The 57,671-nt window shown below is 63.1% G+C and carries 50 protein-coding genes (1 of these 50 running past the window's edge); 26 read left to right on the forward strand and 24 right to left on the reverse strand.

Annotation, left to right across the window (positions count from 1 at the left end):
* Positions 1 to 49 precede the first annotated feature (49 nt).
* Positions 50 to 508, reverse strand: coding sequence for a DUF3093 domain-containing protein (locus tag HMPREF3162_RS02320; protein ID WP_070572984.1), 459 nt, complete (start codon positions 506 to 508; stop codon positions 50 to 52).
* A 90-nt stretch (positions 509 to 598) separates the two neighbouring features.
* Between HMPREF3162_RS02320 and dut the strand changes: the two genes are divergently transcribed.
* The 3 genes from dut to HMPREF3162_RS02335 are packed head-to-tail and all read left to right on the forward strand — an operon-like array spanning position 599 to position 2,156.
* Positions 599 to 1,066: a dUTP diphosphatase gene (gene dut, locus HMPREF3162_RS02325; protein WP_070572355.1), complete on the forward strand. Its 468-nt coding sequence runs from the start codon at positions 599 to 601 to the stop codon at positions 1,064 to 1,066.
* On the forward strand, positions 1,067 to 1,816 hold the full coding sequence (locus HMPREF3162_RS02330; protein WP_070572356.1) for a DUF3710 domain-containing protein: 750 nt from the start codon (positions 1,067 to 1,069) through the stop codon (positions 1,814 to 1,816).
* 55 nt (positions 1,817 to 1,871) lie between these two features.
* Positions 1,872 to 2,156: a single stranded DNA-binding domain-containing protein gene (locus HMPREF3162_RS02335; RefSeq protein WP_141759533.1), complete on the forward strand. Its 285-nt coding sequence runs from the start codon at positions 1,872 to 1,874 to the stop codon at positions 2,154 to 2,156.
* Here HMPREF3162_RS02335 and HMPREF3162_RS02340 read toward each other — a convergent pair whose 3' ends face one another.
* Entirely contained in the window at positions 2,157 to 2,810 is a 654-nt protein-coding gene (locus HMPREF3162_RS02340; RefSeq protein ID WP_070572360.1) for a potassium channel family protein, read from the reverse strand.
* Positions 2,811 to 2,821: 11 nt separating this feature from the next.
* A complete protein-coding gene (locus tag HMPREF3162_RS02345) occupies positions 2,822 to 3,499 on the reverse strand; it encodes a potassium channel family protein (protein ID WP_070572362.1) in 678 nt (225 codons plus the stop codon).
* 38 nt (positions 3,500 to 3,537) lie between these two features.
* Here HMPREF3162_RS02345 and HMPREF3162_RS02350 point away from each other — a divergent pair, with 38 nt between their 5' ends.
* The 3 genes from HMPREF3162_RS02350 to acnA all read left to right on the forward strand — a co-directional run bounded on the left by HMPREF3162_RS02350 (position 3,538) and on the right by acnA (position 9,684).
* The gene (locus tag HMPREF3162_RS02350) at positions 3,538 to 5,556 is read left to right on the forward strand and encodes an APC family permease (protein ID WP_256278238.1); all 2,019 of its coding nucleotides are present in this window, start codon (positions 3,538 to 3,540) and stop codon (positions 5,554 to 5,556) included.
* Positions 5,553 to 6,836 (forward strand): class I SAM-dependent RNA methyltransferase, encoded by a 1,284-nt coding sequence (locus HMPREF3162_RS02355; protein WP_083304021.1) that lies wholly within the window; start codon positions 5,553 to 5,555, stop codon positions 6,834 to 6,836. The genes HMPREF3162_RS02350 and HMPREF3162_RS02355 overlap by 4 nt, the downstream gene beginning before the upstream one ends.
* Positions 6,837 to 7,002: 166 nt before the next feature.
* Positions 7,003 to 9,684 carry an aconitate hydratase AcnA gene (acnA, locus tag HMPREF3162_RS02360; protein ID WP_070572367.1) on the forward strand — a complete coding sequence of 894 codons (2,682 nt, stop codon included), beginning with the start codon at positions 7,003 to 7,005 and terminating at the stop codon, positions 9,682 to 9,684.
* Between the two features lie 84 nt (positions 9,685 to 9,768).
* Here the strand turns inward: acnA and HMPREF3162_RS02365 are convergent, their stop codons facing one another.
* Positions 9,769 to 10,443: a GAP family protein gene (locus HMPREF3162_RS02365; protein ID WP_070572369.1), complete on the reverse strand. Its 675-nt coding sequence runs from the start codon at positions 10,441 to 10,443 to the stop codon at positions 9,769 to 9,771.
* 83 nt (positions 10,444 to 10,526) lie between these two features.
* On the opposite strand from HMPREF3162_RS02365, the gene HMPREF3162_RS02370 reads away from it, so the two are divergent.
* On the forward strand, positions 10,527 to 11,105 hold the full coding sequence (locus HMPREF3162_RS02370) for a TetR/AcrR family transcriptional regulator (protein WP_070572370.1): 579 nt from the start codon (positions 10,527 to 10,529) through the stop codon (positions 11,103 to 11,105).
* Here the strand turns inward: HMPREF3162_RS02370 and HMPREF3162_RS02375 are convergent, their stop codons facing one another.
* Entirely contained in the window at positions 11,106 to 12,407 is a 1,302-nt protein-coding gene (locus HMPREF3162_RS02375; protein ID WP_070572372.1) for an MFS transporter, read from the reverse strand.
* 137 nt (positions 12,408 to 12,544) lie between these two features.
* Here HMPREF3162_RS02375 and dxs point away from each other — a divergent pair, with 137 nt between their 5' ends.
* Positions 12,545 to 14,476 carry a 1-deoxy-D-xylulose-5-phosphate synthase gene (gene dxs, locus HMPREF3162_RS02380; protein WP_070572374.1) on the forward strand — a complete coding sequence of 644 codons (1,932 nt, stop codon included), beginning with the start codon at positions 12,545 to 12,547 and terminating at the stop codon, positions 14,474 to 14,476.
* 74 nt (positions 14,477 to 14,550) lie between these two features.
* On the opposite strand, the gene HMPREF3162_RS02385 is transcribed toward dxs, so the two are convergent.
* Together HMPREF3162_RS02385 and HMPREF3162_RS02390 are read right to left on the reverse strand one after the other, a co-directional pair.
* Positions 14,551 to 15,783, reverse strand: a complete 1,233-nt coding sequence (locus tag HMPREF3162_RS02385) for an HRDC domain-containing protein (RefSeq protein WP_070572375.1) — start codon at positions 15,781 to 15,783, stop codon at positions 14,551 to 14,553.
* Positions 15,780 to 16,388 carry a DUF3000 domain-containing protein gene (locus HMPREF3162_RS02390; RefSeq protein ID WP_070776808.1) on the reverse strand — a complete coding sequence of 203 codons (609 nt, stop codon included), beginning with the start codon at positions 16,386 to 16,388 and terminating at the stop codon, positions 15,780 to 15,782. Before HMPREF3162_RS02390 ends, HMPREF3162_RS02385 begins: the two co-directional genes overlap by 4 nt.
* 103 nt (positions 16,389 to 16,491) lie before the next feature.
* Between HMPREF3162_RS02390 and HMPREF3162_RS02395 the strand changes: the two genes are divergently transcribed.
* The 4 genes from HMPREF3162_RS02395 to hemQ all read left to right on the forward strand — a co-directional run bounded on the left by HMPREF3162_RS02395 (position 16,492) and on the right by hemQ (position 20,223).
* Positions 16,492 to 16,977: a flavin reductase family protein gene (locus tag HMPREF3162_RS02395; protein ID WP_070776809.1), complete on the forward strand. Its 486-nt coding sequence runs from the start codon at positions 16,492 to 16,494 to the stop codon at positions 16,975 to 16,977.
* Between the two features lie 77 nt (positions 16,978 to 17,054).
* Positions 17,055 to 18,098, forward strand: coding sequence for a uroporphyrinogen decarboxylase (gene hemE / locus HMPREF3162_RS02400; RefSeq protein ID WP_070776810.1), 1,044 nt, complete (start codon positions 17,055 to 17,057; stop codon positions 18,096 to 18,098).
* Positions 18,095 to 19,510 (forward strand): protoporphyrinogen oxidase, encoded by a 1,416-nt coding sequence (hemG, locus tag HMPREF3162_RS02405; protein WP_070776811.1) that lies wholly within the window; start codon positions 18,095 to 18,097, stop codon positions 19,508 to 19,510. The genes hemE and hemG overlap by 4 nt, the downstream gene beginning before the upstream one ends.
* Positions 19,511 to 19,512: 2 nt before the next feature.
* Positions 19,513 to 20,223: a hydrogen peroxide-dependent heme synthase gene (gene hemQ / locus HMPREF3162_RS02410; protein ID WP_070572386.1), complete on the forward strand. Its 711-nt coding sequence runs from the start codon at positions 19,513 to 19,515 to the stop codon at positions 20,221 to 20,223.
* Between the two features lie 145 nt (positions 20,224 to 20,368).
* Here hemQ and msrB read toward each other — a convergent pair whose 3' ends face one another.
* Positions 20,369 to 20,770 (reverse strand): peptide-methionine (R)-S-oxide reductase MsrB, encoded by a 402-nt coding sequence (gene msrB / locus HMPREF3162_RS02415; RefSeq protein WP_070776812.1) that lies wholly within the window; start codon positions 20,768 to 20,770, stop codon positions 20,369 to 20,371.
* 129 nt (positions 20,771 to 20,899) lie between these two features.
* Between msrB and HMPREF3162_RS02420 the strand changes: the two genes are divergently transcribed.
* On the forward strand, positions 20,900 to 22,129 hold the full coding sequence (locus HMPREF3162_RS02420) for an alpha/beta hydrolase family protein (RefSeq protein ID WP_070572390.1): 1,230 nt from the start codon (positions 20,900 to 20,902) through the stop codon (positions 22,127 to 22,129).
* On the opposite strand, the gene HMPREF3162_RS02425 is transcribed toward HMPREF3162_RS02420, so the two are convergent.
* The gene (locus tag HMPREF3162_RS02425) at positions 22,073 to 22,843 is read right to left on the reverse strand and encodes a dihydrofolate reductase family protein (protein WP_083318873.1); all 771 of its coding nucleotides are present in this window, start codon (positions 22,841 to 22,843) and stop codon (positions 22,073 to 22,075) included. The genes HMPREF3162_RS02420 and HMPREF3162_RS02425 overlap by 57 nt on opposite strands.
* Positions 22,844 to 22,852: 9 nt before the next feature.
* On the reverse strand, positions 22,853 to 23,659 hold the full coding sequence (locus tag HMPREF3162_RS02430) for a L,D-transpeptidase family protein (protein WP_070776892.1): 807 nt from the start codon (positions 23,657 to 23,659) through the stop codon (positions 22,853 to 22,855).
* 112 nt (positions 23,660 to 23,771) lie between these two features.
* Between HMPREF3162_RS02430 and HMPREF3162_RS12075 the strand changes: the two genes are divergently transcribed.
* The 4 genes from HMPREF3162_RS12075 to HMPREF3162_RS02450 all read left to right on the forward strand — a co-directional run bounded on the left by HMPREF3162_RS12075 (position 23,772) and on the right by HMPREF3162_RS02450 (position 28,354).
* Positions 23,772 to 24,803 carry a hypothetical protein gene (locus HMPREF3162_RS12075; protein WP_070776813.1) on the forward strand — a complete coding sequence of 344 codons (1,032 nt, stop codon included), beginning with the start codon at positions 23,772 to 23,774 and terminating at the stop codon, positions 24,801 to 24,803.
* A gap of 173 nt (positions 24,804 to 24,976) precedes the next feature.
* The gene (gene leuA / locus HMPREF3162_RS02440) at positions 24,977 to 26,737 is read left to right on the forward strand and encodes a 2-isopropylmalate synthase (RefSeq protein WP_070776814.1); all 1,761 of its coding nucleotides are present in this window, start codon (positions 24,977 to 24,979) and stop codon (positions 26,735 to 26,737) included.
* 71 nt (positions 26,738 to 26,808) lie between these two features.
* A complete protein-coding gene (recO, locus tag HMPREF3162_RS02445; RefSeq protein ID WP_070776815.1) occupies positions 26,809 to 27,534 on the forward strand; it encodes a DNA repair protein RecO in 726 nt (241 codons plus the stop codon).
* Between the two features lie 25 nt (positions 27,535 to 27,559).
* Positions 27,560 to 28,354 carry an isoprenyl transferase gene (locus HMPREF3162_RS02450; RefSeq protein WP_070776816.1) on the forward strand — a complete coding sequence of 265 codons (795 nt, stop codon included), beginning with the start codon at positions 27,560 to 27,562 and terminating at the stop codon, positions 28,352 to 28,354.
* A gap of 100 nt (positions 28,355 to 28,454) precedes the next feature.
* Here HMPREF3162_RS02450 and HMPREF3162_RS02455 read toward each other — a convergent pair whose 3' ends face one another.
* Complete coding sequence (locus HMPREF3162_RS02455; RefSeq protein ID WP_070776817.1) at positions 28,455 to 30,230, reverse strand: DEAD/DEAH box helicase; 1,776 nt, start codon at positions 30,228 to 30,230, stop codon at positions 28,455 to 28,457.
* A 301-nt stretch (positions 30,231 to 30,531) separates the two neighbouring features.
* Here HMPREF3162_RS02455 and HMPREF3162_RS02460 point away from each other — a divergent pair, with 301 nt between their 5' ends.
* Complete coding sequence (locus HMPREF3162_RS02460; RefSeq protein ID WP_070776818.1) at positions 30,532 to 31,908, forward strand: glycine--tRNA ligase; 1,377 nt, start codon at positions 30,532 to 30,534, stop codon at positions 31,906 to 31,908.
* Between the two features lie 79 nt (positions 31,909 to 31,987).
* Here HMPREF3162_RS02460 and HMPREF3162_RS02465 read toward each other — a convergent pair whose 3' ends face one another.
* Together HMPREF3162_RS02465 and HMPREF3162_RS02470 are read right to left on the reverse strand one after the other, a co-directional pair.
* Positions 31,988 to 33,640 carry a thiamine pyrophosphate-dependent enzyme gene (locus HMPREF3162_RS02465; RefSeq protein WP_070776819.1) on the reverse strand — a complete coding sequence of 551 codons (1,653 nt, stop codon included), beginning with the start codon at positions 33,638 to 33,640 and terminating at the stop codon, positions 31,988 to 31,990.
* 103 nt (positions 33,641 to 33,743) lie between these two features.
* Positions 33,744 to 35,183 (reverse strand): L-lactate permease, encoded by a 1,440-nt coding sequence (locus HMPREF3162_RS02470; protein ID WP_070776820.1) that lies wholly within the window; start codon positions 35,181 to 35,183, stop codon positions 33,744 to 33,746.
* A gap of 128 nt (positions 35,184 to 35,311) precedes the next feature.
* On the opposite strand from HMPREF3162_RS02470, the gene dusB reads away from it, so the two are divergent.
* The 3 genes from dusB (at position 35,312) to dnaG (ending at position 39,795) form a co-directional block, all read left to right on the forward strand.
* Positions 35,312 to 36,463 (forward strand): tRNA dihydrouridine synthase DusB, encoded by a 1,152-nt coding sequence (gene dusB, locus HMPREF3162_RS02475; protein ID WP_370919371.1) that lies wholly within the window; start codon positions 35,312 to 35,314, stop codon positions 36,461 to 36,463.
* A 1-nt stretch (position 36,464) separates the two neighbouring features.
* Positions 36,465 to 37,748 carry a deoxyguanosinetriphosphate triphosphohydrolase gene (locus HMPREF3162_RS02480; protein ID WP_070572408.1) on the forward strand — a complete coding sequence of 428 codons (1,284 nt, stop codon included), beginning with the start codon at positions 36,465 to 36,467 and terminating at the stop codon, positions 37,746 to 37,748.
* 64 nt (positions 37,749 to 37,812) lie between these two features.
* Entirely contained in the window at positions 37,813 to 39,795 is a 1,983-nt protein-coding gene (gene dnaG, locus HMPREF3162_RS02485) for a DNA primase (protein ID WP_070776821.1), read from the forward strand.
* Positions 39,796 to 39,872: 77 nt separating this feature from the next.
* On the opposite strand, the gene HMPREF3162_RS02490 is transcribed toward dnaG, so the two are convergent.
* A complete protein-coding gene (locus HMPREF3162_RS02490; RefSeq protein ID WP_070572412.1) occupies positions 39,873 to 40,484 on the reverse strand; it encodes a response regulator in 612 nt (203 codons plus the stop codon).
* Positions 40,478 to 41,758: a sensor histidine kinase gene (locus tag HMPREF3162_RS02495; protein WP_083304024.1), complete on the reverse strand. Its 1,281-nt coding sequence runs from the start codon at positions 41,756 to 41,758 to the stop codon at positions 40,478 to 40,480. The genes HMPREF3162_RS02490 and HMPREF3162_RS02495 overlap by 7 nt, the downstream gene beginning before the upstream one ends.
* A gap of 136 nt (positions 41,759 to 41,894) precedes the next feature.
* Here HMPREF3162_RS02495 and HMPREF3162_RS02500 point away from each other — a divergent pair, with 136 nt between their 5' ends.
* Together HMPREF3162_RS02500 and HMPREF3162_RS02505 are read left to right on the forward strand one after the other, a co-directional pair.
* The gene (locus HMPREF3162_RS02500; protein WP_218079060.1) at positions 41,895 to 42,515 is read left to right on the forward strand and encodes a TetR/AcrR family transcriptional regulator; all 621 of its coding nucleotides are present in this window, start codon (positions 41,895 to 41,897) and stop codon (positions 42,513 to 42,515) included.
* Positions 42,512 to 44,164, forward strand: coding sequence for an MDR family MFS transporter (locus HMPREF3162_RS02505; protein WP_070572417.1), 1,653 nt, complete (start codon positions 42,512 to 42,514; stop codon positions 44,162 to 44,164). The genes HMPREF3162_RS02500 and HMPREF3162_RS02505 overlap by 4 nt, the downstream gene beginning before the upstream one ends.
* 49 nt (positions 44,165 to 44,213) lie before the next feature.
* On the opposite strand, the gene glpK is transcribed toward HMPREF3162_RS02505, so the two are convergent.
* The 6 genes from glpK to HMPREF3162_RS02535 form a co-directional block, all read right to left on the reverse strand.
* On the reverse strand, positions 44,214 to 45,689 hold the full coding sequence (gene glpK, locus HMPREF3162_RS02510) for a glycerol kinase GlpK (protein ID WP_070572419.1): 1,476 nt from the start codon (positions 45,687 to 45,689) through the stop codon (positions 44,214 to 44,216).
* A 2-nt stretch (positions 45,690 to 45,691) separates the two neighbouring features.
* Complete coding sequence (locus tag HMPREF3162_RS02515; RefSeq protein ID WP_070572420.1) at positions 45,692 to 47,131, reverse strand: glyceraldehyde-3-phosphate dehydrogenase; 1,440 nt, start codon at positions 47,129 to 47,131, stop codon at positions 45,692 to 45,694.
* A gap of 39 nt (positions 47,132 to 47,170) precedes the next feature.
* Positions 47,171 to 47,854 (reverse strand): DNA-3-methyladenine glycosylase, encoded by a 684-nt coding sequence (locus HMPREF3162_RS02520; protein ID WP_141750128.1) that lies wholly within the window; start codon positions 47,852 to 47,854, stop codon positions 47,171 to 47,173.
* A gap of 1 nt (position 47,855) precedes the next feature.
* Positions 47,856 to 48,893: a YhjD/YihY/BrkB family envelope integrity protein gene (locus HMPREF3162_RS02525; RefSeq protein WP_070572422.1), complete on the reverse strand. Its 1,038-nt coding sequence runs from the start codon at positions 48,891 to 48,893 to the stop codon at positions 47,856 to 47,858.
* 10 nt (positions 48,894 to 48,903) lie between these two features.
* Positions 48,904 to 50,016 (reverse strand): polyphosphate kinase 2, encoded by a 1,113-nt coding sequence (ppk2, locus tag HMPREF3162_RS02530; protein WP_070572424.1) that lies wholly within the window; start codon positions 50,014 to 50,016, stop codon positions 48,904 to 48,906.
* 85 nt (positions 50,017 to 50,101) lie between these two features.
* Complete coding sequence (locus tag HMPREF3162_RS02535) at positions 50,102 to 51,904, reverse strand: AMP-dependent synthetase/ligase (RefSeq protein ID WP_070776822.1); 1,803 nt, start codon at positions 51,902 to 51,904, stop codon at positions 50,102 to 50,104.
* A 145-nt stretch (positions 51,905 to 52,049) separates the two neighbouring features.
* On the opposite strand from HMPREF3162_RS02535, the gene leuS reads away from it, so the two are divergent.
* Entirely contained in the window at positions 52,050 to 54,923 is a 2,874-nt protein-coding gene (gene leuS, locus HMPREF3162_RS02540) for a leucine--tRNA ligase (protein ID WP_070776823.1), read from the forward strand.
* Positions 54,924 to 55,041: 118 nt separating this feature from the next.
* On the forward strand, positions 55,042 to 55,869 hold the full coding sequence (nadE, locus tag HMPREF3162_RS02545; RefSeq protein ID WP_070572430.1) for an ammonia-dependent NAD(+) synthetase: 828 nt from the start codon (positions 55,042 to 55,044) through the stop codon (positions 55,867 to 55,869).
* An 18-nt stretch (positions 55,870 to 55,887) separates the two neighbouring features.
* Here the strand turns inward: nadE and HMPREF3162_RS02550 are convergent, their stop codons facing one another.
* From HMPREF3162_RS02550 to HMPREF3162_RS02560, 3 genes are read right to left on the reverse strand one after another with little or no spacing between them, the layout of a single operon-like run.
* Positions 55,888 to 56,253 (reverse strand): fluoride efflux transporter FluC, encoded by a 366-nt coding sequence (locus tag HMPREF3162_RS02550; protein ID WP_070572432.1) that lies wholly within the window; start codon positions 56,251 to 56,253, stop codon positions 55,888 to 55,890.
* Positions 56,250 to 56,678 (reverse strand): CrcB family protein, encoded by a 429-nt coding sequence (locus HMPREF3162_RS02555; protein ID WP_141750120.1) that lies wholly within the window; start codon positions 56,676 to 56,678, stop codon positions 56,250 to 56,252. Before HMPREF3162_RS02555 ends, HMPREF3162_RS02550 begins: the two co-directional genes overlap by 4 nt.
* The gene (locus tag HMPREF3162_RS02560) at positions 56,675 to 57,370 is read right to left on the reverse strand and encodes a hypothetical protein (RefSeq protein ID WP_141750121.1); all 696 of its coding nucleotides are present in this window, start codon (positions 57,368 to 57,370) and stop codon (positions 56,675 to 56,677) included. Before HMPREF3162_RS02560 ends, HMPREF3162_RS02555 begins: the two co-directional genes overlap by 4 nt.
* Positions 57,371 to 57,442: 72 nt before the next feature.
* Here HMPREF3162_RS02560 and HMPREF3162_RS02565 point away from each other — a divergent pair, with 72 nt between their 5' ends.
* Positions 57,443 to 57,671 carry the start of a UDP-glucose dehydrogenase family protein gene (locus HMPREF3162_RS02565; RefSeq protein WP_083304026.1) on the forward strand. Its footprint extends 1,172 nt past the window's final position, so 229 of the gene's 1,401 nt are visible here — the first part of the coding sequence; the start codon lies at positions 57,443 to 57,445; its stop codon lies off the right edge, out of view.

Consider the following 57,671-nt stretch of genomic DNA (forward strand, 5'->3'; position numbering starts at 1 on the left):
GAACAGATCTGTTCTCAGCCCCGCTGTCGTCTGCCCGGCTTTCGGATGCTCAGGAGCTCAGCGCTCGTGCCAAAGCCGCGGGCCGTTTGGTTGACACAACCCAGTACGGTGTCGGGTCTGCGGGGTCGTTGATGTGCACCCTGACGGCCTGTTTGACCCACGGGCGGATCATAAGAAAAGCACGGGCATCAAGCTGCGGTCCGCGGGCCTGGAAGGCGGCGTCGGAGTCCAGCGGCTCGACTTCGGTGATGTAGCTTCGCTCAATATGAGCTCGACCCGCATAGAAGTGCGTGTCGGTCACGAGGATCTTCGCTCCCATTGACACCAGCCAGAAGGCGGCGAGTGCGAACACGACGGCGGGCACCACTATTGCTCCGATGTGCCACACGGGGTAGACCATGGCGGCGGTCATCGACGAAAGGAACAGCCCTACAAACCACCACGTGATCGTGGGCGAGAGCTTCTCGACATAGGCGACGCCGTGCGTCGCAGACGCGGGGGAGTTCATGCGCACCATTGTCCCATGTGCCTGCTGCGCGGTTCGTCAGGCCGCTTCCCGAGGTGGCATCGGCAGGCGCTAAGCACTAGAGTCCTGCCCGTGGTTGCCAATATCGTTCCCGTCCAGCTCAAGGTTCTTGATCCGGGCCTTCCTCTGCCCGGCTATGAGCACTCCGGTGATGCCGGCTGCGATCTGATCGCCGCCGAAGATTTCGTGCTGCAGCCGGGGGAGCGCCGCCGCGTGCCGACTGGCATTGCCCTGGCGATCCCGGAAGGATATGCGGGATTCATTCACCCCCGGTCGGGACTGTCATCCAAAGCGGGCGTGACTGTCATCAATGCGCCGGGAACTGTCGATGCGGGCTACCGCGGCGAAATCCAGGTGCCGCTGGTCAACCTCGACCCCGATACGTCCGCAGCGATTTCGCGCGGCGACCGGATTGCCCAGCTCGTCATCCAAGAGGTCTGCCGGGCAGAGTTCGAAATTGTCGATACCCTGTCATCAACCGACCGGGGCAGCTCCGGTTTCGGATCGACCGGCGGATTCACCCACAACGAGGAGCAGTAGATGTCATTCTTCAGCCGTTTTCGCAAGGCCAAGCCGACAGACGAACAGATTGAAGAGCCGGTCAGCAGGAGGAGCGCCGCCGCTGACGAAGCGGCTGAAGCCGATGCCGATGACGACTTCAAAGCGAAAGAAGGACCGCGCGACCGCGCCCAGAACGGCCCGTGGGACTCGTCCGAAAAGGCCTCGGACGTCGACCGCCTGGACCTCGGTGCCCTCAAAATCCCCGTGTACGACCAGATGCAGGTGCAGTTGGAGCAGACGGAGGACACGCGTGAAGTCGTCGCAGTGACACTGGCACACAAAGGCGGAAACCTGCAGCTGCAGGCCTTTGCCGCTTCTAAGGCGGAGGGCCTGTGGAGTGATGTGCGCTCACTGACAGCGGACAACATCAAGCAGGCCGGCGGCGTGGCGGCCGAGCGCTACACAAACTTCGGCATGGAGCTGCACGCAAAAGTGCCGGTCAACCACGAAGGAGAAGACGCGTCCTCTCTGCGCCCGGTGCACTTCATCGGCATTGACGGGCCTCGCTGGTTCCTCCGGGCAGCTCTGACGAACGCCGCAGTAGAGGAAAGCCCAGCGCGCGAAGAGCTTCGCGCGGTTCTGCGCGGCGTCATCGTCGATCGCGGTGAAGAAGCGCGGCCTCCGCGTGAGCTTCTGATGCTCACCCCGCCGAACGCACAGCCTCAGGCGGAAGAATCAGACGGCGGCGATCCGCTCAATCCGGGTCCGACAATTGCCGAAGTCCGCTGACTGCGCGGCCCGTTCGGCTCGTGTGGCCGAACTGTCGCGCTTGACCCGGACCTGTGTGCCGATCAGCGAGATCGCCGACCGCGACACCGCGTCCGTGGCGGGAACAATCCGATCAATCACACGGTCGGCGCACGGAGCGAACCCGACGTTCGACTGCATTGTCTCTGACGATACCGGCGAGGTGCGCGTGCGATTCCTGGGTGTGCGGGAAGTCTCAGGGCTGCTGCCGGGCCGCCCAGTGGCAGTGCACGGCAAGTTCTGCCTGCTGGGCGGCGAAATGGTCACCCTCAGCCCTGCCTACACCCTGTTGCGCAGGGTGCCGCTGAGCGCAGTTCGCTGATCAGCGAGTCATAGCCGTCAGCTGCAAATGCAGCTCCGGCAGGGTCAAGAAGTACAGTTCGTCGCCGGCGATGAGCGAATCATCGGCGTCGGGAGCGAAGGCGCGGCCCTGCCGGACAAGGGCGACGAGCACAGTGTCCGCCGGCCACGAAGTGTCGCCGACGCGCTGACCGGCGATGGCGGCGGTTTCGTGCAGCGTCACCTCGACCAGCGAAGCACCGCCGCGCTGCAGGTTCATCAGCTGCACCAGGCCGCCGACCTCAACTGCCTCCTCTACCAGCGCTGTGAGCAGACGAGGGGTGGAGACGGCAACATCGACGCCCCAGCTGTCGTCGAACAGCCATTCGTTGCGAGGGTTGTTGACTCGGCTGACAGTGCGGGGGACACCGAACTCGGTTTTGGCCAGCAGGCTGAGAACCAGGTTCGTCTTGTCATCACCGGTCGCTGCGACGACGACATCGGCGTAGTCGAGATTGGCCTCGGCCAGACCGTCGGGTTCACACGCATCCGACAGAAGCCACTGAGCGCCGGGTACGAGATCTCTGCGAATGGCGTTCTTGTCCTTGTCGATGAGCAGGACGGTGTGTCCGTTCTCCAAAAGCTCGCGGGCGACTGAATTGCCCACCGAACCGGCTCCGGCGATGACGACCTTCATGGTGATTCCTCTCAGTCCTGCTGTCTGTACGGCTGTGCCGGGGGTGCGTCCAGAATCCGCTCAATGTCGTCGAGGTCGTCCATCCGCGACATGATGTGCACCAGGTCGCCTTCCTGGAGGAGTGTGTCCCTCTGCGGAAGAATGCCCTCTCCCGAACGGGTGATGAATCCCACGCGGCCCGGCACGGCCTCTTCAATTTCGAGAACGGAGTGCGATACCCACGCCGGGTGGACATGCACTTCTGACAGGCCGATCTGCCCGGAAGGATCGCGGTACTCGTTGACGGACCCCTGGGGGATCAGCCGGCGCATCATCTGCTCGGCCGTCCACCGGACTGTCGCCACGGTCGGCACGCCCAGCCGTTCGAAGATCTGTGCTCGTTTGGGGTCGTAGATGCGCGCGGCGATGTTCTTCACGCCGAAGGTTTCGCGGGCGACGCGCGCGGCCAAGATATTCGAATTGTCGCCAGAGGACACCGCGGCGAAGGCATAGGCGCCGTCCACTCTGGCGCGTTTGAGGACATCGCGGTCAAAGCCGACGCCGGTGATGGTCGAACCGGCGAAATCCGGTCCGAGCTTGAGGAATGCATCGGGATCCTGGTCGATGACAGCGACCGTGTGTCCGCGACGGTCGAGCGTTCTGGCCAAGAGCGCGCCGACGCGCCCGCAGCCCATAATCACAAAGTGCACGGCCTTCGCCTTCTTCGCATTTGACTACCATGGGGGCCGTGGCAAGCAGTTTTACCTATGCGCTCAAGCGCGCAGTCGTTGGACGGCCGTTTCGCAGTGACCACTTTAGACGCGAAGCGCTCCCAAAGCGCCTCGCAATGCCGGTTTTCGCTTCGGACATGCTGTCGTCGGTTACCTACGCACCGGACGAGATACTGCTTGCCCTGTCGACATCGGGGATCGTGGCGATCACCATTTCGCCGTGGATCGGCCTTGCCGTCGGCGCTGTCACCCTCATCATGGTGCTGTGCTTCCGGCTGACGCTGCGCGCCTATCCGGCAGGCGGCGACTACTCGGTTGTAGCCCAGAACCTCGGAGCGCGTCCGGCTCGCCTCGTGGCCGCCGCCCTGCTTGTTGACTTCGTCCTCACACTGTCGGTGTCGATGGCGGTGTTCTCCGGCTTCGTCGCTCAGCTCATACCGCCGCTGCGCAGCTACACGGTGCTCATTGCGCTTGCTGGGGTGGTCACGGTGTCGCTGTTCGGCCTGCGCGGCTGGAAGGGGGGCCGGACCCTCATGGCGGTGCCGACGTACACGTTCATTGCGCTTGTCTTCATCATGCTGGCCGTGGGCTTCGGGCGGATGTTGGCGGGCGATCTTCCGCAGGCTGAAACCGCCGGGTTCACTCTGGAGCCGCTGGCCGGTGTGGATACCGCGATGCAGGGTCTGGCAGCGGTTTTCATTGTGCTGCGGGCCTTTTCTTCCGGGGCCGTGGCTGTCGCCGGCATCGAAACGGTGGCGTCTGCAGCTGCGAAGTTCCGCCAGCCGCGCGGGCGCAACGCCGGCAATACGCTGCTCATCACCGGAGCGCTGTCGGCGACGATGCTCGTGGGGCTCATGTGGCTGGCCTCGGCGCTGGGCATCAAATACGCGATCGATCCGGAAGCGCAGCTTTTTGTGGACGGTCACAGCGTTGGGCCGGACTACGTGCAGCACCCCGTGGTGGGGCAGATGGCCGAAGCCGTCTTCTCCTTTTCGCCGATTCTCACCGCAGTTGTCATCGTTGTGTCTGCGCTCATCCTCCTGGTGGCGGCGAACACTGCGATTGAGGGATTTCCCGTTCTGGCTTCGCGCTTGGCTCGCGACGAGCTGCTTCCCAAGCAGATGGCCACCCGCGGGGACCGCATGACGTTCTCCAACGGCATTCTGGTGCTGGCGTGCGCATCCGTGCTCATCATCCTGATCACGGACGCTCAGCCCACGAAGCTCATCGAGCTGTATCTGGTGGGCGTGTTCCTGTCGTTCTCTCTGGGGCAGCTGGCCATGGTCCGCCACTGGAATCACATTCTTCGGCGCACCGTTTCCGGACCGAAGCGCACCAAAATGCTCATTGCGCGTGTTGTCGGGTTCATCGGAGCGATTCTGGGGCTGACGGTGCTCGTGGTGGTCATCATCACGAAGTTCGTCGGCGGGGTGTGGATGGCGCTCGTGGCGATGCTCGTGCTCTACGCCGTCATGGGCGGCATCTTCCGCCACTATTCGACTGTCAACCGGGATCTGCGCGTCGATCCTGAAGACACCGATGTGCGCCGTCTTCCAGCAGGCACCCGCGCGGTCGTCATCGTCACGAGCATCAACAAGCCCGCTCTGCGCTCGGTTGCCTATGCCCGCGCCAGTCGTCCCACTCAGCTGGAGGCTCTTACGGTTGCGGTCAACGCCGATGCGGTCGATGAAATCCAAAAGCAGTGGGACGCGATGGAGCTGACAGTTCCGCTGACTATCATCGATTCGCCGTTTCGCGAACTCATCCGTCCGATCATGCGGCACGTGACGACGCTGCGCCGGCGCCACCCCCAGGACCTCATCATCGTCTACATTCCCCAGTTCATCGTGGGCCGCTGGTGGGAGTCGCTGCTGCACAATCAGACGGTTCTGCGGCTGAAGTCCTTCCTGGCCTTTCTGCCCGGTGTCGTCGTTGCGACCGTGCCGTGGCGTTTGGAGTCCTTCAACCGCAACCAGGTTGTGCTGGAGAGTGCGGAGGGCAAGATCGAACTGTCTGACATCAGGATGAAGAAATGACCAGCCAGCGTCCAGCGGTCGGTGACCGCCGTGTCCTCGTGCCCGATGCGCCTGCCGCCGGAGCAGCGGCCGCTGCCCGCACCGAAGATGGGGTCGTCTTCGTCGACGGTGCGCTGCCCGGCGAAACCGTCGAGGTGGAGCTGACTCAGGTGAAGAAGCGCTTTGCTCGCGCTCGGGTCGTCTCGGTTCTCGAGCCTTCGGCTCATCGCGTTCCCGACAGGCTGGCCGCCTGCGGTGCCGCAGGAGTCGGCGGGACGGAGTTCGCCGCTGTCGATCTTGCGTATTCGCGCAGGCTCAAAGCCGAAGCCGCTCGGCAGCAGCTGGAAAGGATCGGCGGCATCGAATGGGACCTGCGGGTCAGCCCGCTGCCGCGCGAAGCGGATGGGGGCTCCGGAATGGATTGGCGCACCCGGGTTCAGCTTGCTGTGGGGTCAGACGGCCAGCCTGGTCTGCGAGCCGGGGGATCGCACCGGGTTGTTCCCGTATCCCGCATTCCGCTGGCTGTCCCAGAGCTCAATGACCTGGGCCTGCACCTGCAGACCCTGCCGGGTCTGTCGCGGCTGGAGCTCGTCGCTTCGGCTTCAGGCGGTGCGATCATCGCCGTGGGAGCACCGAAGGGCGCTGTGCTCAGCCGACTCAAAGAGATCGCTGCCGCACAGCCTGGCGGCTGGTCTGTTCTGCTGCGCACAGAGGGCAAGCGCAATCGCGGCCGCCCAGCACCCCCGCAGATTCTTGCAGGTACTGGGCGGGTGCGCGAAGAGGTCCGCGGCCAGCGCTTCGGGCTGGACGCCGATGGCTTCTGGCAGGTGCACGTCGAAGCAGCAGATGTCCTTTCGGCGAAGGTCGTCGAATTCGCGGGCAGCCCCGATAGGGCACTTGATCTCTACTGCGGTGCCGGACTGTTCTCGGTGTTCCTCGCTCTGTCGGGGGTCAAGGTCACCGGGATCGAAGGATCGCAGGGGGCGATTCAGTCCGCCAGAGCCAATGCGGAGGGCCTGCCGGCGAAGTTCGAAGTCGGGCGCATTGAAAAGCTGGGCATGCTGCCGGCAGCGGACACCGTCGTGCTCGACCCGCCGCGAGCCGGTGCCGGAGAAGATGTCGTCAACATGATCGGCGCCTCGGCGGCGGAAAAGGTCGTCTATGTCAGCTGTGACGCCGGGACGTTCGCGCGTGACGCACGCGGTCTTCTCGACGGCGGATTTGAGCTTGTGCGCCTGGAGGGGTGGGACGCGTTCCCGCTGACGAAGCACACCGAGTTCACCGCCGTATTCTCCCGCTGAGACCAGGCGCGACAGCCCCGCCCCGGTGGTGGAGAACACTGTGGCGATGCGATAAGATTTATCTTGACGTCAAGATACTTTGCACAACGTTAATGTTGCCTAATTCGAGTCCGGATGAAGCTGGGCCGGGCGCAGAGTATCGAGAGCGAACGAACAGGAGAGTCACTTGAGCAACGTCGACAGTTTCAAGTCCAAGGGCACTCTTGAGGTCGGAGACAAGTCCTACGAGATCTACCGCCTCAGCGCGGTCGATGGTGCGGACAAGCTTCCGTTCAGCCTCAAGGTCCTGCTGGAGAACCTGCTCCGCACCGAAGACGGTGCCAACATCACCGAGGACCACATCAAGGCGCTCGCCTCGTGGGATCCCAAGGCCGAGCCGAGCGTTGAAATCCAGTTCACGCCGGCGCGCGTCGTCATGCAGGACTTCACCGGTGTTCCCTGCATCGTCGACCTCGCGACCATGCGCGAAGCCGTTAAAGAACTCGGCGGCAACCCCGATGACATCAACCCGTTGGCTCCCGCAGAGCTCGTCATCGACCACTCGGTCCAGATCGACTCCTTCGGCACCGCAGACGCCATCGAGCGCAACATGGACATCGAATACCAGCGCAACGGTGAGCGCTACCAGTTCCTGCGCTGGGGTCAGACCGCATTCGATGACTTTAAGGTCGTTCCCCCGGGCATGGGCATCGTCCACCAGGTCAACATCGAATACCTGGCACGCGTCGTCATGGCCCGCGAAGTCGGCGGCGTGACCCGCGCATACCCCGACACGCTGGTCGGCACCGACTCCCACACCACCATGGTCAACGGCCTCGGCGTCCTCGGCTGGGGTGTGGGCGGCATTGAAGCCGAAGCGGCAATGCTCGGCCAGCCGGTGTCCATGCTCATCCCGCGCGTCGTCGGCTTCAAACTCAAGGGCGAAATCCCCTCGGGCGTGACCGCAACCGACGTCGTCCTGACGATCACCGACATGCTCCGTCAGCACGGTGTCGTCGGCAAGTTCGTCGAGTTCTACGGCGAAGGCGTCGGAGCCGTTCCGCTGGCCAACCGCGCCACGATCGGCAACATGAGCCCCGAATTCGGTTCGACGGCAGCCATGTTCCCCATCGACGACGTCACGATCGACTACCTCAAGCTCACCGGCCGTTCGGAAGAGCAGATCAACCTGGTCGAAAAGTACGCCAAGGAACAGGGCCTGTGGCACGACCCGTCGAACGAAGTCGAGTACTCCGAATACCTCGAACTCGACCTGTCGACCGTCGTTCCGTCGATCTCCGGTCCCAAGCGTCCGCAGGACCGCATCGAGCTGGCTGATGCCAAGGCTCAGTTCGCCAAGGACATCCACAACTACGCTCAGCCTGGTGAAGAGCAGAAGTCCGTCGACGTTTCGATGGGAGACGGCCGCGAGTTCGAACTCAAGAACGGTGCGGTTGCCATCGCGTCGATCACCTCGTGCACCAACACCTCGAACCCGTCGGTCATGATGGCTGCCGGTCTGCTGGCGCGCAACGCCCGCAAGAAGGGTCTGAACTCCAAGCCGTGGGTCAAGACCTCGATCGCCCCCGGTTCGAAGGTCGTCACCGACTACTACACGAAGGCCGGCCTCATCGAAGACCTCGAGGCGCTGAACTTCTTCATCGTCGGCTACGGCTGCACCACCTGCATCGGCAACTCCGGCCCGCTGGAATCCGAGATCTCCCAGGCCATCCAGGACAACGACCTTTCGGTCACCGCAGTCCTGTCGGGCAACCGCAACTTCGAAGGCCGCATCAGCCCGGACGTCAAGATGAACTACCTGGCTTCGCCGCCTCTGGTCATCGCATACGCCTTGGCTGGAACCATGGACTTCGATTTCGAAAACCAGCCGCTGGGCCAGGACCAGGATGGAAACGACGTATTCCTCAAGGACATCTGGCCTTCGCCGGAAGAAGTCGAAAGCGTCATCGACTCTTCGATTTCGACCGAGGCCTACAAGTCCGAGTACGGCACCATCTTCGACGGCGACGAGCGCTGGCAGAAGCTCGACACTCCGTCCGGTTCCGTCTTCGAATGGGATGACGAATCGACCTACGTCCGCAAGCCCCCGTACTTCGAGGGCATGGAACTCGAACCGGCACCGGTCAAGGACATCGAAGGTGCCCGCGTGCTCGCCAAGCTCGGCGACTCGGTCACCACCGACCACATTTCGCCGGCAGGTTCCTTCAAGGCCGACACCCCGGCCGGCAAATACCTCACCGAGCACGGTGTCGAGCGCAAGGACTTCAACTCCTACGGTTCGCGCCGCGGCAACCACGAAGTGATGATCCGCGGTACGTTTGCCAACATCCGTCTGCAGAACCTGCTGCTCGACGGTGTTCAGGGCGGATTCACCCGCGACTTCACCCAGGAGGGCGGTCCGCAGACCACCATCTACGACGCCGCTGTGAACTACCAGGCAGCCGGCACTCCGCTGGTCGTCCTCGGCGGTAAGGAATACGGTTCCGGCTCTTCGCGTGACTGGGCTGCAAAGGGCACCAAGCTGCTCGGCGTTGCAGCTGTCATCGCTGAGAGCTTCGAGCGCATCCACCGTTCGAACCTCATCGGCATGGGTGTTCTGCCCATGCAGTTCCCAGCGGGTGAAAGCGCTGACACGCTGGGTCTGGACGGCACCGAAACCTTCGCAATCTCCGGTGTTGAACAGCTCAACGAAGGTGTTACGCCGAAGACGCTCAAGGTCACCGCGACCAAGGAAAACGGCGAAACCGTCGAATTCGATGCGGTCCTGCGCATCGACACACCCGGTGAAGCCGACTACTACCGCAACGGCGGCATCCTCCAGTACGTCCTTCGCTCGCTCGTGAAGTGACGCACTGAAGATTCGCTGAGGCCGTAAGGCAGCGCTGAAGCGGGCCGGATCAATTGATCCGGCCCGCTTTTCTGTGTCCGCTTGTCAGTGAGAGAAGATCTGCACTGCGGCCGTCACTGCCCAGTGGATCCCGATGATTGCAGCGATCCACAGGAGTGTGACCTTCGCTTCGTATTCGAAAGTCGCCAGAAGACGCCGAACGCGAGGAAAGACGCGCGGACCCCATATGGCGATGGCAGTGAGAATCACGAGCGCCGGTGCGATCATGATGAAGCAGTAGCCGGCAAGAATTGCCAAGCGGACTGGCCACGGTTGGCTCATATTGCCCATGATTCCTATGGCGGCCAGATAGGGCACCATTGTGCCAGCCTCCGCGGCCGCGGCGCTGAGACCCAGCACAATCACCGCCCACGGCGAAGGCGATTTCGGTGCGGGCTGGTCGGCTATTTCCTCTGGGCTGCGCTTCTTCGGGTTTTTCGCAAAGATCCCGAAAACTGCCAGTCCGGCGCCGATCACGAGGCGTGCCCAGAGAGCGGGCGGCGTGTGCAGAATGTCGGTCAGCGCGTCCAGCAGCGTTTCCATGCCGAAGAGCAGCACAGCGCCGAGAGCGAAATAGGCGCTGCAGACGGTGAGGAAGTACAGCGCCTGTGGTCTGAGTTCGACGCGTTGCTGGCGAATGGCAAGGGCTACGGGAATGACGAGGGTTCCCAGGCTGAGGCTGTCTAAGAGTGCGAGGCCGATGAGCAAAAGCAGATCCACGGGTGTTCTCCAGCAGTCTTCGAGGAACGGATCAATACACTTGTATCACATAGTCGATACAAGTGTATTGATAAGGTGCTGGAGTGACTGGATCTGCTTCTTTCTCCGATGCTCAGGCTGCTATCGCGGACGCGGCGATTACGGTGATCGCCGAGCGCGGCTTTGATGTTGTCAGTGTCCGCTCGGCCGCTGCCGCAGCCGGGATGTCTCCGGGAGCGGTGCAGTATCACTTTCCCAGCCGCCAACGGCTGCTCCAGGCCGCCTTTCAGCGTTCCGTGCAGCGCCAGGACGCGCGAGTGCTCGCTGCTGATCGGGACGTGAGCAGCAAGCGCAGCCCTCTGCGTGAGCTGCTGCCGATAGGCCCGGAACAGAGGGAAGACGCGCTGGCGTGGGTCGCCTTCGGGGCGGCAGCCTCAACCCGGCCGTGGCTGGCTGAACTGTATCGGCGGGAACTCGACAGCTTCCGGGAGAAGCTGGAAGAGGCGTTCGCCTCGGGTGTTGAGTCCGGCGAGCTCCGTGCGGATCTTGATGTGTCGCTCGCGGCGCGTTTGGTCACCGCGCTGGTCAACGGCCTGACCCTTGACTACATCAACAGCCCCGGCACGGAGCCGGCCGAACTCGACGCCATGTTGGAAAGCGGACTGGTTCGGATCTTGGCCTGATCAGTGGCTGAGGTCAGAGCCCGAGGTTTCCTTCATGGTGGCAATTGTGACGCACGAGGCGATCAGCAGAAACACCGAGTATGCGCCGAATATCCAAGCGCTGCCGACGGCTGTGAGAATCATTCCGGCGGTGCCGCCGAAGGCTGCAATCGCCACGGCGTAGGGGATGCCGAACCCAGCTGTGCGCTGAGCGGTGGGGAACATCTCGGCGTAGGTGGCCGGCGCGTGCGAAAGGAACCCTGCCAGCAGAATCAGCTGCGTGCACACAGCGGCAACCAGCAGTGGGAACGATCCCGTGGAGATCACGCCGATCGCCGGAAAGTACAGAAGCGCGCTTCCGCCCAGGCCGATGAGCATGGTGGGTTTGCGTCCCCACTTGTCTGACAGCCAGCCCCACACCGGCAGCGCGAAGCAGAAGACGATGTTCCCGATAAGACCTGCAACGAAGCCCTGCTGTTCCGTAAACCCGAAGGACTTGTGCGAAATTGAGGCAATGGTGACCGACCAGATGTAGTAGGACACCGTCAGCCCGGCCGTCATGCCGATGACGCGCAGGCCGATAGGCCAGTTCTTGAGCACTTCGATGAAGACGTTCTTCGACAGTTCGGGTGTGGGCTGTTCCTGTACCTTTCGGCGCTGCTCTTCGAAGACTTCGGATTCTTCCATGTAGCGGCGAATCCACAGTGCCACAACTCCGAGGACGGCGCCGAGAGCAAAGGGGATGCGCCAACCCCAGGCGCTCATCGCCTCCGGTGACAGTGTTGCCTGCAGGGTCAAGCCCAGTGCCAGGCCGAGCAGCTGGCCGCAGGTGCCGGACACGTAGATGCTCGAAGAGTACAGGCCGCGATGTTCACGAGGTGCCTGTTCGGCAAGGTAGGTCTGCGCGGCTGGGAGCTCACCGCCGTGGGCCAGACCCTGAATGAGTCGGGCCACAAGGAGCAGAGCCGAGGCAAGCCAGCCGATTTGTTCGTAGCTTGGGCAGACCGCTATGAGCAGGGATCCGCCGGAGGCTGCGATCACTGAGAGGGTGAGCGCGTGCTTGCGTCCGATCCTGTCGCCGATCCATCCGAAGACAACACCGCCGAAGGGCCTTGCGACGAAGCCGACTGCGAAGACCGCCATGGTCTCCAAAAAGGCCGACTGCGGGTTTGCGCTGTCGAACAGCTGGCTTGACAGGTATACGGCGAAGCTGGCGTAGACGTTCCAGTCGTACCACTCGAGAGCATTGCCCACGCTCGTGCCGATGATGGTCTTGGCGTTCGTCTGAGAACGTCTGTTTGCAGATGATGCTGGTGTGCTCACGGGCACCTACCTCGAGTCGGCAATACGGATGTGGAACAGGCTACGCCCATTGAACGCCGAAGGTGGGCGGTTTCTGTCATTTTCTGCAGACGGTTAGACTGAAGCGTTGAAACCTACACGCACTGGAGGACCACGCGGTGACTTTCCTTGAGGGGCTCGGCGGCCCTGATGATCTGCGGAAACTCAGCGACGCCGAATGTGACGTTCTGGCCAAAGAGATCCGTGACGAACTGATTTCGAAAGTCTCTGCCGTCGGCGGGCATTTGGGCCCCAATCTGGGCGTTGTCGAACTCACCATGGCCATTCACCGCGTGTTCGAATCTCCGCGCGACACCGTGCTGTTCGATGTAGGACACCAGTCCTACGTCCACAAGCTGCTCACCGGCAGGCGCGCCGGTTTCGATACGCTGCGCCAGTGGGGCGGTATGTCCGGCTATCCCTCGCGGGAAGAGAGCCAGCACGACGTCATTGAGAACTCGCACGCTTCGGCCGCGCTGTCCTGGGCTGATGGCATTGCCAAGGCGAATCAGCTGCGGGGCAATAACGATCGGCACGTTGTCACCGTCGTCGGCGACGGTGCACTGACGGGCGGTCTGGCCTGGGAAGCGCTCAACACGATTGCGGCGGACGAATCGACCCCGCCGCGGAAGATGGTCATCGTCGTCAACGACAACGGGCGCTCCTACGCTCCGACTGTCGGCGGCTTCGCGTCACACCTGGACTCACTGCGCACGTCATCCAGCTACGAAAAGATTCTGTCCTGGGGCAAAGAGCGGCTGCAGGAGGGCGGCATTCCCGGCCGCTACGCCTACTCGGCTATGCACGGGGTGAAAAAGGGCCTGAAGGACATGGTGACCACTCCGTCATCGCAGGCCGGTATGTTCGACGAGCTGGGCATCAAGTACATCGGCCCGGTTGACGGTCACGATCTCGAAGCCCTCCAGCGGGCGCTGACTTTGGCCAAGCAGTACGATGCCGGTCCTGTCATCGTGCACGCGCTCACACAGAAGGGCCACGGCTACGCGCCGGCCTACAACGACGATGCGGACCAGTTTCACGCCGTCGGCGTCATCGACCCGTCGACGGGCAAGGCCAAGCCGACTGTCGGCACATCGTGGACCGAGGTGTTCGGCAAAGAGATTGTGGAGATTGCCCGCAAACGAGAGGACGTCGTCGCCATCACCGCCGCAATGCTGCAGCCGGTTGGTCTAAAAGAGTTCGCTGACGAATTTCCCGACCGCGTTTTCGACGTGGGGATTGCCGAACAGCACGCCGTTGCCTCAGCTGCCGGACTGTCCTACGGGGGACTGCATCCCGTGGTCTGCCTGTATGCCACGTTCCTCAACCGAGCATTCGATCAGGTGCTCATGGACGTTGCGCTCCACAAGCAGGGTGTGACCTTTGTTCTCGACCGTGCCGGAGTGACCGGGCCGGACGGGGCAAGCCACCACGGCGTGTGGGATATGGCGATGCTGCGGATCGTGCCCGGCCTGCAGCTGGCTGCGCCCCGGGATGCCACGCGTTTGGTTGAAGAGCTGCGTGAAGCCGTCCAGGTGGATGATGCCCCGACTGTTGTGCGGTTCTCCCGCGGCAAGGTCGGACGCGAATTCGAAGCGCTGCGCCGCACCGAGGACGGGGTTGACGTGCTGGCCGATGTGCCCGATGACTGCAGTGCGGATGTTCTCATCGTGTCGGTGGGAGCGCTTGCAGACCGGGCTTTGGCAGTGCGTGAAGAACTTGCCTCGCGCGGCATCGGCGCCATGGTCGTCGATCCCCGCTGGGTGCTGCCGGTCCCGCCGTCTGTCATCGAGCGAGGCGCTGAATTCAGCCTTGTGGCGGTGATTGAGGACGGCATTAAGATCGGCGGAATCGGATCGCAGATCCGACAGGAGCTGCGGGAGGACCGTTCGCGCACGGGCGTCGTCGAACTCGGCGTGCCGGATGAGTTCCTGCCGCAGGGAACGCGGGAAGAAGTTCTGTCCCACGCCGGTATGGACGTACAGGACATGGTGGACGACATTCTGCGCATGCTTCCGACTTCTCAGCGCCACCTGCGCGAAGCCCGCTGACGTAAGCCGGCTCTGAAGCCCACCGAGCTCTGAGCTGATAGGCGGCAGAGTGCTGTGGGGGCGTGTTGGGGAGCCTAGCCACTGACGCCGCGGTGTTTGTCGATCACGCGGCACAGCGCGGGCGCGGCTTCGGCAATCTGCCATTCGCGGACGCTGCGCTGTCGCAGAAACTCCTCGAGTGCGTCGATATCCGCCGGGTGCTTGCCGCCGAGAGCGGCGCGCGCTGAGAGCTCACGGACCACAGCCGGGGCAATGAGCAGATCGTGTGGAACATTGAGTTCTTCGGACCGCGCGTTGACGGCGCTCTTCATGTGCGACAGAAGTTCCTTTGCGACGTCCCGCTGTTCCCGCGTCATTCGCGGGGTGGACTTGTGCGGATCGCGCACCGTCGGCATCATGTCCTCGGGCAGTCTGTTGCATGCCTGTACTGCGCTGAAGAGCTCGCGCGCGTCCGCGGGTGTTGGCCGTCCGCGACCGGGCAGGCGCAGAAGCTCCTTGGAGGAGCGGATCTGGGCCCCGGCTGCCTGCACCATGGTCCGATCCGCGATGATCCGGCCCGGAGCCACATCGCGCTGTTCGGCAAGGTCATCGCGAACCGCCCACATGGCGCGAACGCGCCCCAGACCGCGACGGCTTTTGACAGCGCCCAGGCCGTGGACGCGTCGCCACGGCTCCGGGTAGACCTTCGGGGTGAACTTCGCGGCGTGTGCGAATTCCTGCTGCGCTATTTCCCATTTGTCGGCTTCGCGCAGCTTCTGTTCGAGGATGTCGCGCAGCTGGATGAGCAGTTCGACGTCGAGAGCGGCGTAGGCCAGCCAGTCGTGGGGCAGCGGGCGCTGTGACCAGTCGACGTAGGAGTGTTCCTTTGCCAGACGGACACCGAGATGGGCGCCGATGAGAGAGGCCAGACCGAACTTCGGTTCGCTGAGCAGGCGGGCGGCGATTTCGGTGTCGAAAACACGCGTGGGGACCATGCCTGCCTCTGCCAGACACGGAAGGTCTTGGGAGGACGCGTGGAGTACCCACTCGACGTCTTCTATTGCCCGGCCGACCGCTTCGAGGCTGCCAAGTGCTTCGGGATCCAGCAGGAGGATGCCTGCGCCGGCGCGTTTGAGCTGGATGAGAAAAGCGCGGCTGCCGTAGCGGATTCCCGATGCGCGTTCGGCATCGACTGCGACAGGACCGCTTCCGGCTTCGAGCGCGGCAACGGCGTCGGCGAGCGCTTTCGGGGTGCTGATGACCTCGGGTACCCCTGACGAGGGCTCGCTCAGCAGAGGAAGGTCGGGGTCGACGTCTGATGAGCTCATCGCCTGCGTCCCGGGAAGGGACTGACTCCTTCGGGCATAGGCGGAAGGCCCGCCGCGGTTGTGATGAGCTCTATCCAGGCCTCAATGTGCTGGGTGATGTCTGCGGGGTCTTCCAGTATGGGGCTCCACGATGCACGCAGCTCAAGGTCGACTGTCGTGGGGCGCTGCGCGAGTGTTCCGAAGCTTTCGGAGATGACTTTGGTGGTTGTGCCGCCGACTTCGGCGACATTGCAGTCGCGTCCGTCAAGCGCGTCTGTCAGCCAGGTCCAGGCGACCTGCCCGAGCATGGGTTCGGCTGCCAGTTCGTCTTCGAGTTCGGCTCGGATGTACGACACGAGGCGAAACTCTCCCTGCCATTCCACCGGGGCCTCGGGGTCGTAGAGGACGACGATTCTGCCGGTGGCGAGGTCGTCAACGGCGTCGCCTTCGAGGAACGTGCCCTCGGCTGTGACCTGGGCGGAAAAGGCGACAGCCCACGGTGCCAGACGGCCGGGAGCGGCGATTTCCTCAATGTGCACCTGCGGTGTTGACCGCACGGTTCGGAGGGCCTCGGCGAGTGTCGCGAAGGCCTTGGGCGTGCGGTTGATAGGAACGGGCTGGACCACGCATTCAACCGTAGACAGATCGGCGGGACTGGCGAAGCTCCCACGCCGGGCGGTTGGAATACTCAGGGCCCAAAGTGCCTTCAACAGTCGGAAGGAGAAGACAGTGCCCGTTGAACCGGAAGACTTCAAAAGCGCTTTTGCCGATCACCCTGCTGGGGTGTGCATCGTCACCGCAGACAGCGGTGACGGTCCGTTTGGGCTCACGGCGTCCTCAGTTGCCAGTGTGTCGCTCGACCCGCCTTCGCTCCTGTTCTCCGTGACAAAGGCCAGGGGAGCGGCCGGACACGTTCTCGACTCCGCCCGCTTTGCAGTCAACATGCTCCACGCGGGCCATTCTGAGCTGGCCGTGCAGTTTGCGATGCCCGGCGGTGAGCGCTTCTCACCGGGTCAGAACTGGACCTACATGGACGACGGTGTGCCGGTGCTGGGCGATGCGCATTCCGTTTTCGTCTGTTCCCACTACGGTCGGCTGCCCGTTGGCGAATCGACGGTGGTCGTGGCCGAAGTCGAAGACATTGTGCGCAGACCCCAGGGCAGCCCCATGGTCTACCACCGGCGCCGTTTCCTCGATCTTGGCGACCTTCTGTGACGATATGCCCACAACAGCCCTGTGAACCGGCTCTGACCGGTGTCCTGGCGAGGCCCAGCATCTGAGACGATAGGCGTATGGCTACAACTTTCGAACGGGCGGCGACCGGTCGTCCCGTATCGCGCACACCCGTCTGGTTCATGCGGCAGGCAGGCAGGTCTTTGCCTGAATACCTCAAACTGCGTGAGGGCACGTCGATGCTCGAATCGTGCCGCCGCCCCGATATGGTCACCGAAATCACGATGCAGCCGGTCCGCCGTCACGGCGTTGACGCTGCGATCTTCTTCTCCGACATCGTCGTTCCCCTGCAGGCAGCCGGTGTCGGCGTGGAGATCAAACCCGGTGTCGGGCCGGTTATGGATCAGCCCATTCGCCGCGCTGAGGACATTGACGCGCTGCCTGAGCTGACTGCGGACGATATTCCCGACATTGCGGAATCGGTGCGCGGAATTGTTGAGCAGCTTCCCGAAGACACTCCGCTCATCGGCTTTGCCGGAGCGCCGTTTACGCTGGCCAGCTACCTCATTGAGGGCGGGCCGTCGAAGAACCACGAAAAGACGAAGGCCATGATGGTCGGCGCTCCCGAGCTGTTTGACCGTCTGCTGAGCAGACTCGACGTGATGTCGGAGCTGTTCATCCGCACCCAGGTCGAAGCCGGTGCGAGCGCTTTTCAGGTTTTCGATTCCTGGGCCGGTTACCTGTGCGAGGCCGACTACCGTCGCTATGTTCTGCCGCACACGCAACGTCTTTTCTCCGGCCTTTCCGATCTTGATGTTCCCAGCATCCACTTCGGGGTGCAGACCGGCGAGCTGCTCAGTGCCATGTCGGAAGCCGGTTCGACCGCGGTCGGCGTTGACTTCCGCGTTGACCTCGCCGAGGGGATCAAGCGGCTTCAGCCTCACCAGGCGGTGCAGGGCAATCTGGATCCCGCCATGCTGTTTGCACCGTGGGAGGCTCTGCGGGAGCGCATTGAGGCGGTTGTCCGCAAGGGTCTCGAAGCTCCCGGCTTTGTGTTCAATTTGGGTCACGGTGTGCTGCCCAATACCGATCCCGAGGTGCCGGGCCGGGTTGTCCGGGAAGTGCACCGGATCTCCGAGCAGGTGCTGGCTGAAAAGTCATGACCGAACGTAGGGCAGTCGTCATTGGGGCCGGAATCTCCGGCCTGACCGCCGCCTATGAGTACCTGCGGCTGCGCCCGGGCAGTTCTGTCACGGTGTACGAGGCGTCTGACCGCGTGGGCGGTCTGCTGAAGTCCTCGACACTCGGCGGGGCTGTTGAATCGGCTGACGTCGGTGCCGAGGCGAGCCTCTATCTGCGGCCTGAAACCCGCGAACTTGCCGAGGATCTGGGTCTGGAAGCCGTGTATCCGTCGCGGGAGCACTCCTCGCAGCTGTTTGTAGGCGGGCGCATGCAGGCCATGCCCAAGGGCACCCTGATGGGTGTGCCGGGGGACCCTCGTGCGCTGGAGGGAATTCTCAGCAGCGAACAGATCGCCAGGGCCGAAGACGAACAGCTCACCCGCGCAGGCAGCGGCGATGTGTCGATCGGCGATTTCGTAGCCGCCCGACTGGGTGAGGCTGTTGTCGACACGGTGCTCGACCCCCTCATCGGCGGCGTCTATTCGGGCCGCTGTCGTGACCTGTCGATGCAGGCGACGGTTCCGGCCCTGTTGGATGCCTACCGCACAGGCACCTCGGTCACCGAAACGGTCAGGACCACGCTGGCCGCCCGCACTGCGGCTGCCGGGGCGAATGTTCCCGGCACGCAGGAAAAGGCTGCGCCGCCGGTGTTCATGACCCTGCGCGGCGGAATCAGCGTTCTGGTCTCGGCCCTGGCTGATGAAGTGCGCAGCTGCGGAGGGCAGATTGTGACGTCAGCGCGGGCTGTGTCCGCGCAGAGGGGCGACGATGGCTGGCAGGTGCTGTTCGCCGACGGCGGGCAGGCCCTGGCCGATGACGTCATCATCGCCGTGCCCGCCTATGCGGCAGCAGAGATTCTGCGCGACGCGGCACCTCGGGCAGCGCAGCTGCTGGCAGATGTTCCCTACGCCAGTTGTGCCGTCATCACCGCGGTCATCGACCTTGCCGAGCCGTTAAGCGGCAGCGGCTTCCTCATCCCGCCCACCGAGAATCGCTTCATCAAGGCTTCAACCTACGCGTCAAACAAATGGCCCTGGCTGGATGCTGTTCTGCCTGACGGCCGTGCTGTTGTGCGCATGAGCGTTGGCCGTTACGGTGATGGTCCTGACGCGTGGGGGCAGTTGGACGACGCTGAACTTGCCAGCCGCGCGTGGGCGGACTGGCTCGACATCACCGGCAGGAACGACATCGCCGCGCACCTGGAGGTCCAGCGGTGGCAGGACAGTCTGCCCCAGTTCACTCCGGGACATTTCGACCGCGTGGCGGACATCGACCGTGCGACATCTGAGACCCCCGGTCTGGCGCTTGTCGGAAACGTGTACGAAGGTGTAGGACTGCCGGCGTGCATATCCCGAGCGCAGAACGAAATCCATCGCATAGGCGAGAAAGGCTGAAAATGCGCGAATACCAAGAACCCTCACAGGAACAGATCGACCAGGCCAATGACGAAATCCGCTACCTGGGCTATTCCGTCTTCGCCGCCGGCGGTGACCTTCCCGAAGGCGACCGCCAGCAACTTGCCGCAGAGGTCATTCAGCAGCTTGACGAACTCAAAGCGGAAGGGCTGACAGTCCGCGGAACCTATGACGTTTCGGCCCTGCGAGCCGACGCCGACATCATGTTCTGGTGGATCGCACCGAAGGTCGAAACCCTCCAAAAGGCCTATTCGATTGTGCGCCGCTCAACACTCGGTGCGATTCTCGAGCCCGTGTGGTCGGTTGTCGGCCTGCACCGACCCGCAGAGTTCAACCGTCGCCACATCCCGGCGTTCATGACGGACGAAACTCCGCTTGACTACCTGTGCGTGTACCCGTTCGTGCGCAGCTACGACTGGTACATCCTCAATGCCGAAGACCGTTCGAAGATGCTGCGCGATCATGGTATGGCCGCAGCCGGATACAAGGACATCAAGGCGCACACCGTGTCGGCCTTTGCGCTGGGCGACTACGAATTCCTGCTGGGCTTCGAAGCCGACCAGCTGCACCGTCTGGTCGACATGATGCGCGACCTGCGCGCCACCGAAGCGCGCCTGCACGTGCGCGAAGAGATTCCGTTCTTCACGGGACCGCGCCGCGAACTGGCTGACATCATCGCCGGCTGGCGCTGATCTTCCCCTGCCGCGAAGCAGCGTCAAGCGAAAAGCGCTGACTGACAGACTGAGGCCGCCGGAATATCCGGCGGCCTCAGTCGTGTGAGCTCAAACAACCGGCCCTGCCTGCGCTCCAAGCAGACAGACCGCGAGCGCCGCCCAGTCAGGGCTCTATGAGCTCCAAGCAGATGGAGTTGATGCAGAACCGCGCATCGGTCGGAGTGGGGAAGCCCTCACCGTAGAAGACGTGGCCCAGGTGGCTGTCGCATGCTGTACACCGGACCTCGGTGCGCACCATGCCCATCGATTCATCCCGGATATAGCGCACGCGGTCTTCGGCCAGCGGCGCGTAGAACGCCGGCCAGCCGCACTGGGCATCGAACTTCGTCTCCGAGGTGAAGAGCTCCGCCCCACATGCCCGACACAGGTAGCGACCTTCGCGGAACACCCCGTCGTACTCACCGGAAAAGGGCCGCTCCGTCCCGCCCTGACGGAGCACGGCAAACTCCTCCGGGCTGAGAATGTTGCGCCAATACTGTTCAGTCCTGTCTGCGGCTTCAGCCATGTCAGCTCCTGTTCTTTGTGCGCCGGTGATGACTCAACTGTAGAAAACCTGTGTCTAGTGCAAAGAATTCCGGTCACGGTGGCACAGCCGCCCAGGCCGCCCCTAGACTGTCCGGCAGGAGGTAACCAGGTGGCACAGGCTATCCAGTCCAAGACAGCGAGAGCGCTGGCAGCGGGGCTTGGCATCGGCATCGGAATCGGTGCCCTCGCCTCTGTTGCCTCATCCGGGCTCGCGGTCTACTTCGCAAGAAAGATCGTCACTCCCGGCAAGGCCAAAAACGACGTTCGGATCCTGCACGTCGAGGGCTTTGACAACGACATGCTCATCCACCTGGAGGCCACCCCCGACACTCTGGTTGCCGGAACCTACGGCCTGTACTTCGCAAACGGCTCTGCCGAAGGCTTTGCCCGCATCGGCGAACTCACGGAATACGATCCCGAGTCCGCGACCGTCAGCCGACGGGTCGAGAAGGTGCTGTACGGCGACATTCGCCACGCTTGTGTCGGCCGGTGGACCGGAACCGTCCACATGGGGCCAGAAGACCTCGACCTTCCCTGCGAGAACATCGTCATCAGCTCTGACGTCGGGGCACTGCCCGCCTGGCTTCTGCCGACTACCGCAGCCCAGCCGTCGGACACCTGGGCGATCCTCATCCACGGCCGAGGCGGAACTCGACGGGAAACACTGCGTGCAGCCGCCGTTCTGGACAGGGTGGGAATTCCGTCAATCGCCATGTCGTACCGCAATGACCCGGAAACTGAGCGCCACCAGACCTACGGTTTGGGCGACACGGAATGGATCGACGTCGATCGGGCGATCGACTTCGCCCTTGCCAACGGGGCGCGCCGGATTGTGCTGTTCGGATGGTCGATGGGAGCGGCGATTGCCTTCCAGACCGCATCGCGGGGCCGCCACGCCGACAGCATCGTCGCCATGGTGCTCGACGGTCCGGTGGTCGACTGGTACGACGTTCTTGACCACCAGGCCCGCCTGAACCTCCTGCCCACGCCGATTGCCAGGCTGACCCTGCAGATGATCACCCGGCCGTGGGCGCGCAAGCTCACCGGGCTTGAGACACCTCTCGACCTTGACCGCATGGACTGGGTCAAACGCGCAGCCGACCTCACGGTCCCAACACTGCTCATCCACTCCGAAGACGACGAATTCGTGCCGGTGGGGCCGTCGCGGGCGCTTGCCGGCTTCCGTCGTGACCTTGTGACGATGCCGCGCTATACGAAAGCCCGGCACACCAAGGAATGGAACGTGGATCGGCTTGCGTGGGAAGACGACGTGATGCGCTTCCTACGAGGTTTGGAAACCCAGGCGCAACATGAGGGTGCTGTCGCCTTCGACGGCTGACAGCAGGCGCAGACGGGCAGGCCCGTCCAGTTCGACCCGGCCGAGGATTCCGGGGCCGGCCCCGCCCACGAGCAGCGGGCTGACGGTCACGCACATTTCGTCGATGGCCCCCGCTGCCGCCCATTCCCCCAGGAGCGAAGGTCCGCCTTCGCACAGTGCGCGCTTGAACCCACGCTGCGCAAGGGCTTCCAGCACGGTGTGCGGGTCGGGACTGTCAACGCGGATCACCTCGCACAGGCTGCTGCGCAGGCGGCCGAGCACGTCATCGTCGTCAGTGGTCGTGAACACGATGATGCTGCCGCTGCCGGCAGATGTCAGGTGGTCGACGTCGAGGTTCCCCGAACCGGTGATGATCGCAAGCGTCGGAGCAGGGTCCTGCCCTCGAGTTCGGCGATCCTCAGCAAAGCGCTGGCGAGCCGGAAGGCGCGTATAGCCCTCTTCGCGCACAGTGGAGGCTCCGACGATGACAACATCGGCAAGTGCGCGCAGAACGGCGAAGACGCGCTTGTCCGCGGGACTGGAGATTGTTCCTGACAGTCCGTCCGCACCGGCGATCCTGCCGTCGAGGCTTTGGACCATGTTCGACTGCACACGGGGACGGTCTGGCGGAATGTCTGTTGAATCGTACAGCGCGGTGAGTGCCGCCTCCCGCGGATCGGGAGCAAACTGCGCAGGTGACGGGAAGATCTGATGCAGGTGCTGTGAGGCTGCCACGAAGGTGCCCTACCGTGCGAGGAAATCTGCGCTGCCCATGGCGATCATGGGGTTCTTGCTCGGGTCGAGTTCTTTGAGGATGGCCCCCATGTCCTTGCGGTCAACAGTCACACAGCCGTGGGTGGCCTTGCCGTGATCGACGTGCAACCAGATGCCGCCGCCGGGGGCTTTGCCCTGTGGGCGCGTGCGGTCGGTCGGCGGGACTCCGGTTTTGCGGTTGTAGTCAATGGCGAGGACATAGTCGTAGACCAGTTTGTAGTCGTCCCCGTACACAGACTGAGCGCTGGCGCGCAGGTTCGTGTCCCGCGTGTAGGGCATTTTCGTTCCCGGGTCCGGCAGGTAGCCTCCGGCGTCGCTGAGGGTGAAGACTCCGGCCGGGGTCGACATGTCGCCTTCTTTGCGCTTTTCCTTCCATCCGGCCTCACCGTTGTGGCCGGTGAAGGACAGCTTCTGCTTCCAGCCATCGGAGGTGCGCTCATACAGTGCGGTGGTTACGGTGGAGCTTTTTGTCTCTGGGCTGGAGGACACGATCACCTGGTGGGTGTCGTGTGGGATTTGGGCGGAGGTCCTAGGGCCCAGGTGAGGAATCGAACCGCGGGCCTGCGTGCTGTCGCCGCTGCGGATGTCGAGGACGGGGGCTGAAAAATCGCCCGGTGTGCGCAGAGTGGGTGCTGTGAGCCGTTCGTCTTCGGCGAGCGCTGCTGAAGTTCTGTCTGCAGAGGCCAGCGCGAGCACAAGTGCGCCGGCAACAGCGCCGGCGGCTGGGTATATCCACCACGGTCTCGCGGATGATGGGTTCGATCGCGCGCTGTCCATGTTCACCAGTATCTCATTCTCTGCAGGAAATGCGCTGTATAGGGCGTGTCAATGTGCTTGATGCAGTCAGCGCAGGCGAGGTTTTCGGAAGTGTTCCGTTAGACTGCACGGCATGAGCAAACCGTCCGACGTTGGTTCCACAGGCACACCGCCGAACGGCGACCCGCGCTACTCATCCGACAACAGTGTTGGGTCCGGGGGCCTATACCGCGAGATCTTTGACAGCGAAGCCGATTCGACGCGGCAGTTCGACCATGACGAATTCAGCGGAAGCGGTCGGGACTACTCGTCGGAGGGGGATCGGGTCATCCCGCCTCCGCCGCCGTTTGCCCCGCCGAGGTCCGCTTCGTCGATGCCTCCGGCTCCACCGGCTCCTCCCTCTCGGCCGCCTGTCCGCACACAGTCGGGCGCCGATGCGTTTCCGCCGCCTCCGCCGCCGCCTCCGCCGCCGTCTTCTGCTCCGACGACGGCTCCGTCGCCGAGTACGCCGCAGGCGCAGTACGGTGCCGCGCAGTCGGTCTCTCCGCAGGGTCTGCACGCGGGCTATGCGCCGGCGGGCTACACCGCCGTCGCCTCGGGGCACGTGCCGCACCAGCAGGAGGAGCCCAAGAAGAACAAGTCGAAACCGCCGTGGGCTGTGGTCACGTTCACCACCGTGCTGGCGCTTTTCCTCGTAGGTGCGGGTCTGTATATCTTCTTCGACATGCGGTCCTCTGACGGCCAGGTGGAATCGACCAAGCCGCCGACAGCCGGGGACCCATCGGGTGCTTCCGATTCTGACGACAGCTCGTCAGACTTTGATTCTTCCGAAGCTGAGGCGTTCATCACCCCGTCGGGCAATATCTCCTGCGTCATCTACAAAGACCGTGCGCGCTGCACAGTGAGCAGCTTCGAGTATTCGCCCGGTGAACAGCCAGACGACTGCTCCGGCGGCGTCGAATGGGGCAGCGTTGCTGAAGTGACTGAGTCATCCGCGGGCTTTACGTGCAAGAGCGTCGGCGAAGCTCCAAGCCCGAAAGAGCTGGGCTATGGCAAAACCATCAAAGCCCACGGCTTTGAGTGCTCATCGCAGCGAGACGGTGTGCGCTGCACGGGTCCTGGCGGCAGCTTCCACGTTCGCAAAGGCGACTTCAACTTCAAGTGACGAGCTCTGTGTCTCAAACGCTAAGACGGAGATTCGAGACTCAGTGAGGCGAGAGTAGGGTCACAGTATGCGTCTGCTTCTCCTTAGCTGCCGCGGCGAGTCCTGAACAAGGCCGGACCCTCGTCGCGGAGTCAGTGCTGTTCGGTCGACTGAAGACCACATGAGGAGATCACATGACCAATCTGCAGAAGCCAAGCCCCATGCCGTTCACGAAGTACAAGTCCTTCTTCGATCGCATTGAACTGGACATGTCCGACCGCACTTGGCCGGACCAGCGCCTGACTCGCGCACCGCGTTGGCTTTCAACCGACCTGCGCGATGGCAACCAGGCGCTCATCGACCCCATGACGGTCGAACGCAAAATCAAGATGTTCGAACTGCTCGTGAAAATCGGCTTCAAGGAAATCGAAGTCGGCTTCCCCTCGGCCAGTCAGCCGGACTTCGACTTCGTGCGGCACATCATCGAAAAGGATCTGATCCCAGATGATGTGCGCATCTCCGTGCTGACCCAGGCGCGCGAAGATCTCATCGAGCGCACAGCCGAAGCGCTCATCGGAGCGGACAAGGCCACCATCCACATGTACAACGCCACTGCGCCGGTCTTCCGCTCCGTTGTCTTCGGCTTTGACGGAGACGGCCGCGCACAGACGAAGGACATCGCGCTGCGCGGCACCCAAGCTGTCATGAAAGCCGCTGAATCGGTGCTTCCGAACACTGACTTCGGCTATCAGTACTCGCCGGAGATCTTCGTTGACACGGAGCCCGATTTCGCTCTCGACGTTGTCGGCGGTGTGCTCGACATGTGGCAGCCCGAAGATGGCCGCGACACCGTCGTCAATCTGCCGGCAACAGTTGAGCGCGGCACCCCGAACACCTACGCCGACCAGATCGAGTGGTTCTGCCGCCACATCCCATACCGTGACCAGGTGGCCGTGTCGCTGCACCCGCACAATGATCGCGGCACGGGTGTGGCCGCAGCAGAGCTGGGGCTGATGGCCGGGGCGGACCGCATTGAGGGGTGTCTGTTCGGCAACGGTGAGCGCACCGGCAACCTCGACCTCGTGACAGTTGCCATGAACCTCTACACCCAGGGGGTTGATCCCGAACTCGACTTCTCCGACATCAATGAGGTCATCCACACGGTCGAGTACTGCAACCAGATCGGGGTGCACGAGCGTCACCCGTACGGCGGGGATCTCGTGTTCACGTCCTTCTCCGGTTCGCATCAGGATGCCATCAACAAGGCTTTCGCGCAGCGCGAACGTCGAGCGCGCGAAACGAGCACGCCGATCGACCTCATGGAATGGGACATGCCCTACCTGCCGGTCGACCCCAAGGACCTCGGCCGCAGCTACGAAGCGATCATCCGCGTCAATTCGCAGTCGGGCAAGGGCGGAGTCACATACCTGCTCAAGAGCGAATACGGTCTGGACCTGCCGCGCCGCATGCAGGTGGAGTTCTCCAAGGTCATCAAGAACGTCACGGCATCAGGCGGCGAACTCACAGCAGAGGCAATCTGGTCAGCCTTCAGCGATGAATACCTGCCGACGGACAATGCGTGGGGCCGCTTCCGCATTCGGGGTCTGCGCACCGAGTCCCTGGGCGATGATTCAGCCGGACGCCACTCCGAAAAGGTCGAGGTGGCGCTGAGCATCGACGGTCAGGAACGCGAGTTCGAAGGTCAGGGAACGGGGCCGCTGAATGCTCTGGTCAACATTCTCAACGACAACTTCGATCTCGATATGCGGGTTCAGGACTATTCCGAGCACGCGATCGGCGCCGGTGCGGACGTCGCGGCCGCTGCCTATGTCGAAGTCATGATCGGGGACCGGATCATGTGGGGTGCGGGCATGCACTCGAATATCGCCAAGGCGTCCCTCAAGGCCGTCATCTCCGCGGTCAACCGCTACCTGCGCGACAACAGCGGCGACTGACGCAGTTACGGTCACATGTCACGAGGCGGTGCCCAGGCACCGCCTCGTGGTGTGTGGGGGACAATGGGCCGGTGAGGAAATATCGTGACGCGGGTGTGGTTCTGGGCACCCATAAACTCGGCGAAGCCGACCGGATCGTCACGGTTCTCACTCGTCACAGCGGTGTTGTCCGCGCTGTTGCCAAGGGGGTTCGCAGGACCACCAGCCGTTTCGGTTCGCGCTTGGAGCCGCTCATGATGATCGACCTGCAGGCCAACCGCGGCAGGAATCTGGACGTTGTCACCCAGGTGGAGCTCATTGAGCCGTTTGCCCAGGGGCTCATCACCGACTACGACTACTACACCGTTGGCGCCGTTATGGCCGAAACCGCTCTGCGGCTGACAGAAGACGACCCCCGTACGGAAGACCAGTTTCTGCTGCTGGTGGCGGCTCTGCGCTCTATGTGCCGGCGCGAACATCCCGCACGCGCTTCTCTGGACGCCTATCTGGTCCGAGCTATGTCGCTGGCCGGCTGGGCTCCGAGCCTCATTGACTGCGCGCGGTGCGGGACTGCCGGACCACACCGCGCGTTCTCGCTTGAAGCCGGGGGTGCGGTGTGTCAGGCGTGTCGGCGCGGAGGAGAGCACCTTCCCGGTCCCGAGGCTTTGGCGTATCTGCAGAGGATCAGCACGGCAGACTGGCCGGAGCCGGGCACGGTGGCCGATTATGACGCACAGGCCGCTTCGAAAGTCGTCACCGCTTTTGTCCAGTGGCACTTGGAGCGACGGGTGAAATCGCTTGCGCTGTTGGAGCGCTGAGCCGTGCTCCTGCCATAATGGCGGCGTGAAGTATCAGCCGATTCCCCCGCACCCGCATGGCGCCGCGCCGCCGGCGATTCCAACGAGGTTCATCCCGAAGCACATTGCTGTTGTCATGGACGGCAACGGCCGGTGGGCCAATGAGCGCGGACTCCCGCGCACAGACGGCCACAAAGCGGGGGAAGCCTCGCTGATGGAGGTTATCTACGGCAGCCTGGAAATGGGTGTTGAGGTGCTGTCCGCCTACGCGTTTTCGACGGAGAACTGGAAGCGCTCCCCGGAAGAGGTGCGTTTCCTCATGGGCTTCAACCGGGACGTCATCCGCCGCCGGGTCGATGAACTCGACGCTCTGGGCGTGCGCATGGTGTGGTCGGGCAGAGAAGGCAGGCTGTGGCGCTCGGTGATCAAGGAGCTTGATGTCGCCCGCGACCGCACCAAGAACAACACCCGCATGACCCTGCAGTTCTGTGTCAACTACGGTGGGCGGGCCGAAATCCTCGATGCGGTCAACGCCATCACCCACGAGGTTGCCCAGGGCAAACTCAAACCCGGCAAGGTGACGGCCAAGTCTTTGGCTGCGCGACTGTATGCCCCGGACCTGCCCGATGTCGACCTGTTCCTGCGCTCTTCCGGTGAGCAGCGCACGTCGAACTTCCTGCTGTGGCAGTCGGCCTACGCGGAACTGGTTTTCCAGGATGTTCTGTGGCCGGACGTGGACAGGACGACGCTGTGGAATGCCGTCGAAGAATACGCTATGCGCGACCGGCGGTTCGGCGGCGCAGTCGATAGGGTCGTCGGCAAGAACTCCGGTAAGAACTGAGGCTGCAGACGAAGCGGGCCCGAAACCACAGTGGTTTCGGGCCCGAATCAAAGCCGCGCAGCTGCGCTGACAGCCTGCTGGCTCAGTCGGACGTCTGCGCTCAGCGGCGGCGGTCACCGCCGCGCTTGTCATTGCGGAAGCCGCGACCGCCGCGCTTGAACGGGCGGTCTGAGCCGGCCTTACGGTCTTTGCGCTTGAACGGGCGTCCGGGGCGGCCCGTGTCGACGCGGATGTCGATGCGCTTGCCCTGGATCTTGGTGTTCTTCAGACGGTCGAGAACAGCCGGGTCGAGATCTTCCGGCAGGTCGATCAGCGAGTGGTTCGACCGGATGTTGATGTGGCCGATCTGCTTGTTCGTGATCCCACCCTCGTTGGCTATTGCGCCGACGATCGCACCGGGGTTGACGCGCTCATTGCGGCCGACCGCAATGCGGTAGGTGGTCATGCCCTCTGCGGTGCGGGCGCGCTCATTGCGGTCCGGACGAGCCTTTGGTTCCGGCAGGGGCTCCGGCTTGAGTGTTGCGCTGCCCAATACGAGTGCTGCGAGTGCCGCAGCGATGTCTGCAGCGGGAACATCGTGTTCGTGTTCGTAGGCGTCGATGACAGGGCGCAGCTCCGTCAGGTCGTTCGAAACAAGTGCTTCGGAGATCTGCTCTTTGAACTTCTGGGTGCGCGAATCGGCAAGTTCGTCGACCGTCGGCAGGGTCAGCGGCTCGACCTTCTGGCGGGTGGCCTTTTCAATCGAGCGCAGCATGCGCTGTTCGCGCGGAGTGACGAACAGGATGGCCTCACCGGTGCGTCCGGCACGGCCCGTTCGTCCGATGCGGTGGACGTAGGACTCTGTGTCCAGCGGAATGTCGTAGTTGACCACAAGCGAGATTCGCTCGACGTCCAGGCCGCGGGCGGCGACGTCAGTGGCAACGAGGATGTCGATCGAACCGGAGCGTAGGGCCTCAACTGTGCGTTCGCGCGCTTGCTGCGGAATGTCGCCGTTGATGGCTGCTGCGCGCATGCCGCGGGCCCGCAGCTTTTCCGAGAGCTCTTCTGTTGCCTGCTTGGTGCGGACGAACATGATGATGCCGTCGGCTTCTTCGACTTCGAGGATTCGGGTCAGCGCGTCGAGCTTGTTTGAGTGCATGACCGTCAGGAAGCGCTGGCGGATGTTCGCCCCGGTTGCAGTGGCCTGCTTGATGCGGACTTCAGCTGGGTCTTCCAGGTACTTCCCGGTGATCCGGTGGATGGACGACGGCATGGTGGCCGAGAACAGGGCCACCTGACGGGAGGAGCCAGAGGCGGCGAAGATCTCTTCGATGTCCTCTTGGAAGCCCATCTTGAGCATTTCGTCTGCTTCGTCGAGCACCATGTGTCGCAGACTGTGCAGTTTGAGGGAACCTCGCTTGAGGTGGTCGATGACGCGGCCGGGGGTTCCGACGACCACCTGGGCGCCGCGTTTGAGGCCGGCAAGCTGTGGGGAGTAGGACTGTCCGCCGTAGATAGGCAGAACTGAGAAGTTCGGGAGGTTTGCCGCGAAGCTTGTGAGCGCCTCGGCCACCTGAATGGCCAATTCCCGGGTGGGGGTCAGGATGAGGGCAAACGGGCCGTCGTCGGCTCGGCCGACATCGGCGAGGTGTGTGAGCATCGGCAGTGCGAATGCCGCGGTTTTGCCGGTTCCCGTCTGCGCGAGTCCTATGACGTCCCGGCCTTCCAGCAGAAGCGGGATAGTCTGCGCCTGAATTGGCGAGGGGGATTCGAAGCCGAGGTCGGAAATTGCGGCCAGCACTGAGGGGTGGAGGTCGAAATCGGAGAACTGCAGGCTGTCCTGCTGATCGACAGTGTTGGCCGAGGTGTCTTCTGCGTGGTTCTGTGCGCTGTCCATGGGACTCGTTTCTGTGCGGGTGCACGCTTGATCGCTGAGAACTGAATTGGCGATCTGCCCGTTCCAGGCCGGTGTGCACTCATAAACGCACGGAAAGCCCAGAGAGATTGAGCGCCGGGTGCGCAGAAGATGCTGCGCTGCCTGTCGGCGCACACGGTTTGGGTGCACGTCCCAGTCTAGGCCACACGCGTGCCCGCACGGTCGTCTCACGCCGTGAGTTCGGTAACCTTGTGGAGGCTGCGCGTCCGCAGCGACCCCGTACCGGCAGCGAACCGGCTGCACAACGCATCAAGGAGCATCTGTGGCATCGACTCTGGATTCCGTCATCACCCTGGCCAAGCGGCGAGGCTTCGTCTTCCAGGCCGGAGAGATCTACGGGGGATCACGTTCAGCATGGGACTACGGTCCGCTGGGCGTGGAGCTGAAGGAGAACATCAAACAGCAGTGGTGGCAGACCTTTGTCCGCGGTCGCGCTGACATGGTCGGCCTGGACTCGTCGATCATCCTGCCGCGGCAGGTGTGGGAGGCTTCCGGGCACGTCGAGACGTTCGTCGACCCGCTGGTGGAATCGCTGCACACCAATAAGCGCTACCGGGCAGACCACCTCATCGAGGCTTATGTTGCCAAACACGGCAGGGAACCCGAAAACGGCCTTGCCGATATTCGCGATCCGGAAACAGGCCAGGAGGGCAAGTGGACGGAACCGCAGATGTTCTCCGGTCTGGTCAAGAGCTACCTCGGTGCTGTTGATGACGGTCAGGGCCTGCACTACCTGCGCCCCGAAACCGCGCAGGGCATCTTTGTGAACTTCGCCAATGTTGTGACGGCAGCCCGCAAGAAGCCTCCGTTTGGCATCGGGCAGATCGGCAAGGCCTTCCGCAACGAAATCACGCCGGGCAATTTCATCTTCCGCACCCGCGAATTCGAGCAGATGGAGATCGAGTTCTTCGTTCACCCCGATGACGCGCAGAAGTTCTTCGACTCCTGGGTTGAGGACTGCTGGAACTGGTTTGTCGAACTCGGCATCGACCCCGACAACATGCGCAGGTTCGATGTCCCCGCAGACGAGCGGGCCCACTACTCCGACGGCACGATCGACCTGGAGTACCGCTTCGGATTCACCGGCAGCGAATGGGGCGAACTCATGGGTGTTGCCAACCGCACCGACTACGACCTGGGCCGCCACACGGAACACTCCAACCAGAAGATGCAGTACTTCGACCAGGCCACCGGCGAACGCTACACGCCGTACGTCATCGAACCGTCATTCGGTCTGACGCGTGCGCTCATGGCGTTCCTGGTCGACGCCTATGTCGAAGACGAAGCCCCCAATGCCAAGGGCGGAGTTGATAAGCGCACCGTGCTCAAGCTCGACCCCAGGCTCGCACCGGTCAAGGCCGCGGTGCTGCCGCTGTCGCGCAACGAAAAGCTCTCGCCGCAGGCGCGGGAACTGGCAGACGGTCTGCGCCGCCGCTGGAACGTCGAGTTCGACGATGCCGGCGCCATCGGCCGTCGCTACCGCCGCAACGACGAAATCGGCACTCCGTTCTGCATCACCTACGACTTCGATTCGCTCGACGACAGCGCGGTCACCATCCGCAACCGCGATGACATGAGCCAGGAGCGCGTTGCGCTCGACCAGGTGGAGTCCTACCTGGCCGCTCGCCTGGGCTGCTGAGCACCCATGTGTGACGAGGCGCCCGGCACGGTTGGTGTCGGGCGCCTCGCGCGTGCAGGGCTCGGGTGTTGAGTATTTATCAGTAGGCTTTGACGCGCTGTTCGACGACCAGGTGCACGAGCGCGAACGTGCCGCTGCGCGTGGCTTCGAGCGCCCGTTCAATTGCCTGCGGAACCTCGGCGTCCTGTGTGACTTTGATGCCGAAGCCGCCGAAGGCTTCAGCCATGAGAGCGAAATCGGGGTTTTTCAGCTGGGTCCCGGAGATCCGTTCGGGATACTGCACTTCCTGGTGGGTGCGGATGGTCCCGTACTCCTGGTTGTCCATGACGATGATCAGCGGTGTCGCGCCGTACTGAGCGGCTGTGGCCATTTCCTGGCCGTTCATGAGGAATTCGCCGTCACCGGCAATGCACAGCACGTCCCGGCCCGGATATTCGAGGCTTGCGGCCACTGCCGACGGCACGGAGTAGCCCATCGATCCGTTGCGCGCTGAGATCAGCGCCGCGTACTCCTCGGCGGGGAAGTAGCGGTGTGCCCAGTTGGTGTGTTCGCCCGCGCCGAAGGTGACCATTGCGTTGTCATCCAGCCGGTTGACGACGTTCGCCATGGCCGTCGCCATCTTCGCCGGCCCCTCCGTCGGCTCCGCAGGAGGCAGAGCCGACCATGTCTCCTGGATGGCGCGCAGGGAGTCCGTCCACTGCGTCCACGCGTCTTTGACGGGCAGTTCCATGCGCACGAGATCGTCGACGAACTTCGCGGGCTTGGCAATGATCTGCCGGGTGACAGGACCTGAGCGCCCGCGCAGTGACGGGTCGATGGTGACGATGAAGTTCTCTTTGTCCCAGTTCTGCCGTGCGGTGAAGCCGTCGGTGAGAACATCACCGGGAACGGTGCCGACGAAGATCAGGAGGTCGGATTCATCGAGCACGCGGTGGGTGTAGTCGGGCCGACCGTAGCCGATGGGGCCGACATAGCTGGGCGAGCTGAACGGAACCGTTCCCTGACAGCGCCACTCTGCGGCAGCCGGCAGTCGGTGCGCTTCGAGCCATTCGGTGAACTCTTCGGCAGCGCTGTGGGTCCAGTCGTTGCCGCCGAAGACGAACAGCGGACGCTCGGCCCTCTGCAGGGTCGATTTGAGGTCCTTCCAGTCCTCTACGGTCATGCCGCCCTTCGCCACGGGGATGGGCGGGTGGATAACCGAGGAGTGCGCTTGGGTGATGATGTCTTCCGGCAGGCCGACCACCACTGGCCCCGGGCGTCCGGAACTGGCTGCGAACATGGCTTCGGCGACGATTTCCGAGGCGCGCTCAGGATGGTCGAGGACCATGACTCTCTTGGCGCCGGTGTCGAACCACGACTTCGGATCGAATTCTTGGAAGGCCTCTTTTTCTCGGTGCTCGAACGGGATGAGGCCGACGAAGAGCACCATTGCCGTGGAGTCCTGCCACGCGGTGTGCAGGCCCACGTGCGCGTTGGCCGCACCCGGGCCCCGGGTCACCATTGCCACACCGGGTGTGTCGGTGAGCTTGCCCATGGCTTCGGCCATATAGGCCGCACCGCCTTCGTGGCGGGTGACGACAGTCGAAATAGAGGAGTCGTAGAGCCCGTCAAGCGTGTCGAGGAAACTTTCGCCCGGGACGACGAATACGCGCTCAACGCCGTGGGCTTCAAGCGATTTGACGATCATGTGGCCGGCAGAGAGCGTCCCTTCGGGCAGGGCGTCAGACTTCATTTACAACTCCTGGTGTCGCATGTGGTTTGGCAAAGTCTAGGAAGTGTCCGCTGACGCTTCCAGGGTCTGTCCACAGTGTGGGAAGCGAGACCTGTCGGCGAGTTCAGGCCGCAGAGGAAAGCCGGACGGCTGCGGTAAGAACCGCGGTGATGACAAGCGTGTTCAGACACACTGCCGCACTGAGAATCCGTGTGATGGGACGCTGGTCGCTCGCCGGATTCGCCCCTGCCATCTGCATGCCCAGCAGAAGTCGCGGGGGAGAGGCGATGATCGCCAGAGAACACGCCACATTGGCAGCGGCGATCGTCAGAAGCACATCTGCTCCGCTGCCGGCGGCCATAGAGGCGATTGTCTGGGCGAACATGGCGTTCGACCCGGTGGTGTTGCCCACCAGATACCCGCCAAGCGTGTTCAGCGCCGGTGCCGGCCACACGCCGAGAACAGAAGCCGCTTCGCCCAGTGTGGTGCTCATGCCGGTGACGGTCATGATCCACCCCAGCATCATGAAGCCGCCCGTGGACACTCCGACGGGGACCCAGCGGCGGACGGCGGAGGGCACCTCGGGAAGAAGAGCCCGGCGCCGCCAGATGAAGAAAACAGTCGCGCAGGCTGCAGCCAGCCACACCGGCGGCCAGATGAGAACAGACGTGAGCCGGTTCTCCCAAGCGGCATAAGCGGCGTAGGAAGCCAACAGTCCGCCGGTGAGAACCGCGTAGGGCAGACCCGCGACCGCGGTGGCGCGGCGTGCAGGAAGACGGCCGTGGCGGACCCTGAAGAATCCGAACAGCACAATGAGCGCAATCAGACCGCCGAGCACACCGGCAACGGCGGTGCCGATGAGCAGGTTGACCGTCAGCACTGCCGCCCACAGGAGAAGAGCCGAACCGAAAACCGCGATCGCGGCAGTCAGGCCGCGCTGCTCAGAGTGTGGTGAATCGGGTTCACCCGTCCGCAAGCGCAGGGTCAGCCATGCCGATGCCGAGACCAAGAGGAGAGTCGGGCCGAAGAACAGCGCAGAGAACACGCCGACGTCCCGAAAAGTCTGTCCGGACAGCTGGGCTGCAATTGACGTACCGGGGCCCAGAGCACCCCACACCGCCGTGTTGAGGCCGAGCATGCCCAAAATGACGGCCCTGGCGGGGGCGAATCCCAAAGCGCGAAGAATCGGCACGCCCACCGTCACGCCGACTCCGTAGCCTGTAACCGATTCGGCGAAGGGGACAACGCCGAAGACAACCGCCGCAGCCCCCAGCGCCGGTGTGGGGACAGAATCGGACAGAAAGCGCGACAGTTCCGCCATTGCGCCCGAACGCTCCAGAAGCGCGGCCAACAGCATGCCGAACAGCAGAATGAGCAGCACCTGAAGTGTCAGCAGCCCGTACTCGCCGGCCTCACCCAGGTGGTTCCATGACAGACTGCCCGTACCCACCCCGACGACAGCTGCGACAGCCGCAGAAACCACAGCGGCGGTGACGGCGCCTCGGCCCGCCAGAAGAAGGCCGATCGCGGTGAGAACCGGAAGGGCCGTGAGCAGCAGGGACATAGCGTCACACTAGCCCGCCGGAGGCCGGGCGTGAAGGAGAATCTGCATTCTGGCACCGTCCGGCGGCAGCACAGGGAACACCGGCAGCGCACAGGACTTGCACCGCCTGGGATAATGTGCCCGTGACTGTGACTGAGAAGACGAAGCTGCGCATCGGCGACATCGAACTGGACTCCCCGGTGGTGCTCGCCCCCATGGCCGGCATCACCAACACCGCGTTTCGCCGCCTGTGCCGCGAATACGGGGCCGGACTGTACGTGACGGAAATGGTCACCAGCCGAGCCCTCATCGAACGCAGCGACAAGAGCATGCGCATCATTCAGCACGAAGAGTGGGAAACCCCGCGCTCAGTCCAGCTGTACGGCGTGGATCCTGAAACCATGGGCGCAGCCGTGCGCATGCTCGTAGAAGAAGACCGGGCAGACCACATAGACCTCAACTTCGGCTGCCCCGTTCCGAAAGTCACCCGCAAAGGCGGCGGATCAGCGCTGCCGTGGAAGCTCGACCTGTTCAGCGATATCGTCCACACCACTGTCCGCGAAGCCGACAAAGGCGATATTCCGCTGACCATCAAACTGCGCAAAGGCGTTGACGCCGACCATCTGACGTACCTCGATGCGGCGCGCATCGGCATTGACGCGGGTGTGGCGGCAATGACGCTGCACGGGCGCACAACCGCTGACCTGTATTCCGGTCAAGCCGACTGGGACGCCATCGCCCGGCTTAAAGACTACGTGGGCGATCGCGTGCCGGTGCTGGGCAACGGAGACATCTTCGCTGCCGAAGACGCACAGGCCATGATGGCCACGACCGGCTGCGACGGCGTGGTGATCGGACGCGGCTGCCAGGGCCGACCGTGGCTGTTCGGCGATCTGCAGAACGCGCTCAACGGCTCCGAGGAGCGACACCGGCCAAGCTTGGGAGACGTGGCCGACGTCGTGTACCGCCACGGCGAATACCTGCGCGACTACTACGACGATGAATTCTTCGGCGTGCGCGATCTGCGCAAACACATGGCGTGGTACTTCAAGGGATATCCGGTCGGCGGAACGCTGCGGACACGCCTGGCAATGGTCTCCAGCCTCGAAGAGCTGCGCGGCTTCCTCGACGAACTCGACCACAGCGCACCCTATCCGGGCGCTGCCGCTGAAGGTGTGCGCGGACGCACCGGACGGGCTCGCCGACCCCACCTGCCCGACGGCTGGCTGGACGACCGGATCTTCGACCACGAAGCCCACGCGGACATCTCTGAAGCCGAACTCGACATTTCCGGAGGCTGATGTGTCACTGACCGGCGGTGTTGCCGAATACGACGACCACTCTCGCGAACGCTGGGTCATTGAGCCGCGGAAGAATCCCCGGCGTTCGGCCTTTCAGCGCGACCGCGGACGACTCCTGCACTCATCGGCACTGCGCCGCCTGTCCGCAAAAACCCAAGTGGTTTCACCCGGCACAGACGACTTCGTTCGCAACAGGCTGACCCACTCGCTCGAAGTGGGCCAGGTGGGCCGTGAGCTCGCCCGGTACCTCGGCTGCGACCCCAACATCGTTGAAACAGCTTCACTGGCCCACGATCTGGGCCATCCGCCGTTTGGCCACAACGGCGAAACCATTCTCGATGAGTTCGCAAAAGACATCGGAGGATTTGAGGGCAACGCGCAGACCCTGCGGATACTCACGCGGCTCGAACCGAAGGTCTTCACCGACGAGGGCGGGCCGGCCGGGCTGAACCTGACCCGGGCAACCCTCGACGCGTGCATCAAATACCCGTGGTCACGCGACAGTGCTCCAACACCGGACAAAGCGGGAGCCCCGGTGCGGAAGTTCGGCGCCTACGAAGACGACAGCACGGTCTTCGCCTTCATCCGCGACGGCAGAGAGGGAACCCAGCGGTGCATCGAAGCTCAGCTGATGGACCTCGCCGATGACATCGCGTACTCCGTCCACGATGTCGAAGACGCCGTCAACTCCGGCCACCTGGTGTTCGAAGCCTACGAAAACGATCACGCCATGGCCGGGCTGATAGACATCACCCGCTCCTGGTACCTGCCTGGGGCACGCGACGAAGACATCATCGACGCCCTGAATCGGCTGCGCTCAACCGCATACTGGCCGACAGAGCGCTTTGACGGCTCCCGCCGCGCGCAAGCGGCTATGAAGCACCTGACCAGCCAGCTCATCGGCCGGTTTGTAGGCGCGGCAGAAGCCGCCACTCGCGAAGGCTACGGCTGGGAGCCGCTTGGCCGATACCAGGGGAACCTCGTTGTGCCGCAGACAACCGAACACGAAATCGCGGTGCTCAAAGGTTTGGCGACCGTCACCGTGATGGTTGCCGAAGAGCGCATGAAGACCCAGCGGATTCAGGGGCGGGTGCTGAGCGCCCTGTGCGAATACTTCAGCGAAAAGCCCGACGCGATGGACACCATGTTCTGGCTGGACTACCGGGACGCCGACGGTGACGATGGAAAGCTTCGCACCGTCATCGACCAAGTGGCCAGCCTGACCGACCATTCCGCGTGGTCGTTCTACCATGCTATGCAGGAGGACACGGGCAGCCTGCTGTGAGCTGCTGTTCAGGCCGACTGTCCGGACAGGTGCCGACGGCGGCATTCCGAGGGGAGGAAGGGCCATGGCGGGGCTGATAGTGCGCGATGACATCGACGAAGTCCGCAGCCGCGTGCGCATAGACGACGTTGTCGGCGAATATGTCACTCTGCGCAGCGCGGGCGTCGACTCGATGAAGGGCCTGTGCCCCTTCCACGACGAGAAGACCCCGTCTTTCCACGTCAGGCCCAGCTCTGGCTACTACCACTGCTTCGGCTGCGGGGAAAGCGGCGACGCCTATACGTTCCTGCAGAAAATGGACGGCTGCACCTTCACGGAAGCAGTCGAACGGCTGGCCGAACGGGCCGGCGTACAGCTGCGCTATGAAAAGGGCAGCGGACCGGACAGGCGCGAGGCGGGCCAGCGGGCCCGTCTGCTCGAAGCGCACAGAGAGGCCCAAGACTTCTTCCGGGCGAACATCCGCTCACCCGAAGCAGAAAAAGCGCGCCTCTACATGGCCGAGAGGGGCTTTGACGAAGAAGCGCTCACTTCCTTTGGTGTGGGCTATGCGCCGCGCGGCTGGGACAATCTCAGCAAGCACCTGCGCTCGCGGGGCTTCCTCGACAAAGAGCTGACTGCCGCAGGGCTTGCCGCAGAAGGCCGCCGAGGTGGAGTCTACGATCGCTTCCGAGGTCGGCTGATCTGGCCGATCCGCGATGTGACCGGCCGTGTGATCGGCTTTGGCGCGCGCAAGCTCTATGACGATGACGAAGGTCCGAAGTATCTCAACACCCCCGAAACTCCGCTCTATCGGAAGAATCAGGTTCTCTACGGCCTGGACCGGGCCAAGCGGGCAATCGCAAAGGAGGGCCGGGTGGTCGTCGTCGAAGGCTATACGGATGTCATGGCCGCCCACCTGGCGGGGATCGACTGTGCGATTGCCACCTGCGGTACGGCCTTTGGGGCGGAGCACACCAAGGTCATCCGCAGGCTGATGGGCGATGCCGCATCTAAAACAGGCGAAGTGATCTTCACCTTCGACGGCGACGAAGCCGGTCAGAAGGCAGCTCTTCGCGCATTCCGCGAAGACAGCGAATTCACTGCTGACACCTTCGTCGCGGTTGAGCGCTCGGGGCTCGACCCGGCGGACATCCGCCTGCGCAAGGGCGATGGTGCGCTGCGCGATCTCATTGACTCACGCCGACCGCTGTTTGAATTCGCACTGACCAAGGCAATCGCCGACTACGACCTCGACACCGTCGAAGGCCGCGTCAAGGCCCTGCGCGAAGCCGCGCCGATCGTCGCCTCGATCCGCGATCGCGGTATGCGCCCCGGCTATGAGCGGTGGCTCTCAGGCCGTCTGGGCATGACCTTTGACGAAGTTCGCGATGCCGTGCAGCGAGCCGGCACGGCGAACCGACAGGCCGCCCAACCGGGAAGAGACCGGGCCAACCGCAGCTGGGAGCAGCCAGTGGCTCGTGGGGGAGTGGGGCATACGAGTCACTATGCGAACCAGCAGCCCGGCCGCACGGAGGATCCGGGGCGGGCGCGGATTGCCAACGATGTTGAGTCCTATCAGCAGGAAATCGGCGGCACCGAGCAGGACTACACGGGTTTTCGCATTGAGCGCGGCGCGCTGCAGGTAGCTCTGCAGAAGCCCGATTTCATCAACGTCAAGCTGTTTGACCGGCTCAAACCGGAAGCGTTCAATGACGCTGGAAGCCGCGCTGTCTTCCAGGCCATGCAGGCGGCAGGCGGTATGGCGTGGGCAGTGCAGAACCCCCAGCACTGGCCGGAGCGCGTGATAGAAAACTGTGATGAACGGGCCAAGCAGATCGTGGCGGAACTGGTGGTGCGGCCCCTTCCGGCACAGAGGGAAGACGAGGTCGGGCGGTACTGCCGCTCCATTGTTGCCCGCCTTTTCGACAAGGACATTGTGCGCATTGCGGGACTGCTGCACTCGCAGCTTCTGCGCAGCGACCCAAATGACGGTGCGGCTTCTGCCAAACTGCTCGAACAGCTGCAGGTCCTTGAACGTCAGCGCGCCCGGCTGCGCCAGTACATGTGAAACAGCCCGCACACCCGTCAGGTCTAGGCGGTCCCTCAGTCCCGCTGTGCGCTGCCGCGTGCTGGGGCCTGCAGGCTTCAGCTGATGAGCCCGAGTTCGCGGGCTCTTTTCGCGGCGGCGGTCCGGTTGTCCACGCCGAGTTTGTCGAAAATGCGGCTGACGTGGGTTTTCACGGTTGCCAGAGAAATGAACAGCTCGCCGGCGATGTCGCTGTTGGTGCGTCCTGCTGCCAGCAGACGGACAATCTCAGTTTCTCGCTCAGACAGTTCGCTGTGCGCCACGCGAGTGCGCTGCATCAGGGCGGTCGCGGCAGCATCGGACATGACCGGTTGGCCCGCGGCTGCGCGGCGGATGCCGTCGAGCAGGGTATCCGCCGGGGAGTCCTTGAGCAGATAGCCTGCCGCACCGGCATCGACGGCCCGGTAGACCAGCGCCTGCGTGTCGAAAGTCGTCAGAATGAGCACCGGCGGGCCCTGCGGCAGCGCTTTGATCAGTTCAATGCCGTCACCGCCGGGCATCTGCAGGTCAGACACCACGAGGTCCACGTCGAAAGCGCGCAGACGGTTGAGCGCGTCTGAACCCGATTCAGCGACGTCGACAACATCAATGTCGTCCGCGCTGGAGATGACGGAGGCCAGGCCCGCGCGGACGACCGGGTGATCATCGACAAGAAGAACGCGTATCACCATGATTCCTCCTGCTGGGCCGGTGTGCTCCTCCACGTGGGCTGCTGTTCGCTCGGGGGCGCCGATGTGGCTGCCGGGCGGGCCAGCGAATCGCCTGTGATCGGCACGAATACGCTCACTTCGGTGCCGGAGCCGGGGGTTGAGCGCAGAGTCATCGAACCGCCCAGCTCTTCCGTGCGCTCACTGAGCGAATTGAGCCCGTAGCCGAAGTGCTTGCCGGCAAAGCCCCTGCCGTTGTCAACAACATCGAGGCTGACAGCCGAACCCCAGTAGTGCAGGGTCACGGACACATAGTCGGCCTCGGAATGCAGAAGGGCATTCGACAGAAGAGACTGCCCTGCCCGCGAGAAGAAATACTCCAGAGACGGCGCCAGGCCGATCTTTGTGCCTTCAGTAGAGAAGGCTGCCCGCAGGGGAGTCCCGATTGCCGATGCGGCGGCTTCGACAGTGGTGCAGGCTTCGGCGAGTTCCGCCTCGGCAGAGCTTCCGCCCAGTTCTTCGCCGGCGAGGAAGCCGCGGACGCTCGTGAGGCTCTGCGCGGCCGTGTTCTCAATTGTCCCCAGGTCGGCGTGCAGCGCCTGCGGTTCGCTTCGATTCTGACCGGCACGGGCAATGAGCACAATGGACAGCAGGCTCTGGGCAATCGTGTCGTGGAACTCCGCGGCGACTTTCTGCCGCTCGGCCAGTCGACCCTCCTGCTGCTGAGACAGGGCCAGCTTCGCCTGGGCGGCGCGCAGCTCTTCGAATGCGGCCCGTGTGCGCACGGCTTCGTCGACGAGCTTCGCGTACACCGCCGAGATGGTGACGGCCACGATCGCCCCGACGATTGGGCCGATGACAACGCCGGGAGTGAACACCGAGTTCAGAACGCTGCTGCAGGCGATGACGGTGATCATCCCCACAATGGCGGCGGCAGCAGCAATCGGCGGCCACGCGTAGATGACGAGGAAGAACAGGGGGAAGGACACCCACACGAAACTCTCACTGGAGAGCGTCAGTCCGGCCCATAGAACGAGGATGGAAGCAAGCCACCATGTGATCAGAGACCGAGGGTCGAAAGATGACTCTCCCTTGGCAAAGCGGATTTCGCTGAACGTCCCCACAAAGTACAGGCAGGCGGTGAACGCTGCTGTCAGAAGAATGCAGATGAGAGGCGCAAGCTGGGTCCGCTCGAGGAACGTGCGGACAATGCCGACACTCAGCAGAGCTGCGAAGCTCAAATGCAGAATAATGCGCAGCATCGAAAGAATGTGGGGAATAGAAGACTCTCGAGCCATGGCTCAAGAATACGGGAGCGGCATGTGAGCTGACCGGTGCGTGTGGGGCAGCGGGCTTTCAGTCCGGGCTTCGATATATGTGTGGCGGCAGAAATTGCAGTTGATGCAAGTTTGCAGTGACTGCATAATAGTGAGTGTGACTGAACAGGATTCGCTTCGCGTGCGCAAACAGAACGCCACTCGATCGGCGCTCCACGCTGCCGCCGTCGACCTCGTCTACGCAGAGTCCTTGGAAAAGGTGACCACCGCGCAGATTGCCCAGACCGCAGGCGTGTCACCGCGCACGTTCTTCAACTACTTCGAAACAAAAGAAGACGCCATCGTCGGCATCAGCGATCAGACCCTCAATCCGCAGCGGCTGGCTGAGTATGTGTCGGACTGCCCGCCGAAGGGCAGCCCGCTGGAGGACGTGTCGGCGGTGATGCGCTCGGTGTACAGCCGCATCGGCGGTGACGCGGTGGACAGAGACAAGCGCAAAGCGGTGCTGCGTCGCTATCCGATGCTGGTTCGGCGCAATGTGGAGATTGCCCGCGGCATTGAAATACATCTGGCCGAGCAGATAGCCGACCGTGTTGAAAGCCTCGGAGTGCAGCTGCCCGACGGTGACCGCACGGTTGTGGGGCGCATGATCATCCGCGTGTGCTCTGTGCCCCTGGCTCTTGCCTATCAGCTCAGCGGTGAGAGCCAGGAAGAATTCGACCGGGCGTTTGCCGACACGGTTGCACTGTGCGGACAGCTTTTGGAAAGGATGAAATGACCGACGACACTGCTGTAGCTGCCGCTGAAGATTCCGGCAGCGCAATCGGCGCCGATGCCGGTGAGGACTCTGCTGAGAGCATGTCGCGCGGTGCCGTGCTGTGGGTGTTTGTCGGCCTGCTCGTGGCGATGTTCATGTTCTCGCTGAACCAGACGGTTCTGGCAACGGCGCTGCCGACCATCGTGGGAGAACTCGACGGCTGGGACAGCATGCTGTGGGTCTCAACCGCGTTTATGCTCGCTTCAACCGCGACAATGCCGGCGTACGGCAAAATCGGCGACCTGTTCGGCCGCAAGCCGCTGTTCATCGTGGCGATTTCGGTTTTCATCCTGGGGTCCGTCATCGCCCTGTTCGCCGACTCGATGGCCATGCTGATCACCGGACGGGTTTTTCAGGGACTCGGCGGGGGAGGACTCATGACGCTTTCGCAGGCGATCATCGCAACGATCGTGCCGGCGCGCAGCCGCGGCAAGTACATGGGGATCATGGGCTCGGCCTTTGCCGTGTCGTCTGTTGCCGGGCCGCTGTTGGGCGGTTGGATCACCGAGGGCCCGGGGTGGCGGTGGGCTTTTGCCATCAACCTGCCCTTGGGTGCCCTGGCTCTTCTGACAGCTGTCTTCCTGCTGAAGCTCCCGCACCAAAAGGCGGCCCAGCGGCCCCACATTGACGGCGGCGGGATGATGCTCATCGTGGTCTTCACCACGTGCCTCGTGCTGCTGTCAGCCTGGGGCGGTCACCAGTACGCGTGGACGGATCCGGTCATCATCGGCTTGGGTGCTGCGTCATTGATCTCAGCGGCGGTCTTCGTGTTCGTCGAATGCAGAGTCACCGAGCCGATCGTGCCCATGTCCCTGTTCGCTGATCGCAATTTCACACTGTGCACGATCGCGGGTGTCTTCATCGGCGTGGCCATGTTCGGCGTCCTGTCGTATATGCCGACCTACCTGCAGATGGTGCACGGTGTCGAAGCAGCGCGTGCGGGACTGATGATGACCCCGATGATGGGCTGTGTGCTCATTGTGTCGACGTCAATCGGCTTTGTCGTTTCCCGCTGGGGCCGCTACAAGATCTATCCGATCATCGGTGCTGTCGTCATGGGAACAGCGCTGTTCTTCATGTCGCGCATGCACCCGGATGATCCCGCTGTCATTCCCATTGCCGAACTGGCAATGCTGGGTGCGGGAATCGGGCTGTCAATGCAGCTGCTGGTGTTGATTGTGCAGAACTCTTTTCCGGTGAGCATGGTCGGCACTGCAACAGCGTCGAATAACTTCTTCCGCCAGATCGGCGCGACCTTGGGCATGTCGGTCATCGGATCGGTGTTCACTGCCAGGCTCATGGCGAACCTCGCCGAATCCCTTCCCGTCAAGGCGAAGGGTGCGGCAGACGCTTCGGCTCAGCTGACTCCGGCAAAAGCGGCTGAACTTCCCGCACCCGTTCACGATGCGGTCATCGCGTCCTACAACGACGCTTTGGTGCCGATCTTCCTGTGGGTAGTTCCGCTGCTGGCCATTGCGGCGGTGATTCTGCTGTTCGTCAAAGAGATTCCACTGGCCACACGGGTCGGCCAGCAGGGGAAGACGCGCACCACCCTGGGCGACAGCGCAGAGGTGGGCTCCGCCTCGTCGGCTTCGGCAGGTGCGCACTAGCCGGAAGTCGGCGCGCACCCAGCCGAAATCGCCGACGGAACCCACGCCCTCAAACCCAGCCGAGGGAGCGCTCGACCGCCTGAGACCAGCGGGTCATCCGGGCCTGTGCCCAGTCGCGATCACGCTCGGGCTGGAACGTGCGGTCGGCTGACCACAGCTCGGTGAGTTCATCAAGATTCGAATAGAGGCCGCAGCCGAGTCCCGCTGCAAACGCAGCGCCCAAAGCAGTCGATTCCGAGGTGGAGGACCGGATGACCGGAGTGCCCAGGAGGTCTGCCTGGAACTGCATGAGCAGATCATTCAGACTCATACCGCCATCGGCGCGGATTTCGCTGATGTCGTAGCCCGAATCGGCCCGCATGGCGGCGAGCACTTCCGCAGTCTGATAGGCGGTTGACTCTAAGGCGGCTCGGGCAATGTGCCCGCGACCGGCAAAGCGGGTCAGCCCCACCAGAACACCCCGTGCATCGGGCCGCCAGTGCGGAGCCAGCAGACCGGAGAAAGCCGGAACCAGGTAGACATCGCCGTTGTCGCTGACAGAGCGAGCCAGCAATTCGATTTCATCCGAGGACTGCACCAGGCCCAAGTTGTCGCGCAGCCACTGGATGAGCGATCCCGCCACCGCAATAGAGCCTTCCAGCGCGTAGGTCAGCTGACTGCCTTCGTGACCGTAGGCGACGGTCGATACGAGTCCGCTGTCAGAACTCGGGATGTCGGTGCCGGTATTGGTCAGCAGAAAACCGCCCGTGCCGTAGGTGTTCTTGGTATCACCGGGACGGTAACAGCACTGGCCGAACGCGGCCGCCTGCTGGTCGCCCAGAACACCGGTGATCGGCGTGCCGCGCAGCAGCTGGCCCTCAGAGACCTCACCAAAGAAGCCCACCGACGGCTTGATCTCCGGCAGTATCACCCGCGGAATTCCTGTGAGCTCGAGCATCCTGTCGGACCACTGGCCGGTGCGCAGATCCATGAGCATGGTGCGCGAAGCGTTCGTGACGTCCGTTGCGTGCACTCCGCCGGTCAGATTCCAGATCAGCCACGAATCGATCGTGCCGAAGGCCAGTTCCCCAGCTTCGGCACGGGCTCGAAGACCGTCGTCCTCGCGCAGCATCCACATGAGCTTGACGGCTGAAAAATACGTGTTGACGGGCAGGCCCGTGATGGCGCGGCTTTCATCAGTGTGCTCGGTGAGCGTTTCGGCGATGTCGGTGCCCCGTCCGTCCTGCCAGACAATCGCCGGACCCACGGGAGCACCTGTCTGTCTGTCCCACAGGACCGTGGTTTCGCGCTGATTGGTGATTCCGACGGCGCGAATATCGTCCTTTGTGAGACGAGCGCGGCCCAAAGCCGCGCCGATCACCTGGCTGGAGGTCAGCCAGATCTCCTGGGCGTCGTGTTCGACCCAGCCGGGCTGCGGGAAGCTTTGGGTGAATTCGCTGGACGCAGAAGCGACCGTGCGGCCATCTTCGGAAAAGATGACCGCACGGGTGCTCGTCGTCCCCTCATCGAGGGCGAGCAGATACATGATCAGTCGTTGCCGGGCAGCGAAGGGGCCTGAACTCCGGCCATAACGGCGAGGCAGCGGACAACCTGCCAGGAGTAGCCGTACTCGTTGTCATACCAGATGTAGACGACAGCGCGGTCGCCGTCGACAATCGTGGCCAGACCGTCGACGATGCCGGCACGGTGAGAGCCCACGAAGTCAGTCGAGACGACTTCGGGACTTGCGATGTAGTCAATCTGGTTGCGCAATGGCGAATCCAGCGAAACATCGCGCAGGTGGGTGTTGAGTTCGTCCTTGGTGGTGGCCTTGTCCAGGTTGAGGTTGAGGATGGCCATCGAAACGTTCGGGGTGGGAACGCGGATGGCGTTGCCGGACAGTTTGCCCTCCAGTTCCGGCAGGGCCTTGGCTACGGCCTTTGCGGCACCGGTTTCGGTCAGAACCATGTTGAGGCCGGCTGCGCGGCCGCGGCGTGCTCCCTTGTGGAAGTTGTCGATGAGGTTCTGGTCGTTGGTGAACGCGTGCACGGTTTCCACGTGCCCGTTGCGGATGCCGAAGCTGTCGTTGATGACCTTCAGCGTGGGCGTGATGGCGTTGGTGGTGCACGATGCCGCCGACAGGATGGTGTCGGAGTCTTCAATGTCTGCGGTGTTGACGCCGTAGACGATGTTCTTGATATCGCCCTTGCCCGGTGCGGTGAGGATGACCTTGCTGACGCCCTTGGACTTCAGGTGCTGGTTGAGCCCAGCTTCGTCACGCCACACACCGGTGTTGTCGACGATGATGGCGTCGTTGATGCCGTAGGCGGTGTAGTCGACGCTTGCGGGGTCCGACGAGTAGATGACGTTGATGAGAACGCCGTTGGCCTGAATGGTGCTGTTTTCTTCGTCGACGACGATGTTGCCGTCGAATTTGCCGTGCACAGAGTCGCGACGCAGCAGCGAGGCGCGCTTGATGATGTCGTCGTCAGAGCCCTTGCGGACCACGATGGCGCGCAGGTTCAGCCCGTTGCCGCCTGCCTGCTGAACGAGGATGCGGGCCAGCAGACGGCCGATCCGCCCGAAGCCGTACAGCACGACGTCACGCGGAGCCGGCGACTTTCCGGCCTTGCCGACAGCGTCAGCCAGTTCGCCCCGGAGGTATTCTTCGAGGCTGCTGCTCTGTGCCTGAAAGCCGGAGGTCAGGCGGCCCAGATCGATGGTGCTTTCACCCAGATCGAGGGTTTCGAGGACGCCTGCGACTTCAGCTGCGGTGCTGAGGTCAAGTTCGACGCCGTTATTGTGGTGTCGCGCGTAGCGGGCGGCCTTGATGATGCCGTTGACCGATTTGTTCTGCAGAGTCCGACCGAAGATGGTCAGCTGTACGCGGTTGTTGCGGTAGAGGCGGCCGACAGCGGGAAGAAGCTGTTCGGCGGCTTCTGCTTTCGCATTCCATTCGCTCAGGCGCTTCTCGGTAAGCTCACTCACCCTGGGGGTTCCTTCCTTTGGCTGATAATCGGGATCATTCTACTGTGGAGGCGGCCCTATCGCCCAGTCGCCCGCAGGGCGGACGTGACGTCCCGCGCGGAATTTCGAAACGGATGGTTCGCCGTCAATCCAGTAGCGCCACGGAAAGACCGCCGGGTCGCCTCCTTGGCCGCCGACTCCCACGCGCGGGCCGTTTCTCACGAGGTGCCGGTCCGGCTGTTCGCTCCCCAAACGCAGGTGCCACTCACCGGGGCTGATGAGGTCTGCTCCGTCGTCGTCGCGGTCGGCTCCAAGCGCCTGTGCCAGATTGCCCGGGCCAGAAGCCAGCAGGCGGTGGGGGACCGGCGTGGACCGGCGGGCCATGCGGCGCTGCTGGGCAAGGTCTTCGCCCTCGAGAATTTCGCCGGAGCGGATGAGCACTCCCGTGCCACACCCTGCGCGGTCGGCAACGAGGTTGATGGAAAAGTGCATCCCGTAGATGAAATAGCAGTACAGGTGTCCGCCGGAGCGGAACATCGTCTGATTGCGCTCAGTCTTGCCGTTGAAGGCGTGGGAGCCGGGGTCGGCGCTTCCGACGTAGGCCTCGACCTCGGTGATGCGCAGTGCGACGGTGCCGTCTGCGTCGCTGTGGATGAGCACGCGGCCAAGAAGATCCGGCGCCAGGGAAAGCGCGGGGCGGAGGAAGAAGTCTTCCTCCGCCCGCAGACCGTGCGTGTTGATCAGCTCAGCGCTTTTCTTCGTAGCGTTTGAGGCCCAGAATGGTTGCCGCGACGATGCCCGTCCCGACGACCAGGGCGCCCAGGTGGGCAACAACCGACGGCGGTTCGATGTTCTCCCGCTGGGAGACGGTCTTCGGGTCTTCGCTCACTCGTCCGAACACGGGGGCTTCTGCGCTCGTTCCCATCCAGGCGGCAACTACCAGGATGATGCGGGCGAAGAGGTTCATCGACAGCATGATCGCAATGACCGGGCCGAACAGAGCAGCCGTTGGAGACCCGGAGAACAGCGAAATGAGCACGGTTGCCAGATTGAGCAGCACCGTCAGGGCAATCGCACCGAACAGCGAACCGAGCATGAGCGTGCGCTTGGGCAGCGGATGAGCCGGAATCGCCCAGAAGATGAACATGAACAGAACCCAGCCCAGGCCCAGTGTCAGCAGGATCGTGACGATGTTGAGCACTGGGGCCGCCCAGCCGGGCAGCTGGAACAGTTCGGCGATGAAGGACTGCAGACCGGTGCCGATCACGGTGCCTGCGATTGTCAGGCCCGTGAGGATGAGGATCCCGATGAGTGTTCCGATGTTCGTGATCACCCGAACGGGGAACGCCTGCTTGGGAATCTCACCCATATCGGCAGCCAGCTGAGCGCGGATGGCGTCTTTGAGGTTGCCGATGAATCCCTGTGCGGTGTAGAGCGCCGAGAGGATACCGACGATGCCGACGGCCTTCCAGTTGGAAATGAAGTTCGTCAGCATCTCGGCCATTTCGTCGCTTGAGCCAAGCGAGCTTTCGATGTAGTCGTTGACGGTTTCGACCGCTTCTGGACGGACGACGTCAAGGAAGAATCCGAGAGCAGAGAAGGCGAACATGAGGATCGGGATCATGGCGAGCACGAGGAAGTACGTGATCGCCGCACCGAACTGGTTGCCCAAGCGGGCCCCGAAGCGGGCCATCGCCCGAATGATGTGGGCGATGGCCGGACGGGCCGTCAGCGGGACCGAATATTCGTCTTCGCTTTTCTTGTCCGTCAGAAGCTGAGTCATAGGTTCCTAATCAGATCTCGAGGGTGTCGAATCGCACGCCCGGTGTTTCGCCCGAATCGTAGATGTCGAAGCGGGATCCGAGAATGAGGGGATCGGGTGCGGTTGCGATTTCTTCGTCCTTGCCAGGGTAGTCAAACTGGTTGAGCACGTGGCGGATCGCTTCGAGTCGGGCGCGCTTCTTGTCGTTCGATTTCACGACGGTCCACGGGGCTGCCGCGGTGTCAGTGTAGAAGAACATGGCGTCCTTGGCCTCGGTGTAGGAGTCCCACTTGTCGAGGCTTGCAAGGTCAGTCGGTGAGAGCTTCCACTGGCGGACCGGGTCGTTGCTGCGCGAAGCGAAGCGGTGCAGCTGCTCCTCCCGTCCCACGGAGAACCAGAACTTGACCAGTTTGATGCCGGAGTTCACGAGCATGTTCTCAAACTGCGGGGCCGAGCGGGTGAAGTCGAGGTACTCTTCCGGCGAGCAGTAGCCCATGACGCGCTCAACGCCGGCGCGGTTGTACCAGGACCTGTCGAACAGCACCATTTCACCGGCGGCCGGCAGGTGGTAGACGTAGCGCTGGAAGTACCACTGGGTCTGTTCGCGCTCCGTGGGCTTTTCGAGTGCGACGACCCGGGCGCCGCGGGGGTTGAGGTGCTCCATGAACCGCTTGATGGTTCCGCCCTTGCCTGCGGCGTCGCGGCCTTCGAAGATGATGACGAGCTTCTGCCCGCTTTCCTTGATCCAGGTCTGCAGCTTCAGCAGCTCAATCTGCAGGGCGCGCTTGGTGCGTTCGTATTCCTTGCGGCTGAGCTTTTCGTCGTACGGATAGTTGATCTTCCACGCGTCCGACTTGGGACCCTTGCGCTTTTCCAGGCTGTTGCGCAGCGAGCGGATCGAGTCGATTTCGTTGGCGAAGTCCGGTACGCCGTCTGGTGTGAGGGTGAACTCGGCGTCAGTGTCAGGCTTTGTGGTCTGTGTCTTGTCGGAGGCCGCAGCCTTGTCAGCTGCCCGTGCCGAAGATGCGGGCTTCTGCGCGGCTGCTGCGGATTCAGATTTCGCCGAAGTCTTGTCGGCGGCGTCTGCCGGTTTTTTGGCCGAGGTGGCGGAGGGTTTGCGGGAGGCGTCGTTTTGAGCGTTCATAGTTCTATCTTAGAGAATTCACAGGGTTCATGGAGCATCTGCTCGTGGAGCAGAAGCGTGTGTCTTGCCGCGTGATCTCAGCTGATCACCCGGCTGGTTTCTGCTGCGCGTAGATCTCGTCAATGGTTTCGGCGAAGTCGCGCGTGACCAGGTGGCGTTTGACTGACTGCTTGGCTGACAGGTAGTCGTTCTCCACGGTCAGTTCGACCGGCAGAATGCGGAAGGCGCGGATCGACTCGGCGCGCGAAACGGTTTTGTTTGCCCGGTCGATGGCCTTCTGGACTGCGTGCTGCACGCGTTCGTGCTTTGCGGCCTCTTCCAACGACATGTTCGGCAGGCCTTTGCTTTCAAGCCAGCCGGGCAGCATTTCCGAATCGAGGAAGATGAGCGCGGAAACGAACTTCTGTCCTTCGCCGATCACAACCGGCTGGCCCACAGCTGGGTGGCGCCGGATGATGTCCTCCATGGGAGCCGGAGCGACGTTCTTGCCTCCGGCGGTGACGATGAGCTCCTTTTTGCGGCCGGTGATGGTGATGAAGCCGTCTTCGTCAATTGACCCCATGTCGCCGGTGCGGAACCATCCGTCGACGAAGCTGTTCTTGGTGGCTTCGTCGTTGTGCAGGTAGTCCTTGAACACGCACAGTCCCTTGGCGAGGATTTCGCCGTCGGGAGCAAGTGCTACGGAGCAGCCCGGAAATGGGGTGCCGACCGTGCCGATGCGGCTGAGCCCCGGGGTGTTGACGCTGATGGGCGCGGTGGTCTCCGTTAAGCCGTAGCCTTCGAGAACGTCGATGCCGACTCCGGCGAAGAAGTGGCCCAGGCGGGTGCCCAGGGGGCCGCCGCCGGAAACTGCGTGGGCGGCCTGGCCTCCGAGGATCTTGCGCAGTTTGCTGTAGACGAGCTTGTCGAAAAGGGCGTGCTGCATTTTCAGGCCGAGTGGGACCTTGCCCTTGGACTTGGCTTCCGAATAGGCGACGGCGACGTTCTCCGCGGCGCTGAACACCTTGCCCTTGCCGGAGGTTTCGGCGTTCTGCAGCGCGGCGTTGAACACCTTTTCGAAGACTCGCGGCACACCCAGGATGAACGTGGGGCGGAACAGGCCGAGTGATTCGGTGAGTTTGGTCAGATCGGCTTCGTGCGCCAGCACTGCGCCCTGGATGATGCACGCCGTTTGGATGAAGCGGGCGAAGACGTGTGCCGTGGGCAGGAACAGCAGGCAGCGCGCTCCGGGGTAGAAGACTTCCGGGACGTGTGCGCGGGCTGCCTGTGTCGTCTGCACGAAATTGGCGTGGGTGAGTTCGCAGCCGCGGGGTTTGCCCGTGGTGCCCGACGTGTAGATGATCGTGGCGACATCAGCCTGCTGGATGGCCGAGCGGTGTGCGCTGAGCTCGTCGTCGCTGACCGACCGGCCTTCGGCGATGAGCTCTGTGCAGCCGCCGTCCCAGACGAAGACTTCGATGTTGTCTGCGGCCGCTTCGCGCAGGCGCTGCGCGTATTCGTCGTCTTGGGCAAGGGCGATTGTGACGCCGGCGTCTTCGAGGATCCAGGCGACCTGATCGCGGCTTGATGTGTCGTAGAACGGTACGGAAATGCCGCAGGCGAAGCTGATCGCGAAGTCCATGACGGTCCAGTAGTAGCTGGTGGGACCGAAGATGCCCACGCGTACGCCCGGGCCGACTCCGCGCTTCATGAGGCCCTTTGCGCGCGCCACGACGTCGGTGAAGAATTCACGTGCGCTGACTTCTTCTTCGCGTCCGCTCTCCAGGCGGCTGAGCAGATGCGCTTCGGGGTCGATTTCGACTCGGGCGGTCAGGGAATCGGGGATGGTCGACGTGGTGTCAAGCTCGAATTCCAGCGGCGTCGACGACATCGGCATCATCAGCGTCATGCAATCTCCTTCGAATGGTTATTGCCATCGTATTGGTCTCACGGCGCATGCGCACCTTGGCGGACATGTCGGACACGCTGAGCGTTTGTCTGTGCCTGTGCATAGAATTGGCCGCGACCCACAGTGTTCACCTGGAAGGACCCCGATGACGTCTACGTCGCCCAAGCCCGCTTCTTTTCGGTATGACGCGGCTCTTGCCGAAAAGATCGAAAAGAAGTGGCAGCGTCGGTGGCAGGAGCAGCAGACCTTCGCAGCTCCCAATCCCAAGGGTGATCTCGCAGAGTCGATCAACGGCTTCTCCGCAGAAGACCGCGAACCGGTCTACATCATGGACATGTTTCCGTATCCCTCCGGTGCCGGGCTGCACGTGGGCCACCCGCTGGGCTACGTGTCGACTGACACCTACGGCCGGTTCCTGCGCATGCGCGGCAAGAACGTCATGCACGCGCTGGGCTACGACGCCTTTGGGCTTCCAGCAGAACAGTATGCACTGCAGACGGGCCAACATCCGCGTGTGACGACCGATGCTGCGATTGCCAACATGCAGAAGCAGCTGTTCCGCATGGGCCTGGCACACGACCCTCGCCGTTCTTTCGCCACAACGGATCCCGCGTTCGTCAAGTGGACGCAGTGGATCTTCCTGCAGGTCTTCAATTCTTGGTACGACCCCGAAGCTGATGGGGGACGAGGCGCCGCTCGCCCGATCTCGGAGCTTGTGACCCAGTTCGAGCAGGGTCGTGACACCGGCCGGGGCCCGTGGTCAGAGCTGAGCTCGGCAGAACGTGAAGAGGTGCTGCAGGGATACCGCTTGGCCTATATTTCAGAGTCTCCTGTCAACTGGTGTCCGGGCCTGGGAACTGTGCTCGCAAACGAAGAGGTCACGGCCGAAGGCCTGTCGGAGCGCGGGAACTTCCCTGTGTACACGCGCAGTCTGCGGCAGTGGAACATGCGCATCACCGCCTATGCCGACCGTCTGGCCGACGATCTCGACAAGGTCGACTGGCCCGATGCGATCAAGGCCATGCAGCGCAACTGGATTGGCCGTTCGACCGGTGCCTTCCTGCGCTATGAGCCGCAGACCGAGGGCTTGGAGTGCATCGAGGTCTACACGTCGCGCGCCGACACGGTGTTTGGCGGAACGTTCCTCGTTCTTTCGCCGGAGCACCCGCTCGTTGAGTCATACACGGCCGACCAGTGGCCGGCGCAGACCCCCGACGCTTGGAAGGGCGGTAAGAGCACCCCGGCTGAGGCAGTAGAGGAATATCAGCGCTGGGCAGCTGGGCGCACCCCCGTGGAGCGCCAACAGGATAAGAACAAGACCGGTGTCTTCACCGGCACGTACTCGACGAACCCGGCAACGGGGCAGCTGATCCCGGTGTTCATCGCCGACTATGTGCTCATGGGCTACGGCACGGGCGCCGTCATGGGTGTTCCTGCTGAAGACCCCCGCGACTGGGACTTCGCGAAGGTGTTCGACCTGCCGTATATCCGCACGGTCCAGCCTGACGCCGAACACGACGAAGATTCCGCCTATCAGGGCGAAGGTGAGAAGATCAATTCAGCCAATGCTGAGATCGACGTCAACGGCCTGGAAGTGGAAGCCGCGAAAGCCGCTGTCGTCGAATGGCTGGCAGGTCAGGGCCTTGCTGAGGAAACCACGCAGTACCGTCTGCGCGACTGGCTTTTCTCCCGCCAGCGCTACTGGGGTGAGCCGTTCCCCATCGTCTATGACGAAGACGGTGTTCCGCACGCCCTGCCGGAAGAGCAGCTGCCCGTCGACCTGCCGGAAATGGACGACTTCTCTCCGCGCACCTTTGATGCTGACGACGCGGCTTCGGAACCCGAACCTCCGCTGGGTCGCAAAGAAGAGTGGGTCAATGTCACCCTCGACTTGGGCGATGGTCCCAAGCAGTACCGCCGTGAAACCAACACCATGCCCAACTGGGCGGGATCGTCGTGGTACCAGCTGCGCTACGCCGACCCGACAAATGATGACGCCGCTGTCGATCCGGTCAACGAGGCCTACTGGCTGGGGCCGACTGCCGAGCGCCCCGCCGGGGGTGCCGGTCTGTACGTCGGCGGTGTCGAACACGCTGTCCTGCACCTGCTCTACGCCCGCTTCTGGCACAAGGTTCTGTTCGACCTGGGACACATTTCGTCGTCCGAGCCGTTCCACCGCCTGGTCAACCAGGGGTATATCCAGGCCTATGCCTACACGGATGCGCGCGGGGTCTACGTGCCCGCGGCAGATGTCGAAGAGCGCACGGACGATGCCGGCGAAACCACCTACTGGTACGAAGGTGAGGAAGTCAGCCGCGAATACGGCAAGATGGGCAAATCGCTCAAGAACGTCGTCACACCGGACGAAATGTATGCGGCCTTCGGCGCTGACACTTTCCGAGTCTACGAAATGTCGATGGGCCCGCTGACCATGTCGCGCCCCTGGGAAACACGCGCTGTCGTCGGTTCGCAGCGTTTCCTGCAGCGGCTGTGGCGCCTGGTCGTGGATGAAGACTCCGGCGAACTGCTGGTCACTGACGACGCTGCGGACGAAGAGACCCTGCGCGCCATGCACACTGCGATCTCCGGTGTCACTGAAGACATGGAGAACATGCACTTCAACACCGCCGTGGCCAAACTCATTGTTCTCACCAACCACCTCACCAAGGCGGGCGAGGCGCCGCGGGAAGCCGTCGAAGCTCTCGTGCAGATGACGGGTCCCTTGGCGCCGCACATTGCTGAAGAACTGTGGGAGCGTTTGGGACACGAAGAAACCCTGGCCTACCGCGCATTCCCAGAAGCCGATGAGTGCTACCTCAAAGCTGAGACCGTGACCGCAGTGGTGCAGGTCAAGGGCAAGGTGCGCGACCGGCTTCAAGTTCCTGCTGACATCACGGAGGAAGAGCTTGAGAAGCTCGCCATCGAATCACCTGGAGCCCAGCGATCACTGGCAGGTGCTGGGCTTCGCCGCGTGATCGTCAAGGCTCCCAAGCTCGTCAATCTGGTGCCGGACGCCTAAGACTCCACCGGCTGCCTGTGACGCAGGCCGTCTGCTGTTGTGAAACTCACACCCGCAGACGGCCTGTTTGCGTGCTGACAAATTGGTGTGAATTCTTCTTCGGGCTACCGTTGTGCCCATGACTAGGCTTGCTGACAAAATCCGGGCTTCCCTGGCAGTGAAGTCGTCCATCGAACCGCGTGACGAAATCGCTGTGCGCGTGCAGTTCCTTGTCGACTACTGCCTGACAACGGGAGCTCGCGGCTTCGTGCTGGGGATTTCCGGCGGCCAAGACTCCACACTCGCCGGGCGCATGTGCCAGATGGCAGCCGAGAAGCTCCGTTCGCTCGGCGAAGAGGTTGCCTTCACCGCCGTGCGGCTGCCCTACCGCGTCCAGTCTGATCACGAAGACGTGCAGCTTGCCATGGACTTCATCCAGCCGGACAAAGACGTCGACTTCAACATCGGCAGCTGCGTCGACGCTCTGGCAGACGAATTCACTTCGGCCCTGGGTGAGCCGATGAGCGATTTCAATCGCGGCAACGTCAAAGCGCGCATCCGCATGGCCGCGCAGTACGCCATTGCCGGAGCATCCGGTCAGCTCGTTGTCGGCTCAGACCACGCCGCCGAAGCTGTCACCGGCTTCTATACGAAGTTCGGCGACGGGGGAGCGGACGTCATGCCGCTGTCCGGGCTGACCAAACGTCAGGGTCGGGCCCTTTTGGAAGAAATGGGAGCCCCCGCCCGCCTGTACGAAAAGACGCCGACGGCTGATCTTCTGGACGACGCCCCCGGACAGTCGGACGAAGAGGCACTCGGTGTGAGCTACCGGGAGATCGACACGTACCTCGAAGGCGGCGAGGTGCCCGAAGACGTTGCGATGAAGATCGAACAGCTCTTCATGCGCAGTCGACACAAGCGCACCGTGCCGGTGGCTCCGCACACCGACTGGTGGATCCGATGCTGAGTTCGGGTGCCGGGCGGCTCAGCTGAACAGCCGGAAGAACACCCATGCCCCGCCGCCGCAGAAGACAGCGGTGGCAGCGCAGTAGCTCACCGCAAGCACAGTTCGGCGGGTGATGAGCATCTGCACCGTCGATACCATCAGTGTTGAGAAGGTTGTGAAGCCGCCAAGGAAACCTGTTGAGACCACGGTGAGCGGCACCTCGTGCCCGGTCAGACAAGCCGCGGCGGCCCCCGCGGCACAGCTGCCGATGACATTGACCACGAAGATGCCCACCGGCCAGGCCGGTGAGCGAAACAGGCGTGAGAGAGCGGTATCGAGAAGAAAGCGCGCGGCGGCTCCGAGACCCCCGGCGCCGCACACGAGGGCGAAAACAGGCCCGCTCATGATGACCTTTCGAACCGGTTGCCAACCATGATTCCAACTGCGACTGCCACAAGCCCAGCCGTGGCTGACAGCAGCGGGTACACCGCGGACCCGGTCAGAAAGCTGTGCACAGCTATTGCGGACGTGCTTGAGAAAGCACCGGCCAAACCGGTGCCCAGCCCCAGGCGCAGGAGCGAGTGCGGTGCCAGCAGCGAAGGGCGAGCACAGATGAACGCGAGCAGACCACACGCCAGTGTGTTGGCAATCAGCACAGCCCAGTCAGCGTCGAACAGGATCCCCAAACCTGCGCGCGCAGCAGTGCCGACTGCACCGCCGAGGAACACTGCTGCGGTTCTGCTGAACAGTCCTGCAGCAGGTGGGATCCCGGCCGCCGACGCTGGGCGAGCAGAGCCGGGAGGATAGGCGGCCTGTCCAGCCGGACTCACAGGAGGTCAGCTTCGAGCACTGCCCGCTCAAAGGCCGCCCGCGCGCCCAACAGATTCTGGGAGAGGGTGTCGCCTGCGTTGGCCGCGGCAGCGAACTCACGCCATCCGCCTTCTCTGGTGTCGCCGGGAATGATCGACCGGACGCCGTCGGCTTCGGCAGTTTCAGACTTCAGCCAGGCGTGCAGATCGCGTGCGGCGCGGAAAACGTCCATAAAAGCGGTGTGCACGGCCGCATCGGCGAATGACTGCTTGGCTGACGAGCTGAGGAAGTCATCAAGCTGCGCGGCACCTTCGGCCGGAAGGTCCTGACCACGATTGATGCGGAGGTTTTCCATGAGCGGACTGTCCGCGGAGAAGACCTCGAGCAGCTTCTGTGCTGCGGGAGCGTCCGGTTGATCGTCTTCGGGCAGTGCCGCAGCGTAGTAGATGGTGTTTTCGACTTTGCGGGCTTCCGCGATCTCGGCATTGAGAGCATCAATGCGGTCCTGGGTGCGGGCCCATTCCAAGCTCATTCCGACAGTGCCGGCCAGAATCGCCAAACCGGTGAGCACAATGATGAGGCCGATGACAACACCGGCGGCACCTGGGAAGATGACAGCCGCGACGATTCCCACAACGACAAGGACAATACCGGTGACCGCAATGAGCAGCGCCGACAGGGAATTCACGAGAAAGTCGGTAAAACGCATCACACCGTCCACTTTAGTACGGCTGCCCGTGGGACTATGGGAAGCAGAACTGAACACCTGCGAGGAGAGGGTCAATTGACTCACATTTCGGTCATCGGCTGTGGTTATCTCGGCGCGGTGCACGCTGCCGCTATGGCTTCTGTCGGACACACCGTCATCGGCGTCGACACGGACACACAGAAGCTGCAGAAGCTGGAAAACTACCAGCCGCCGTTCTTCGAACCCGGCCTTGCTGAGCTTCTCGAGGCCGGACAAGCCGAACAGTCAGCTGGAAACGAAGGCGCGGACGGAACTTCGCAGCGCC

This window comes from Brevibacterium sp. HMSC07C04 (assembly GCF_001815905.1).
Taxonomy (GTDB): domain Bacteria; phylum Actinomycetota; class Actinomycetes; order Actinomycetales; family Brevibacteriaceae; genus Brevibacterium.

Bases quoted from the DNA above. Each gene is read 5' to 3' on its own strand.
- HMPREF3162_RS02320 (WP_070572984.1), bottom strand. From the start codon at position 508: ATGAACTCCCCCGCGTCTGCGACGCACGGCGTCGCCTATGTCGAGAAG.
- HMPREF3162_RS02330 (WP_070572356.1), top strand. From the start codon at position 1,067: ATGTCATTCTTCAGCCGTTTTCGCAAGGCCAAGCCGACAGACGAACAG.
- HMPREF3162_RS02340 (WP_070572360.1), bottom strand. From the start codon at position 2,810: ATGAAGGTCGTCATCGCCGGAGCCGGTTCGGTGGGCAATTCAGTCGCC.
- HMPREF3162_RS02355 (WP_083304021.1), top strand. From the start codon at position 5,553: ATGACCAGCCAGCGTCCAGCGGTCGGTGACCGCCGTGTCCTCGTGCCC.
- HMPREF3162_RS02385 (WP_070572375.1), bottom strand. From the start codon at position 15,783: ATGAGCTCATCAGACGTCGACCCCGACCTTCCTCTGCTGAGCGAGCCC.
- hemE (WP_070776810.1), top strand. From the start codon at position 17,055: ATGGCTACAACTTTCGAACGGGCGGCGACCGGTCGTCCCGTATCGCGC.
- hemG (WP_070776811.1), top strand. From the start codon at position 18,095: ATGACCGAACGTAGGGCAGTCGTCATTGGGGCCGGAATCTCCGGCCTG.
- hemQ (WP_070572386.1), top strand. From the start codon at position 19,513: ATGCGCGAATACCAAGAACCCTCACAGGAACAGATCGACCAGGCCAAT.
- msrB (WP_070776812.1), bottom strand. From the start codon at position 20,770: ATGGCTGAAGCCGCAGACAGGACTGAACAGTATTGGCGCAACATTCTC.
- HMPREF3162_RS02430 (WP_070776892.1), bottom strand. From the start codon at position 23,659: ATGGACAGCGCGCGATCGAACCCATCATCCGCGAGACCGTGGTGGATA.
- HMPREF3162_RS12075 (WP_070776813.1), top strand. From the start codon at position 23,772: ATGAGCAAACCGTCCGACGTTGGTTCCACAGGCACACCGCCGAACGGC.
- leuA (WP_070776814.1), top strand. From the start codon at position 24,977: ATGACCAATCTGCAGAAGCCAAGCCCCATGCCGTTCACGAAGTACAAG.
- HMPREF3162_RS02455 (WP_070776817.1), bottom strand. From the start codon at position 30,230: ATGGACAGCGCACAGAACCACGCAGAAGACACCTCGGCCAACACTGTC.
- HMPREF3162_RS02465 (WP_070776819.1), bottom strand. From the start codon at position 33,640: ATGAAGTCTGACGCCCTGCCCGAAGGGACGCTCTCTGCCGGCCACATG.
- HMPREF3162_RS02470 (WP_070776820.1), bottom strand. From the start codon at position 35,183: ATGTCCCTGCTGCTCACGGCCCTTCCGGTTCTCACCGCGATCGGCCTT.
- dnaG (WP_070776821.1), top strand. From the start codon at position 37,813: ATGGCGGGGCTGATAGTGCGCGATGACATCGACGAAGTCCGCAGCCGC.
- HMPREF3162_RS02490 (WP_070572412.1), bottom strand. From the start codon at position 40,484: ATGGTGATACGCGTTCTTCTTGTCGATGATCACCCGGTCGTCCGCGCG.
- HMPREF3162_RS02495 (WP_083304024.1), bottom strand. From the start codon at position 41,758: ATGGCTCGAGAGTCTTCTATTCCCCACATTCTTTCGATGCTGCGCATT.
- HMPREF3162_RS02505 (WP_070572417.1), top strand. From the start codon at position 42,512: ATGACCGACGACACTGCTGTAGCTGCCGCTGAAGATTCCGGCAGCGCA.
- glpK (WP_070572419.1), bottom strand. From the start codon at position 45,689: ATGTATCTGCTCGCCCTCGATGAGGGGACGACGAGCACCCGTGCGGTC.
- HMPREF3162_RS02525 (WP_070572422.1), bottom strand. From the start codon at position 48,893: ATGACTCAGCTTCTGACGGACAAGAAAAGCGAAGACGAATATTCGGTC.
- ppk2 (WP_070572424.1), bottom strand. From the start codon at position 50,016: ATGAACGCTCAAAACGACGCCTCCCGCAAACCCTCCGCCACCTCGGCC.
- HMPREF3162_RS02535 (WP_070776822.1), bottom strand. From the start codon at position 51,904: ATGACGCTGATGATGCCGATGTCGTCGACGCCGCTGGAATTCGAGCTT.
- leuS (WP_070776823.1), top strand. From the start codon at position 52,050: ATGACGTCTACGTCGCCCAAGCCCGCTTCTTTTCGGTATGACGCGGCT.
- nadE (WP_070572430.1), top strand. From the start codon at position 55,042: ATGACTAGGCTTGCTGACAAAATCCGGGCTTCCCTGGCAGTGAAGTCG.
- HMPREF3162_RS02550 (WP_070572432.1), bottom strand. From the start codon at position 56,253: ATGAGCGGGCCTGTTTTCGCCCTCGTGTGCGGCGCCGGGGGTCTCGGA.